This is a genomic window from Acidobacteriota bacterium (assembly GCA_020845575.1).
Taxonomy (GTDB): domain Bacteria; phylum Acidobacteriota; class Vicinamibacteria; order Vicinamibacterales; family Vicinamibacteraceae; genus Luteitalea.
Genome location: JADLFL010000012.1, coordinates 1 through 56,894 on the forward strand (window position 1 = coordinate 1; position 56,894 = coordinate 56,894).

At 68.0% G+C, this 56,894-nt stretch carries 52 protein-coding genes (1 of these 52 running past the window's edge); 19 read left to right on the forward strand and 33 right to left on the reverse strand.

Going from position 1 to position 56,894, the window contains the following annotated elements:
• Positions 1–149: ISL3 family transposase (locus IT182_02235; protein MCC6162146.1), on the reverse strand; the 149-nt coding region annotated here is incomplete at its 3' end.
• Positions 150–398: 249 nt separating this feature from the next.
• The gene (locus IT182_02240; protein ID MCC6162147.1) at positions 399–641 is read right to left on the reverse strand and encodes a hypothetical protein; all 243 of its coding nucleotides are present in this window, start codon (positions 639–641) and stop codon (positions 399–401) included.
• Positions 642–860: 219 nt separating this feature from the next.
• Between IT182_02240 and thiC the strand changes: the two genes are divergently transcribed.
• Positions 861–2,588 (forward strand): phosphomethylpyrimidine synthase ThiC, encoded by a 1,728-nt coding sequence (gene thiC, locus IT182_02245; protein MCC6162148.1) that lies wholly within the window; start codon positions 861–863, stop codon positions 2,586–2,588.
• 797 nt (positions 2,589–3,385) lie between these two features.
• Here thiC and IT182_02250 read toward each other — a convergent pair.
• A complete protein-coding gene (locus IT182_02250; protein ID MCC6162149.1) occupies positions 3,386–3,637 on the reverse strand; it encodes a hypothetical protein in 252 nt (83 codons plus the stop codon).
• Positions 3,638–3,892: 255 nt separating this feature from the next.
• Positions 3,893–4,513: a hypothetical protein gene (locus tag IT182_02255; GenBank protein ID MCC6162150.1), complete on the reverse strand. Its 621-nt coding sequence runs from the start codon at positions 4,511–4,513 to the stop codon at positions 3,893–3,895.
• Between the two features lie 51 nt (positions 4,514–4,564).
• On the opposite strand from IT182_02255, the gene htpX reads away from it, so the two are divergent.
• Positions 4,565–5,401: a zinc metalloprotease HtpX gene (gene htpX, locus IT182_02260; GenBank protein MCC6162151.1), complete on the forward strand. Its 837-nt coding sequence runs from the start codon at positions 4,565–4,567 to the stop codon at positions 5,399–5,401.
• 86 nt (positions 5,402–5,487) lie between these two features.
• Here htpX and IT182_02265 read toward each other — a convergent pair whose 3' ends face one another.
• Complete coding sequence (locus tag IT182_02265) at positions 5,488–6,435, reverse strand: radical SAM protein (protein ID MCC6162152.1); 948 nt, start codon at positions 6,433–6,435, stop codon at positions 5,488–5,490.
• Between the two features lie 104 nt (positions 6,436–6,539).
• Here IT182_02265 and IT182_02270 point away from each other — a divergent pair, with 104 nt between their 5' ends.
• Positions 6,540–7,208, forward strand: coding sequence for a hypothetical protein (locus tag IT182_02270; protein MCC6162153.1), 669 nt, complete (start codon positions 6,540–6,542; stop codon positions 7,206–7,208).
• Between the two features lie 4 nt (positions 7,209–7,212).
• Complete coding sequence (locus tag IT182_02275) at positions 7,213–8,322, forward strand: hypothetical protein (GenBank protein ID MCC6162154.1); 1,110 nt, start codon at positions 7,213–7,215, stop codon at positions 8,320–8,322.
• Between the two features lie 17 nt (positions 8,323–8,339).
• On the opposite strand, the gene IT182_02280 is transcribed toward IT182_02275, so the two are convergent.
• The 5 genes from IT182_02280 to IT182_02300 all read right to left on the reverse strand — a co-directional run bounded on the left by IT182_02280 (position 8,340) and on the right by IT182_02300 (position 14,662).
• Positions 8,340–9,284 (reverse strand): GDP-mannose 4,6-dehydratase, encoded by a 945-nt coding sequence (locus tag IT182_02280; GenBank protein ID MCC6162155.1) that lies wholly within the window; start codon positions 9,282–9,284, stop codon positions 8,340–8,342.
• Positions 9,285–9,291: 7 nt separating this feature from the next.
• Positions 9,292–11,610 carry an LPS-assembly protein LptD gene (locus IT182_02285; GenBank protein MCC6162156.1) on the reverse strand — a complete coding sequence of 773 codons (2,319 nt, stop codon included), beginning with the start codon at positions 11,608–11,610 and terminating at the stop codon, positions 9,292–9,294.
• Between the two features lie 41 nt (positions 11,611–11,651).
• Positions 11,652–13,025 carry a bifunctional folylpolyglutamate synthase/dihydrofolate synthase gene (locus IT182_02290; GenBank protein MCC6162157.1) on the reverse strand — a complete coding sequence of 458 codons (1,374 nt, stop codon included), beginning with the start codon at positions 13,023–13,025 and terminating at the stop codon, positions 11,652–11,654.
• Entirely contained in the window at positions 13,022–13,867 is an 846-nt protein-coding gene (locus IT182_02295) for an acetyl-CoA carboxylase carboxyltransferase subunit beta (protein ID MCC6162158.1), read from the reverse strand. The genes IT182_02290 and IT182_02295 overlap by 4 nt, the downstream gene beginning before the upstream one ends.
• A gap of 96 nt (positions 13,868–13,963) precedes the next feature.
• Positions 13,964–14,662, reverse strand: coding sequence for a deoxynucleoside kinase (locus tag IT182_02300; GenBank protein ID MCC6162159.1), 699 nt, complete (start codon positions 14,660–14,662; stop codon positions 13,964–13,966).
• Between the two features lie 11 nt (positions 14,663–14,673).
• Between IT182_02300 and IT182_02305 the strand changes: the two genes are divergently transcribed.
• Together IT182_02305 and IT182_02310 are read left to right on the forward strand one after the other, a co-directional pair.
• Positions 14,674–16,818 (forward strand): HEAT repeat domain-containing protein, encoded by a 2,145-nt coding sequence (locus IT182_02305; GenBank protein ID MCC6162160.1) that lies wholly within the window; start codon positions 14,674–14,676, stop codon positions 16,816–16,818.
• A 303-nt stretch (positions 16,819–17,121) separates the two neighbouring features.
• On the forward strand, positions 17,122–17,289 hold the full coding sequence (locus IT182_02310; GenBank protein MCC6162161.1) for a hypothetical protein: 168 nt from the start codon (positions 17,122–17,124) through the stop codon (positions 17,287–17,289).
• 481 nt (positions 17,290–17,770) lie between these two features.
• Here IT182_02310 and IT182_02315 read toward each other — a convergent pair whose 3' ends face one another.
• Positions 17,771–18,928, reverse strand: coding sequence for a D-alanine--D-alanine ligase (locus tag IT182_02315; GenBank protein MCC6162162.1), 1,158 nt, complete (start codon positions 18,926–18,928; stop codon positions 17,771–17,773).
• Between the two features lie 59 nt (positions 18,929–18,987).
• On the opposite strand from IT182_02315, the gene tgt reads away from it, so the two are divergent.
• The 10 genes from tgt to IT182_02365 all read left to right on the forward strand — a co-directional run bounded on the left by tgt (position 18,988) and on the right by IT182_02365 (position 27,401).
• Entirely contained in the window at positions 18,988–20,151 is a 1,164-nt protein-coding gene (tgt, locus tag IT182_02320) for a tRNA guanosine(34) transglycosylase Tgt (GenBank protein ID MCC6162163.1), read from the forward strand.
• A 14-nt stretch (positions 20,152–20,165) separates the two neighbouring features.
• Positions 20,166–20,507, forward strand: a complete 342-nt coding sequence (yajC, locus tag IT182_02325; GenBank protein MCC6162164.1) for a preprotein translocase subunit YajC — start codon at positions 20,166–20,168, stop codon at positions 20,505–20,507.
• Positions 20,508–20,513: 6 nt separating this feature from the next.
• The gene (gene secD / locus IT182_02330; protein ID MCC6162165.1) at positions 20,514–22,070 is read left to right on the forward strand and encodes a protein translocase subunit SecD; all 1,557 of its coding nucleotides are present in this window, start codon (positions 20,514–20,516) and stop codon (positions 22,068–22,070) included.
• Positions 22,071–22,077: 7 nt separating this feature from the next.
• Positions 22,078–23,061, forward strand: coding sequence for a protein translocase subunit SecF (gene secF, locus IT182_02335; GenBank protein MCC6162166.1), 984 nt, complete (start codon positions 22,078–22,080; stop codon positions 23,059–23,061).
• 9 nt (positions 23,062–23,070) lie between these two features.
• Positions 23,071–23,883 carry an undecaprenyl-diphosphatase UppP gene (gene uppP / locus IT182_02340; protein ID MCC6162167.1) on the forward strand — a complete coding sequence of 271 codons (813 nt, stop codon included), beginning with the start codon at positions 23,071–23,073 and terminating at the stop codon, positions 23,881–23,883.
• Position 23,884: 1 nt separating this feature from the next.
• Positions 23,885–24,547 carry a DUF502 domain-containing protein gene (locus tag IT182_02345; GenBank protein ID MCC6162168.1) on the forward strand — a complete coding sequence of 221 codons (663 nt, stop codon included), beginning with the start codon at positions 23,885–23,887 and terminating at the stop codon, positions 24,545–24,547.
• A gap of 280 nt (positions 24,548–24,827) precedes the next feature.
• The gene (locus IT182_02350) at positions 24,828–25,571 is read left to right on the forward strand and encodes a TonB family protein (protein MCC6162169.1); all 744 of its coding nucleotides are present in this window, start codon (positions 24,828–24,830) and stop codon (positions 25,569–25,571) included.
• A gap of 182 nt (positions 25,572–25,753) precedes the next feature.
• The gene (locus tag IT182_02355) at positions 25,754–26,398 is read left to right on the forward strand and encodes a MotA/TolQ/ExbB proton channel family protein (protein ID MCC6162170.1); all 645 of its coding nucleotides are present in this window, start codon (positions 25,754–25,756) and stop codon (positions 26,396–26,398) included.
• A 116-nt stretch (positions 26,399–26,514) separates the two neighbouring features.
• Positions 26,515–26,946 carry a biopolymer transporter ExbD gene (locus IT182_02360; protein MCC6162171.1) on the forward strand — a complete coding sequence of 144 codons (432 nt, stop codon included), beginning with the start codon at positions 26,515–26,517 and terminating at the stop codon, positions 26,944–26,946.
• Positions 26,946–27,401, forward strand: coding sequence for a biopolymer transporter ExbD (locus tag IT182_02365; GenBank protein ID MCC6162172.1), 456 nt, complete (start codon positions 26,946–26,948; stop codon positions 27,399–27,401). Before IT182_02360 ends, IT182_02365 begins: the two co-directional genes overlap by 1 nt.
• Before the next feature lie 86 nt (positions 27,402–27,487).
• On the opposite strand, the gene IT182_02370 is transcribed toward IT182_02365, so the two are convergent.
• The 8 genes from IT182_02370 to IT182_02405 form a co-directional block, all read right to left on the reverse strand.
• Positions 27,488–27,676 (reverse strand): hypothetical protein, encoded by a 189-nt coding sequence (locus IT182_02370; GenBank protein MCC6162173.1) that lies wholly within the window; start codon positions 27,674–27,676, stop codon positions 27,488–27,490.
• Positions 27,677–27,708: 32 nt separating this feature from the next.
• Entirely contained in the window at positions 27,709–30,978 is a 3,270-nt protein-coding gene (locus tag IT182_02375) for a carboxypeptidase regulatory-like domain-containing protein (GenBank protein MCC6162174.1), read from the reverse strand.
• A gap of 72 nt (positions 30,979–31,050) precedes the next feature.
• Positions 31,051–31,905, reverse strand: coding sequence for a hypothetical protein (locus IT182_02380; protein ID MCC6162175.1), 855 nt, complete (start codon positions 31,903–31,905; stop codon positions 31,051–31,053).
• A gap of 11 nt (positions 31,906–31,916) precedes the next feature.
• A complete protein-coding gene (locus IT182_02385) occupies positions 31,917–32,504 on the reverse strand; it encodes a hypothetical protein (GenBank protein ID MCC6162176.1) in 588 nt (195 codons plus the stop codon).
• Positions 32,501–35,500, reverse strand: a complete 3,000-nt coding sequence (locus tag IT182_02390) for a CHAT domain-containing protein (GenBank protein ID MCC6162177.1) — start codon at positions 35,498–35,500, stop codon at positions 32,501–32,503. Before IT182_02390 ends, IT182_02385 begins: the two co-directional genes overlap by 4 nt.
• Positions 35,501–35,569: 69 nt before the next feature.
• Positions 35,570–36,970: an ATP-binding protein gene (locus IT182_02395; GenBank protein MCC6162178.1), complete on the reverse strand. Its 1,401-nt coding sequence runs from the start codon at positions 36,968–36,970 to the stop codon at positions 35,570–35,572.
• A gap of 179 nt (positions 36,971–37,149) precedes the next feature.
• Positions 37,150–40,419, reverse strand: coding sequence for a carboxypeptidase regulatory-like domain-containing protein (locus IT182_02400; GenBank protein MCC6162179.1), 3,270 nt, complete (start codon positions 40,417–40,419; stop codon positions 37,150–37,152).
• Between the two features lie 348 nt (positions 40,420–40,767).
• Positions 40,768–41,775 (reverse strand): tetratricopeptide repeat protein, encoded by a 1,008-nt coding sequence (locus IT182_02405; GenBank protein MCC6162180.1) that lies wholly within the window; start codon positions 41,773–41,775, stop codon positions 40,768–40,770.
• Positions 41,776–42,004: 229 nt separating this feature from the next.
• Between IT182_02405 and IT182_02410 the strand changes: the two genes are divergently transcribed.
• Entirely contained in the window at positions 42,005–44,185 is a 2,181-nt protein-coding gene (locus IT182_02410) for a bifunctional (p)ppGpp synthetase/guanosine-3',5'-bis(diphosphate) 3'-pyrophosphohydrolase (protein MCC6162181.1), read from the forward strand.
• Here IT182_02410 and IT182_02415 read toward each other — a convergent pair.
• Both IT182_02415 and IT182_02420 read right to left on the reverse strand, forming a co-directional pair.
• Entirely contained in the window at positions 44,182–44,568 is a 387-nt protein-coding gene (locus IT182_02415) for a RidA family protein (protein ID MCC6162182.1), read from the reverse strand. The two genes, IT182_02410 and IT182_02415, sit on opposite strands and share 4 nt — an antisense overlap.
• Positions 44,569–44,570: 2 nt before the next feature.
• Positions 44,571–44,762, reverse strand: coding sequence for a 50S ribosomal protein L28 (locus IT182_02420; GenBank protein MCC6162183.1), 192 nt, complete (start codon positions 44,760–44,762; stop codon positions 44,571–44,573).
• A 537-nt stretch (positions 44,763–45,299) separates the two neighbouring features.
• Here IT182_02420 and IT182_02425 point away from each other — a divergent pair.
• Positions 45,300–45,752, forward strand: a complete 453-nt coding sequence (locus IT182_02425; protein ID MCC6162184.1) for a TraR/DksA family transcriptional regulator — start codon at positions 45,300–45,302, stop codon at positions 45,750–45,752.
• A 58-nt stretch (positions 45,753–45,810) separates the two neighbouring features.
• On the opposite strand, the gene IT182_02430 is transcribed toward IT182_02425, so the two are convergent.
• Genes IT182_02430 through ileS form a run of 5 tightly spaced genes read right to left on the reverse strand, consistent with a single transcriptional unit; the run spans position 45,811 to position 51,438 of the window.
• The gene (locus tag IT182_02430; protein ID MCC6162185.1) at positions 45,811–46,323 is read right to left on the reverse strand and encodes an NUDIX hydrolase; all 513 of its coding nucleotides are present in this window, start codon (positions 46,321–46,323) and stop codon (positions 45,811–45,813) included.
• A gap of 4 nt (positions 46,324–46,327) precedes the next feature.
• The gene (locus IT182_02435; GenBank protein ID MCC6162186.1) at positions 46,328–47,335 is read right to left on the reverse strand and encodes an RluA family pseudouridine synthase; all 1,008 of its coding nucleotides are present in this window, start codon (positions 47,333–47,335) and stop codon (positions 46,328–46,330) included.
• Positions 47,336–47,340: 5 nt separating this feature from the next.
• Positions 47,341–48,162, reverse strand: a complete 822-nt coding sequence (lgt, locus tag IT182_02440; protein ID MCC6162187.1) for a prolipoprotein diacylglyceryl transferase — start codon at positions 48,160–48,162, stop codon at positions 47,341–47,343.
• Positions 48,143–48,643 carry a signal peptidase II gene (gene lspA, locus IT182_02445; protein MCC6162188.1) on the reverse strand — a complete coding sequence of 167 codons (501 nt, stop codon included), beginning with the start codon at positions 48,641–48,643 and terminating at the stop codon, positions 48,143–48,145. Before lspA ends, lgt begins: the two co-directional genes overlap by 20 nt.
• Positions 48,640–51,438 carry an isoleucine--tRNA ligase gene (gene ileS, locus IT182_02450; GenBank protein MCC6162189.1) on the reverse strand — a complete coding sequence of 933 codons (2,799 nt, stop codon included), beginning with the start codon at positions 51,436–51,438 and terminating at the stop codon, positions 48,640–48,642. Before ileS ends, lspA begins: the two co-directional genes overlap by 4 nt.
• 36 nt (positions 51,439–51,474) lie before the next feature.
• On the opposite strand from ileS, the gene IT182_02455 reads away from it, so the two are divergent.
• Positions 51,475–51,819 carry a histidine triad nucleotide-binding protein gene (locus IT182_02455; GenBank protein MCC6162190.1) on the forward strand — a complete coding sequence of 115 codons (345 nt, stop codon included), beginning with the start codon at positions 51,475–51,477 and terminating at the stop codon, positions 51,817–51,819.
• 114 nt (positions 51,820–51,933) lie between these two features.
• On the opposite strand, the gene prmC is transcribed toward IT182_02455, so the two are convergent.
• From prmC to IT182_02490, 7 genes are all read right to left on the reverse strand, one after another.
• The gene (gene prmC, locus IT182_02460) at positions 51,934–52,692 is read right to left on the reverse strand and encodes a peptide chain release factor N(5)-glutamine methyltransferase (protein ID MCC6162191.1); all 759 of its coding nucleotides are present in this window, start codon (positions 52,690–52,692) and stop codon (positions 51,934–51,936) included.
• A gap of 83 nt (positions 52,693–52,775) precedes the next feature.
• The gene (prfA, locus tag IT182_02465; protein MCC6162192.1) at positions 52,776–53,861 is read right to left on the reverse strand and encodes a peptide chain release factor 1; all 1,086 of its coding nucleotides are present in this window, start codon (positions 53,859–53,861) and stop codon (positions 52,776–52,778) included.
• A gap of 18 nt (positions 53,862–53,879) precedes the next feature.
• Positions 53,880–54,125: a MoaD/ThiS family protein gene (locus IT182_02470; GenBank protein ID MCC6162193.1), complete on the reverse strand. Its 246-nt coding sequence runs from the start codon at positions 54,123–54,125 to the stop codon at positions 53,880–53,882.
• A complete protein-coding gene (locus tag IT182_02475; protein ID MCC6162194.1) occupies positions 54,116–54,619 on the reverse strand; it encodes a molybdenum cofactor biosynthesis protein MoaE in 504 nt (167 codons plus the stop codon). Before IT182_02475 ends, IT182_02470 begins: the two co-directional genes overlap by 10 nt.
• A 4-nt stretch (positions 54,620–54,623) precedes the next feature.
• On the reverse strand, positions 54,624–55,406 hold the full coding sequence (gene thiD / locus IT182_02480) for a bifunctional hydroxymethylpyrimidine kinase/phosphomethylpyrimidine kinase (GenBank protein ID MCC6162195.1): 783 nt from the start codon (positions 55,404–55,406) through the stop codon (positions 54,624–54,626).
• A 2-nt stretch (positions 55,407–55,408) separates the two neighbouring features.
• Positions 55,409–56,215 (reverse strand): class I SAM-dependent methyltransferase, encoded by an 807-nt coding sequence (locus tag IT182_02485; GenBank protein ID MCC6162196.1) that lies wholly within the window; start codon positions 56,213–56,215, stop codon positions 55,409–55,411.
• Positions 56,216–56,219: 4 nt separating this feature from the next.
• On the reverse strand, positions 56,220–56,894 hold the 3' portion of the coding sequence (locus tag IT182_02490; GenBank protein MCC6162197.1) for a hypothetical protein. Its footprint extends 189 nt past the window's final position; the window shows 675 of its 864 coding nt (coding positions 190–864); its start codon lies beyond the right edge, outside the window; it ends in the stop codon at positions 56,220–56,222.

Genomic DNA, 56,894 nt, shown 5'->3' on the forward strand with positions numbered 1-56,894 from the left:
ACCTCGCACTCGGGACACGTCCAGCGCGCGCGGGCGTCGTGCTCGACCCAGAGATCAACCCGCTCCCCCGACGTGTCCAACGCGACCCGCGCGATGTGCCACGGCGCCTGCAACCCTAGAATCGTGTAGAAGAGTTTGGTGTCCTGCATCCCGCGGTTCTACGTCACCCCACTCCTCGGCGCAAGGCCGGCGAGCAGGCCGCTCACCCGCCGAGTGGCCCGCGCAGCCGGCCCGACCTACCCACGCCATTCCCGGAAGGACCATTTTCATAATCTGTGTTGTCACATAGTGGCACGGAGCCCTGCCGGCAGTTCGATAGTAACTAACGACATGGGGCAACCAGCCGACGGTGTCGAACTCGTACTCATGGCGCCAGCCGCGTCATAGCTGCAGCCGAGTCAATGCCGACACGGCCGAAGGCGGTGGATCCACATCAGTCGGCATAAGTGATACCGGTGCCTCTCGGCCGCCCGCCGCGGCTGCAGCACCAGCACGCGCCCCTCGTCGACGAGTGCCGGCGGCACCCGCGTCGTCTTGCCCGCCCCCGGCGTGGCGACCAGCACCGCCGCCCGGTACGACTGGAGCGCAACCCGCAGCGGCGCGAGCGCGGAGTCGACGGGCAGTGGAGCGAGCGTGCGCATCCTTCGTCCTTGTCCTGGTCTATGATCACCTCCTGTCCGCCAGGGGTATCCGCTGGCGCGTCGCTTTGCCTGTGAGCCAGGCGCCGCTTCGGCGAGATTGAGATCACACCCTTGGAACCTGGTTCGCTTTCGCGCGTCTGCGCGGCGGCGGGCGTAGGGAGTGCGGAGCCTGGCCTCGTGCCGTCGGGCTCCACGTGATCGAAACGGGAGCTTCGACGAATGGCCCAGTCCGCTACGCCCACCTCACCGCTTCTCTCCTACGAAGAGGCGTTCCCCGGTTCGCGCAAGGTTCTCGTCGACGGGCCGCAGGGCACGCGCGTACCGATGCGCGAGATCGCCCTGTCTGGCGGCAACGCGCCGCTGCGTGTCTACGACACCAGCGGTCCGCAGGGCGTCGACGTGCGCACCGGCCTGCCGCAGGTGCGGCGCGACTGGATCGAGCAGCGCGGCGACACGATCGAGGAGCCGCGGCACCTCCTGCTGAACGCGTGGAAGCGCGAGATGCCGCCTGCGCTGCTCGCGCGCACGCGCACGCGCCGCCGCGCGCGCGACGGCCAGGCCGTGTCGCAGCTCGCGTACGCGCGCCGCGGCGAGATCACGCCGGAGATGGCTTACATCGCCACGCGCGAGAGCCTCACGCCGGAGTTCGTGCGCGAGGAAGTCGCACGGGGCCGCGCGATCATCCCGGCCAACGTCAATCACCCGGAGCTCGAGCCGATGATCATCGGCCGCAACTTCCTGGTGAAGATCAACGCCAACATCGGCAACTCCGTGGTGTCGTCCTCGATCGAGGAAGAAGTGGACAAGCTCCGCTGGGCCACGCTGTGGGGCGCCGACACGGTGATGGACCTCTCCACGGGCAAGGACATCCACGTGACGCGCGAGTGGCTCATCCGCAACAGCGCCGTGCCGATCGGCGCCGTGCCGATCTACCAGGCGCTCGAGAAAGTGGGCGGACGGCCCGAAGAGCTGACGTGGGAGCTCTATCGCGACACGCTCATCGAGCAGGCCGAGCAGGGCGTGGACTATTTCACCGTTCACGCCGGCGTGCTGCTGCGCTACGTGCCGCTCACCGCACGTCGCGTCACCGGCCTCGTCTCGCGCGGGGGATCGATCCTCGCGAAGTGGTGCCTTGCGCACCACAAGGAAAACTTCCTCTACACGCACTTCCGCGAGATCTGCGAAATCATGCGTGCCTACGACGTGTCGTTCTCGCTCGGCGACGGTCTGCGTCCAGGATCGATCGCCGACGCGAACGACGCCGCGCAGTTCGGCGAGCTGCAGACGCAGGGTGAGCTCACGCGCATCGCCTGGGAGTACGACGTTCAGGTGATGAACGAGGGGCCCGGCCACGTCCCCATGCACCTCATCAAGGAGAACATGGAGAAGCAGCTCGAGTGGTGCAGCGAGGCGCCGTTCTACACGCTCGGCCCGCTCACCACCGACATCGCGCCGGGCTACGACCACATCACGTCGGCCATCGGCGCCGCGATGATCGGCTGGTACGGCACCGCGATGCTCTGCTACGTCACGCCGAAGGAGCACCTCGGGCTCCCCGATCGAGACGATGTGAAGGCGGGCGTGATCGCGTACAAGATCGCCGCGCACGCCGCCGACCTCGCCAAGGGTCATCCGCAGGCGCGCGTGTGGGACGACGCGCTGTCGAAGGCACGGTTCGAGTTCCGGTGGAACGACCAGTTCAACCTCGCGCTCGATCCCGTGACGGCGCGCGCGTACCACGACGAGACGCTGCCCGCCGACGGCGCCAAGGTCGCGCATTTCTGCTCGATGTGCGGACCGAAGTTCTGTTCGATGGAGATCACCCAGCAGGTGCGCGACTACGCCGCCGCCCAGGGCCTCGACACGACGACCGCGATCGAGAAGGGGCTGCAGGAAAAGGCCGCCGACTTCAAGGAAGCCGGCGAGATTTACGTGAGAGAGGGCTAGGGAGCAGCAATGCCGGAAATGCCGCGATGCCGGGAATGGACAACCGGCAGGCACAGGCATCCGTTCCGAGCACACTGACGACCACTATGTAGGGGCACCCCTTGTGGGTGCCCGATCTGAACGGGCGGCCACAAGGGCCGCCCCTACGCCCGCATCGATGTCTTCCATCTGGAGGATGGGCGGCTTACGGCTTACGGTTCAGGGCTTACGGAACGACAGCGCCAGCCATCCTCAGCACCCGTAGGGGCGACGCATGCGTCGCCCCTACACATTGGCGCCCAGGCGACCACAAGGGTCGCCCCTACACTTTGACGCTCGGATGACCACCACGTAGGGGCGGCCCTTGTGGCCGCCCGTCTGGCGGGGAACGCGCGTGCAGCCGACCGACGCATTGCGCGAGGGGTGACTGCGAACGACGTGAGCGTCACACCCGATGGATGCGAAGTGGTGGCCCCTCGGAGTGCGCTCACGATCTTCTCGAGGTCGTCCGGATCGCTTGTGACGACGACATCACGTCGCGCCATCGCTCCTACGACGACCGCTGCGTCAACGATGTCGCGTACGCCGGAGCGCGCACACGCCACGCCGACGGCACGGGCGCGCGGCTCATTGAAATCTTCGATACGGCAGCCGCGCAATAGACGCGACAACTGTGCCTGTGGTCCACCACGCCAGGCCTGTCCCAGTACGGCCGCCGGCACCACCGGTCGTTCGCCCTTCTGAAGCGACCGCAGATGCAACGCCCAGAGGTCACGCCGATTCATCAATGCCCCGGTGTCGTACGTGACGCCCATGGCTCAGGCCGTGACGTTCCACACGGTGTTGAGGACGGCATCCGCATCGGCCAGTTCGCGTTCAGTCAGCCGGCCGTGCTCAGCCTCCCATTCGGCCACCGCGGCAAGGCCATCCTCGATGCTCAACGCGTTCTCGGCAGCCCGGTTGAGCCATGCGGACAGGCTGAGGCCCTGACGCTCGGCACTCGTGGCGGCGGCCTGGGCGACGCGGTCGTCCAACGCAACGCTCAACTTCCTCACGCCCATGCGAGTCATGGTAGCACCGCGTTCGCACCGCATGCGCGTGCGCGCCAGGGGCTGAAGCCCCTGGCCTCCATCTGGAGCACGGGCGTGCGGCTTACGGTTCAGGGCTCACGGGACGATAGCGCGACCCATCCTCAGCATGCGTAGGGGCCGACGCATGCGTCGCCGCTACAGCGAGTGGTTGTCCCGCCAACCGTCTGTGAGTTGAACCGCCAGCGCGAAGGCGGGTCCGGTGCCCGGTGCCCGCTGCCCGATGCCCGGCGTTCGCTACCGCCCCGTTCCGACGACGGGGACGATCTGGATAATCGTGGGGTAGCGGCTGGGGTCCGCGCCGGGGGTGGGGACCAGGTAGCCCTTCGAGCCGCCCCATGTGTAATCCTTGATCGTCACGCCCGGTGGGAACGCCATCGTCTCTTCACGGAAGCGGCCGACCTCGAACATGTGTACCGGCGGGACGTCGTACACGAGGTCGCCCCTGTCGCGCAGTTGCGTGCGGTAATAGAGCACGAGCTCCGCGAACGACGCGGTGCTGCCGAACAGGTAGTAGCGCTGGCCCTGGCCCGCGTCGAACGAGCGCAGGAAGCGCGCGCCGGGGTACACCGGCAGGCCGAGCTGCGCGGCCGTCGGCACCGGATCGGCCGGCAGGGCCGGGTGGCTGGCTTCACCCCGCGGCGCCGCGGTCGGTGCCGTCGGGGGGGGCACCGGTCTGGCCGTCTCGCTCGAAACAGGCGGTGTCTGCGGTGTCGTAGCCGGTGTGTCGGGTCTGCCGACGGGCTGCGGCGCCACACCTCGCGGCGGCGGAGGCGGGGTTTGCGGGCGGCTCTGGCCGAGTGCCGGAGCCGCGGCGAGCAGCGTCAGGCACACCGTCAACTCGATCGCGCGCGTCATGCGTCTTATTGTACGAAGGAACGGGCACGTTCGCCCTGGAAGAGAGTACACATGACCAGTGCTGTGAAAACTGCTGCGTTGCTGGGCCTGCTCAGCGCGCTGTTTCTGTACATCGGACAACTCCTCGGCGGCGAGGGCGGACTCCTCATCGCGTTTGTCATCGCCATCGTCATGAACTTCGGGTCCTACTGGTTCTCCGACAAGATCGTCCTGGCGATGTATCGCGCCAGGGAGGTCGGGCCGGACCACCCGTTGTCCCAGCTCACCGCCGACCTCGCGCGGCGGGCGCAGCTCCCCATGCCGCGCGTCTACATCATTCCCGACGACTCCCCGAACGCGTTCGCCACGGGGCGCAATCCGCAGCACGCGGCCGTTGCGGCCACCGAGGGGATCATGCGCCTGCTGTCGCGCGATGAACTGGCGGGCGTGATGGCGCACGAGCTCGCGCACGTCAAGCATCGCGACATCCTCATCAGCTCCGTGGCGGCGACAATCGCCGCCGCGATCATGATGGTGGCGCGCATGGCGCAATTTGCGAGCTTCTTCGGCCACTCGCGATCCGACGATGGGGAAGGGAGCAACCCGATCGCGCTGCTGGTGGGCATCTTCGTGGCACCCCTCGCGGCGATGCTGATCCAGTCGGCGATCTCGCGGTCGCGCGAGTTCGGGGCCGATGCCGGCGGGGCGGAGATCGCCGGGTCGCCGATGGGCCTGGTCAACGCGCTCCGCAAGCTCGAATCGGCCAGCAAGCGCGTGCCGATGGATGCCAATCCGGCGACGGCTCACATGTTCATCATCAAGCCGTTCAGCGTGCGCGGCCTGTTCTCGTTGTTCAGCACGCACCCGCCGACCGAACAGCGGATCTCGGCGTTGATGGGCCCCCGCTGACGCGGGCGGACGTTGTGGGGCCGGGCTCGGAGAGCCGGCCCTACCCACAGCGGCGATAGGTAGGGCCGGCTCTCCGAGCCCGGCCCCTACGGTGTTGCAGATGGTTCGTATCGGTCGCGCAGCAGGGTCAGGACGGCCTTGACCTGCTTCGCGTAGGCCGGATCGGGATACTTCCGCACATACAGCCGCGCGTACCTTTCCAGCAGCTGCGGGGCCTGAGCCTCGAGGAACTGGAAGAAGTGCTCGCGGCTGGCGTCTTCGAGGTGAAGGACGTTGCCACCGAGCAGCGGCACGTCCAGATCGGCCATGGCCTGCAGCGTGGCCGCGATGCGTGACGGGTGCGTCGTGAAGCCGGGCACGAGTGGACTCATGAGGACGCCGGCCGTCACGCCCGCGTCGCGCAGGTGCCGCACGGCGCGCAGGCGCTGCATCGGCGGGGCGGTGCCGGGTTCCAGCTGCTCCCACACGGGATCGACGGTCGGCACGCTGACGTAGACGCGCGCGAGTCCGCGTTGCGACATCCGCGCGAGCACGTCGGCATCGCGCACCACCATCGGCCCCTTCGTCACGAGTCCCACGGGCGTGTTCGCCGCATCGAGGTGCGCCAGGCACGCGCGCGTGAGCCTGTAGCGGCCTTCGATCGGTTGATACGGATCGGTGGCGGTGCCGAGAGCCACGAGTTCGCACCGCCACGATGGCGCGTGCAGTTGTCGCGCGAGCACGTCGGCCACGTTGCGCTTCACGAAGATGTAGCTCGAGAACTCGTCGCCGGCACCCATCTCCAACTGGCTCTGGTACCGGCGCGCGTAGCAGTACTCGCACGCGTGCGTGCAGCCGCGGTAGGGATTGAGCGTCCAGCGGAACGCCATGCCCTTCACGCGATTGAGCGCCGACCGGCATACCACTTCCTGATAGTGCGCGTTGTCTGCACGCCGCTCGGCGGAGGGCAGGCCCTCGACACCCGCAATCCTGACGATCGCCGCGACGCCGCGGGTGGTGAGCGGTTCCTCGAACAGGGGCATCTGGCGGGGCATGTATTCGCCGTATCTTCGCCATTGTCCTCCGCGCGCGAGTGGGTGGTCAAGGATGTGCGATTCGCCGGGAGTCGGCCCCGGAAGGAGATGTACACTGTCGCGCTATGGCTAGTCACACACGAGTGGTGCGAGGGGTTGTCGCGGCGGCGATTCTCGGCTGGGCCGGCGTGGCCTTCGCGCAAGCGCCTGCCGCCAACGACGTCGTCGGCACCTGGAACATCACGATGACGTCGCCGGTCGGCACGCATCCAACCACGATGGCGATCCGCGAGGATGGAGGCCAGTTGGCGGGCACGATCGATGGACTGCCCGGCGCGACGCCGGTGGTCGTGACGACCAGTGAGAAGGGGGTCACGTTCTCGTTCTCGGTCGACTACCAGGGACAACCGGTTCCCGTCGTGATGGCGGGGAAGATCACGGGCACGGACATCAAGGGCAGCGTGGACTACGCCGATGGCGCCGGCGCGGGCGACTTCATCGGCTCGAAGGCCGGCGCCGCGTCGCTGTCCGGGGCCTGGGCCATCTCTGGCGATGGCGGCGACGGATACAGCTTCATGTTCACGCACGAGGGCGCGACCGTCGGTGGTGCGCTTCGCATGCCAGACGGCAACGAGCTGCCGCTGAAAGGCACCTTCGAGAACGGCCGTCTCTCACTCACCGTCGTGTCCGACAGCGCGAGCGGGACCATCGACGGCACCTACGACGCCGGCGCGCTCAAGGGGCGCTACGACATCGCCGGCAGCACCGGCACCTGGTCGGCCGTTCGCAAGTAACGTCGTGGCTGCGTCTCGCACCGCCGCCGCGACGTCGGGATCGTCGCCACGCTTCCTGTTCATCGATGCCCTGCGGGGCTTCGACATGTTCTGGATCACGGGCGGCGACGTGTTGGCCCGCGCCCTCGCCGTGTGGTTCGGGTGGACGTGGCTCGATCACCAGATGGAACACCTGCCCTGGGAAGGGTTCGTGTTCTACGACCTCATCTTCCCGCTCTTCATCTTCATCGTCGGCGTCGTGCTGCCGATGTCGCTGAAGCGGTACGCCGCGCAGCCATCGGCCGCGTATGGCCGCATCGTCAGGCGATTCGCGCTGCTGATGCTGCTCGGGTGGATCAACTGGGGCCTGCTCCAGTTCGACCTGCCGAACATGCGATGGTCCGGCGTGCTGCAGCGCATCGCGATCTGTTACCTGTTCACGTCGCTCGCCGTGCTGCACCTGCGCGTGAAGGGACAGGCCATCCTCGCCGTTTCGCTGCTGCTCGGATACTGGGCGCTGCTGGCATTCGTGCCTGCGCCTGGATTTCGCGCATACGACCTCTCACCGGAAGGGAACCTGGTGGGGTACGTCGATCGCCTGCTGCTGCCAGGCAAGTTCTGCTGCTACCCGCCGTATGGCGACAACGAAGGCGTGCTCTCGAACATCCCCGCGATTGCGACGTGTCTCTTCGGCGCGTTGACGGGCTGGTGGCTGGTGCAGGCGTGCTCGGCGGGCACCAAGCTGCGTGGCCTTCTCGTCGCGGGCGTGGCGAGCCTGGTCCTCGGCTACGTGTGGTGGCCGCTCTTCCCCGTCATCAAGAACCTCTGGACGAGTTCCTACGTGATGATCGCCGCCGGGTGGAGTCTCCTGCTCGTGGCGCTGTTCTACTTCGTGATCGACATGCAGGGCATGCGCCGGTGGGCGTTCCCCTTCGTGGTGATCGGCATGAACGCGATCACGATCTACGTCGCGCAGGAGTTCATCAACTTCGGCGACATCTCGAAGTTCTTCCTCGGTGGCCTGGCCAGCATCGTCGGCGGTGCGGGCCCTGTCGTCCTTGCGCTCGGTGCGATCGCCGTCCGCTGGATCTGCCTGCGCTACCTCTATCGCAACGGCACGTTCCTGCGCGTGTAACGGCCGGGCGCCGGAAGTCAGCGAATCGCGTTGCGTTGTTCGGTGAGGATGTCTTCGAGCGTGCGGGTGATGGGGATGTCCGGGTGCCAGCCCGTGATCGCGGTGAGGCGAGTGCGATCGCCGAGCAAGAGCGAGACGTCGACCGGGCGGAGCTTCGCGGGGTCGACGTCCACGTCGACCGGTACCGTCACGGCGGCGCGCAGCATGTCGAGCAGCGCGCCGATCTCGAACGCTTCGCCGCGACACACGTTGTAGACCTCGCCGCTTGCGCCCCGCTGCATCAGCAGCCGGTACGCGCGCACCGTGTCCCTGACGTCGGTGAAGTCGCGTCGCGCCGTGAGGTTGCCCACGCGCAGCGGGCCCGCTTCGAGGCCGCGTTCGATGCGCGCCAGTTGCCTGGCGAATTCGGGCGCGAAGAAACCGGGACCCTGACCGGGGCCGATGTGGTTGAAGGGCCTCACGATCACCACGTCGAGCCCCTCTCGCACCGCGGCGCGCGCCACCATCTCCTGCGCGAGTTTGCTCACGCCGTACGGCGTTGCCGGCGACACGCGCGCGTCCTCGCTCAGCGGCTCATCGGACGGCGCATACACGGCGGCCGACGTCGTCACGAGCACGCGTGCGTCAGGAGCGTGACGGCCGATGCTGCGCAGCAGCACGTGCGTCACTCGCGCGTTGAGGTCGAGTGCGACATCGGTGTGCGCCCACGCGGCACCCTGATTGGCTGCACCGGCGAGGTGGTACAGCGACGACGGACGCGCCGACGCAATCGCGGCGCCGACGACACTCGCCTCGCGCAGGTCCACTTCGCGCCACGTCACGCCGTCGAGTGCCAGTGATGCGGGCGGTGGCGGGACGCCCGGGCGATACCAGCCCTCCACGGGCCCGTCCTGGCGCAGGAGCGCCACGAGATGCTGGCCGGCGAAGCCCGCCGCACCAGTGACGACAGTGGGGCGAGTCATGAGCGCGCTAGTAGGACCGTCCCCCGAAGCTTCCGCTCGCGCCCGTGTTGCCGCCGAACGCGCCGAGGAAGTTCGAGAAGGTCCCGAGACCGGCCAGCGTGAAGCCGATGTTGAAGCGGCGATCCTGCGGCACGGGGAAGCTCGAATACTGCGCGAAGTTCATCGTCTGGTATTCGACGATGATGCCGCAGCACTGCGCGTTGTAGTAGCCGACGATGCGTCTGTCGATCATCGTCTGGCGCCCCATGTCGTAGTAGAAGGAGAACGTCCCGCCGATCCGGTTCCGCGCCGTGCGCACCGTCGTGCCGCCGTTGAGGAAGTTGTCGGGCCGCGTCGGATCGAACGAGAACTTGCGCTGGCTCCAGCCGCCGTTCACGTCGAGCCACTGGCGCAGGCCGTAACTGCCGTTCACGCGGATGCTCTGGAACTCGCCGGCGCGGTCGTCCCAGTCGAGGCGTGCCGTGACGTTGGTGCGCTGGCTGGGCGAGAAATTCGCGCTGAAGTTGATCGGCGAGAAGTTGCTCGGTTCACGCCCGAAATAGTTCAGCGGATACGAACCGAAATCGTAGAGGCTGGCTCGCGGGTCGCTGTAGTAGCTCTGTGTGATGCCGATCGTCAGGAAGTCGCGCGTGCGTGCGGCAGACTCCCCGGCGCGCCGTTTTGCCGTGAAGCGATTGACGATGCCGTAGGCGATGCGCGTCGTGCCGCCGTACGTGAAGTCGTACCCTTCCAGCTTCGGGATGCGGTCGTACCCCTCGAACGTGGTGAGCCGTTGCACGGTGAACGTGGGTTCGATCGTGTGCTTGTACTTCTCGGCGTAGCCGTTGCCCGGCGTGTCCCACACCTTCGTGAACTTCGGCCCGACGATGTCGGTGCGCAGGTCCCAGTAGCGCCGCGTGAGCGGCACGTCGGCCTGCACGTCGCGATTGTTGACGTCCTTCACGTAGCTCTCGCTGTAGCGCGTGAAGTGGTACGCGATCGAGGAGTTGAAGGTGAGGAACGGCCACTTGTTGAACGGGATCCGTACAGACGGCGTGATGTCGAAGCGCTGGAGCCCCTGGTCGTACTCGATGTTGTTGGCTTGGTCGGTGTCGACGCGCGTGATGTTCACCCACTCCGAGCCCAGGCTGTAGTAGATCGGCGTCTTGCCGATGCGGCTCTGCGCCAGCGAGTAGGAGAGCCGCGGCGTGCCGCCCATGGTCTGTGACGACGCCTCGGTGTAGAAGAGCTCCGTGGTGTCGTAGGTCGCGCTGACGCCCTGCTTGCCCCACGTGCCAGAGAGGTTGCCGCGGATGGTGCGCGTGCGCGACGACCAGTCGTACGGGTTCTGATTGAACGTCGCGCGCGTGACGATGCTGGAGAAGTAGTCGATGTTGCCGCGCGCGCGCAGCTTGAACGGCAGCGCCTGCCCGACGTTGGCGCGAATCTCGTAGTTGGTCGCGGCCGGCGTCGTGACGGATCCCGCCGTCGTCGAGTACGACGCCTCCTTCTCCTTCAGGTAGTACGTGTTGAACGATCCCTGAGAGCCGGGGCCCGCGACGTAGCGGTACTCGGCGCCGACGCCCTGGCCGCGCTTGGTGAACCAGTCGTGCGTGATGGTGGCGTCCTGGCTGCGGTTGATCGCCCAGAAGAACGCGTTGCTGATGCTCTGGCCGCGGATGACCGACGACCCGTAGGTGGGCAGCAGGAACCCCGTCGCGCGGTCGTCGCTCTGGATCGGGTAGTACATCACGGGCAGGTAGAACATCGGCACGCCCTTCACCTTGAGCACGGTGTTGGTCAGGACGGCGTACTCCTCGAGCTCGACCAGCGCGGTGCTCGAGACGAGCTCCCAGCGCGGCGTGGGCTGCACGCAGCTGGTGAACCCCCCGCGCGTGATCTTGTAGCGCTTCGGCCCGACCTTCTCCACCTTCTCGCCGTAGAACAGCGCATCGGGTTCCTGCGTGCCGAAGAAGCTCTTGTCCACCTTGTCGCCGAGGTACGTCGACCCCGTGGCGTCGTAGAACACGGCGAGCTTGGTCGTGTTGTCGAACTCCAGGCGCTCGGCCGCGATGCGCGTCTGCGCCGACGTGTAGACGACGTTGCCCGTCGCCACCACCTTGCCCGTCTCGCGGTCGTACTCGACCTCGTCGGCGAGGAACCGCTGCGCGCCGTCTTCCTGTTCCAGTTCGACCTCGCCGATCAGGCGCGTCTTCGTCCCGTCGATCTCGATGCGGAGCTGACGGGAGAGCTTGAACCCGGGCAGCTGCTGCGCCAGCGCCAGCGTGGGCAGCGCCGTTAGGACCAGCAGGAGCGTGAGGACACGAAGCGTGATGAATGCGGGCACGGGGCTGGGGGAAGGCGCCTGGCGTGGCGACCCGCAGAATATCACGCGGGATCGGGCGGCCCCGGCGCTTGGTCGAGCCATGCGAGGGCCGCGCCGACCAGGAAGAGCGAGCCTGCGACGACCACACGCGCACGTCCCGAAGCCGCGGCACGGAGCGCGTCGGCCGGCGTGGCGACCGCCTCGACGCGAAGGGCGGGGGCGAGCGTGGCGATGCGCGACGCGAGCGCGTCGGCGGGCAGGGATCTCGGCAGGTCGACAGTCGTGGCGATGACGCGCGACGCAAGAGGCAACAGTGGTGCGAGGAGGCCGTCGACATCCTTGTCGCGCATGCACGCCGTGACGAGGATGGCTGGCGTGAACGCGGCGTCCTTCAGCCACACCGCAAGGGCGCGCGCGCCGTCGGGGTTGTGCGCGCCGTCGAGCACGACCGGGGCGCCCGACGGCAGCGTGCGCCGGTCGAGCCGGCCGGGCCAGCGTGCCTGCGTGAGACCTGAGACGATCGCGTCGCGGCCGCCGCCAATGCCTGCCGCTTCGAGGGCTTCGAGCAGTCGCACGGCCACGGCCGCGTTCGCGGCCTGATGCGCGCCACGCAGTCCGAGCACGAGCGGGCCGTAGGTGCGACGCGGTGTCTCGATTGTCAGCGGGGTGTTTTCGGTTGCGGGAAAGTTGGTCGGGCTCGCAGAGCCGGCCCTGCAGGTGGGAGCGCCAGCCCTACCAGGCGGAGAGCCGCCAGTCGCGATGCGCACATCGTCTGCGGTGCGGATCAGTGTGGCGTGGCGTTGCGTACAGGTCTGTTCGATGACGCGCGCCGGCTCGTCGTCGGTCACGCCGCTGACGACAGTTGCGCCCATCGCAATCACGCCGGCCTTCTCGGCGGCGATGTGGGCCAGCGAGTCGCCGAGGTACGCCATGTGGTCGAAGCCGATGGACGTGATCGCCGCAAACGGCGCATCGACGACGTTGGTGGCGTCGAGACGTCCGCCCAGCCCGACCTCGAGCACCGCCACGTCGACCGCTGCGGTGCGAAACAGCACGAACGCCGTCGCCGTTGTCAGTTCGAAATAGGTCCCCGGTCCGGGAAGCGCGTTGCTCGCGAGGAGCGCGTCCTCCGCATCGAACACCTCCTGCAGCGCCGCGTCGAGGGCCTCGTCGGTCACGGGTGTGCCGTCGATGGCGAAGCGCTCGCGCAGATGGACGAGATGGGGCGACGTGTACCGGCCCACGCGCAGCCCGGCAGCGTGCAGGGCGTGCGACACCATGGCCGTCACCGATCCCTTGCCGTTGGTGCCGGCGATGATGACCGGCGTGCCTGTGCGTTCGGGATGTCCGAGGGCGTCGACGAGCGTGCGGATCGTGACGAGCCCGAGCTTGACGCCGACGAACTCGCGCGTGGCGAGACGGCCCTGTGGCGTCATGCCGGTGTGTGCATGAACCTCAGGGCGTCGGCGATCGCTGCCTTCAGCTTGCGGCGGTCCACGATCATGTCGACCATCCCGTGCTCGACGAGGAACTCGGCGCGCTGGAAGCCTTCCGGCAGCTTCTGGCGGATCGTCTGCTCGATCACGCGCGGGCCGGCGAAACCGATGAGGGCCTTCGGTTCGGCGATGTTCAGGTCGCCGAGCATCGCGAAGCTGGCGGTGACGCCGCCGGTGGTGGGATCGGTGAGAACCGAGATGTACGGCAGGCCTGCGCGATCGAGACGCGCGAGCGCGGCGCTCACCTTCGCCATCTGCATGAGCGAGAGCGTGCCCTCCATCATCCGCGCGCCGCCCGAGCACGACACCACCACCACGGGACGACGGTGCTGGAGTCCGCGCTCGATCGCCCGCGTGATCTTCTCGCCGACCACCACGCCCATGCTGCCGCCGATGAAGGAGTACTCCATCGCGGCCACCTCGGTCTCGATCCCGTCGATCGTGCCGGTCCCGCAGACGATCGCGTCCTCGAGGCCGGTGGCCTCCTGTGCCGTGCGCAGGCGCTGCGAGTACGGCTTGGTGTCGATGAAACTCAGGGGATCGGTCGACGCGAGGCCGCGATCGTGCTCGACCCACGGCCCGTCGAACAGCATCGCGAGGCGGTCGGCGGCGCCGAGGCGGAAGTGATGTCCGCACTTCGGGCACACCTGCATGTTGCCGTCGAGGTCCTTCTTGTAGAGCGCCTGGCCGCAGTCCGGGCACTTGACCCAGATGCCTTCAGGGATGCGGCTCGCCTTCTCCGTCGGGGCGATGGGTTTGGGAACGCGCTTGAACCAGGCCATGGGGTGTCGTGACCGTGCCGCGGTGCCGGGGACTGCCCCGGCCGTTCGCGACGTCGGCTGGCGAAGGTGACAGCGTAGCCGTCGCCGGAGGGCACGTCAACGCTGCCGCGGGACGTAGTACTGGGTGCCCTGCTGCATGTGCTCGATCTGTCGGAGCAGGTCTTCGACGTCTTCGTCGTGCCAGTCGAGCCCGAGCGACGAGGTCTCGACGACGAGCAGTGGAGCGCTGGTGTAGTGGAAGAAGAAGTGGTTGAAGGCGTCGTTCAACTCACCGATTCGCGCTTCGTCATCGGCTGCGCGACGATCGGCGAGTCGGCGGGCCCTGTCACGCAGGTGCTTGCGCAGCCTGTCTGTCGGGCACTGCAGATAGACGACGACGTCGGGCGTCGGGAGATCCCTGGTGAGCAGGTCGTACAGGCGTTGATAGATGAAGAGCTCGTTGTCGTCCAGCGTCAGGTACGCGAAAATCCTGTCCTTGTCGAACAGGTAGTCGCAGACGGTGGTCTGGCTGAAGAGGTCGCCCTGCCGCAGGGTTTCCTGCTGGCGATGGCGCGCGAGCAGATGGAAGAGCTGCGCCTGGAACGCCGCGCCGCTGCCGCGTGCGCGACGGTCGCCTGCAAACGGATTCTCCCCATCGTCGGTGACCAGCGTCGCGTCGAGGCGCTGCGCGAGACGTTCCGCGAGGAGGGCTTTGCCGACGCCCGGAGGGCCCTCGATCGCGAGGTAGCGCGCGTCCACGATGGCGCGCAGTATAGCGACGGGCTTCGAACCCCAGCAAGTCGCGCGTGCTAGCATGCGCCCGAGTGATGACGCGTCGCCTGTTGCTCTCAGTCGGACTGGCGGTGGCCACCGCTTGTGCGTCGGCACCGCCGGCCGTACCACCCCCGGTCGTCGCCCCCGCCTACGAACCCAAGGTCGCCAGCATCCTGCGCCTCGAAGACTTGCGTGTGCTGGAGGATGCGCTCTCGCGTCCCGTGGCTCCACCGCCAGGCGTCGACGCCCGCGGCCGTCCGCGGCCCGCCGCACCGGCGCCGCCGGCGATGGATCTCGTCACGCTCCTCGGCGATTCGGATGCGCGCGTGCGCCGGCGTGCCGCACTCGGGATCGGCCGCGTGGGTCTGTCCGCCGGCGTGGCGCCGCTGGTGGGCCACCTCCAGGATCCCGACGCCGACGTGCGCGCGATGGTGGCGTTCGCGCTGGGGCTCATCGGCGACGCCGCGGCCGTCGATCCGCTGGTGACGACGCTGGGCGACCCGAGTCCGCTGGTGAAGGGGCGTGCGGCGCACGCGCTCGGACTCATCGGTCCCGACAAGGCGGCGGCTTCCGCCGCACCCATCGCGCAGATGGTGCAGCGCCTGGTGTCGGCCGGCGCGATCGGCACGCCACCGGCCGATGAAGGCGGTGTGCCGTCGCCCGAAGCCGAGGCGGTGCGTCGGGGGCTCATCGCTCTGACGGCGTTGCGCAGCTACGACGGCCTTGCCACGGCGGTGCTCGACGCGCAGGGGCGTCCGCGCAGCTCATGGTGGCCCATCGCCGCGGCGCTCTCGCGCATCGCCGACGACCGTGCGGTGCCGGCGTTGATCGAACTCGTGTCGTCGCCGTCGCCGTTCACGGCAGGGTATGCGGTGCGCGGGCTCGGCGAGCGTCGCGCCGCGGCGGCGTTACCCACGCTGTTGCCCCTGCTCGAAGCGAAGCGCCAGGTCCATCCGCAGGTGCGGGTGTCCGCGGTGCGCGCCGCGGGACAACTGGCCGACGCACGCGCGGCGGCCCCGTTGCTGGCGTTGCTGCGCCAGCCTGATGTCGAACTCGGTCTCGAACTCGAGATCATGGGTGCGCTGGCGCAGATCGACATGCGCGACGCCGAACCGGATCTGATCGACAGGCTCACCGATCGATCGCCGTTCGTGCGCGCGGCGGCGTTGAAGACGCTGGCGCGCGTGGACTCGTTGTCGTTCACGACGGCGCTGTCTGGCCTCGATCCCGATGCCGACTGGCGCGTGCGCGCGGCGATGGCCGAGGCACTCACCACGCTGGCACCCGAGAACGCGACGCCGATGCTCGAACGCCTCGTCGCCGACGCCGACGCGCGCGTGCTGCCGTCGGTGCTGCGCGCGTGGAGCACGCTGAAGCTTCCCGGTCTCGAGAAGCATCTCGCCGCGGCGCTCGCTCGCGACGATGTGATGGTGCGCGCGGCGGCGGCCTCCGTCGTGGGCGCGCAGAAGCTGACGGCGCTGCGTGATGCGTTGATCGCGGCGTGGCAGCGCGCGAAGACCGACGCGGCCGACGATGCGCGTTGGGCGGCGCTCGACGCGCTCGCCACGCTCGATCCGGCGGCGGCGCGCGGGCCCATGGAAGAGACGCTCAGCGACCGCGACTGGGCCATGCGTCTGCGCGCGGCGCGCTGGCTCGTCGCACAGGATCCGTCCAGTGACGCGCTCACGCGCATCAGGCCGGCGCCCGTGTCGCAGGCGGCAGGCAGATACGCTGCCGCGCACCTCGTCTCGCCGGCGTACTCACCGCAGATCTACGTCGAGACCGCGAAGGGCACCATCCAGATCGAACTGGCGGTGCTCGACGCGCCCCTCACCGTGGAGAACTTCGTCGCGCTCGCGCGTCGCGGCTACTTCGACGGACTGCGGTTGCATCGCGTGGTGCCGGCGTTTGTCGTGCAGGATGGCGATCCGCGCGGCGATGGATCGGGCGGCCCCGGCTACAGCATCCGCGACGAACTGAGCGATCGCCCGTATCGGCGCGGCACCGTGGGCATGGCGCTCGCAGGTCCCGACACCGGCGGCAGCCAATGGTTCATCACGCACGCGCCGCAACCGCATCTCGAAGCGCGCTACACGGTGTTCGGTGACGTGGTGAGCGGGATGGACGTGGTGGACGCGCTGGAGGTGGGCGATACGATCACGCGGATTCGCGTGTGGGATGGTGTGACGCCCCAGTGACATCAAAGGGGACATGAAAGGGGCGCGGACAGCCGCGCCCCCTTGCGATCCCGTCAATCCGCCGCGTTGGTCGCGGCGGCCCTCGTGGCCGACTTCCTGGCCAAGGCGTAAACCCCCTTTCCAGGCGGTGTACATCTGGCCGGCCGCTCGCAGGCGTTCACGTACGCTCGCAACGCTGCCTCCCGCAATCACGGCCCGTGAGAGCGGGCGACGGCAGCCGTTCGCTACGGCCGGAAATGGCCGGCGGCCGCCGATGGAATCTGGCAGCCGCCGCATTTGTCCAACTGACGGGCCCCATCGGAGATGACGCCCGTTGCGGCCTGGCGACGAAGCGCCCGGACCGCGAACTACTACCGCTTCTTCGCGGCCTTCTTCGTGGCCTTCGGAGCGGCCTTCTTCGCCGCGGCCTTCTTGGCTGCCTTCTTCGCCATTCTTCCTCCTAGGTTGGCGGTGCTCGTTCCGTTGCGTTGAGTCGTCATTGACCCATCACTACAGGTGGATTGAGCTACCCAGCCTCACACAAGATGTAGATTATGGATGAGAAAATTTGCTTGTCAAGCACAATTCCAGCGTGCTTGTCAAAAAATTTTGCCCATCCGAAATGCGCCCAGGAGGAAGGGGCTAGCGCAAACAGGCGGCCGTTGTCAAACTTGACAAGTTCAAGCGATCGCTTACCGAAAACGGCCCGTCACGAACATCGCTTCGACAGCGTGCCCGTAGCGCGTTCACGCGGGTCCTGCACGACATGTGTAAGTGAATACGAACGTGAAAACAAGGAGCCGGCAACCGGCAATCGGCAAGCCGGCAACCGGGCAGGGAATCGGGACGCGGGACTCAGGAGATCGAATTCGAGACCGTCAAGCGGCGCGTCTCCCGTGCGAGTGCTTGGTCGCGCCGATGACGGGTGAGGCTGTTCGGCGACAGGGACGCGCGCCGAATGCGTCGGCGAGGCTCAGAACGCCGAGACGCGGAGCTGCTGCTTCTCGGCGTGGCGTTCGAGCGCGAGTTGGAGGAGGCGATCGACGAGATCGGGATACGCGAGTCCGCTCGCGGCCCACAGCTTGCTGTACATGCTGATCGTCGTGAAGCCGGGCATCGTGTTGATCTCGTTGACGAACACCTCGCCGCTCTCGCCATCGACGAGGAAGTCGACGCGACTCAGGCCCGCGCCGTCGATCGCGCGGAACGCGTCGAGGGCCAGCGTCTGCAGCCGCGCTCCGAGGTCGGCGGGCACGTCCGCGGGAATCGCGAGGCGGCTCCCGCTGTCCAGGTACTTCGCCTCGTAGTCATAGAACTCGCGCGACGGGACGATCTCGCCGGGCACCGATGCGCGCGGCTCGTCGTTGCCGAGCACCGCGACCTCGATCTCTCGCGCGTGCGGCACCGCCGCTTCCACCACCACCTTGCGGTCGTACTCGGCGGCGAGCTCGAGCGCGTCTACGAGCGTCTCGACCGTGCGTGCCTTCGAGATGCCCACGCTCGACCCGAGATTGGCCGGCTTGACGAACACCGGCAGGCCGAGCGCGTCCGCGAGTTCCTCGGCGACGACGGCCGGTTCCGCGAGGACACGCTGCCGCGACACGACGACGTAGGCGCACTGCGGCAGGCCCGCCGCTCCGAACACGCGCTTCATGAGTGCCTTGTCCATGCCGACGGCCGAGGCGAGTACGCCGCAGCCGACGTACGGCACGTTGGCCAGTTCGAGCAGGCCCTGCACCGTGCCGTCTTCGCCGTGCGGTCCGTGCAGTACCGGGAAGATCGCGTCGAGCCCGACACCCGTGACCACGGCGTGCGCCTCGTCATCGCCACGGCCGCGTGACCTGTCGATGGTGAGGATGGTCTCCTCGCTCGGTCGCGCCAGGAGATGAACCTCCCGGCCGGCGCGCAGCGCCTTCAGCTCGGCGCGCGTCTGCTCGATCACTTCGGAGGCCGACGCGGCGGACGGCGGCTTGTCGGCCAGCGACCACCGGCCGTCCCTGTCGATACGGATCGGCACCGCTTCGTAGCGCGCGCGATCCAGGTTGGCCATGACGGCGGCTGCCGAGGCGATCGAGACTTCGTGCTCGCCGGAGCGACCACCGTAGACAACGCCTACGCGGAGTTTCTTCAAGGGCTTCGGGTGTCCGAATGTCGGCCGGAATGGCCGGATGGATGCCGTAGTATAGCCGAATGCCCGGCGCCTTCGCGTTCACGCTGACAGCCCGGGACGGCAAGGCCCGTTCGGGCCGCCTGCAGACGCCTCACGGCGACGTGGAGACGCCGGCTTTCATGCCGGTGGGGACGCGCGGTGCCGTCCGCGGGGTCACCCAGCGAACCCTCGAAGAGGCCGGCGCGTCGATCGTCCTCGCCAACACCTATCACCTCTATCTCCGTCCCGGCGACGACCTGATCGCCGAACGCGGCGGTCTCCACCGCTTCATCGGCTGGCCGGGCCCGATCCTCACCGACAGCGGCGGCTACCAGATCTTCAGCCTCGGCCCGCTCGTGAAGATCAGCGAGGCCGGGGCTCGATTCCAGTCACACCACGACGGCTCGCGGCACGAGCTCACGCCCGAACGCGTGGTCGACATCCAGGCGCAACTCGGACCCGACATCGCGATGGTGCTCGACGAGTGTCTCGCGGCGCCCGCGAGCGAGGCGGCCACGGCGGCGTCACTGGACCTCACTCTCCGCTGGGCGCGGCGCGCGCGCGACCGGTTCGAGCAGTTGCGGGCCGGGCCGGTCGATGGCGTGACGGTGTCCAACCCCGGCCAGGCGCAGTTCGGCATCGTGCAGGGCGGGATCTACCCGCACCTGCGCGAGAAGAGCGCCGCCGCGCTCCGGGCCATCGGGTTCGAGTCGTACGCGATCGGCGGCCTCAGCGTGGGCGAGTCGGTCGAAACGATGTACGACGTGGTGGCGCACACGGCGCCGCTCCTGCCCGAGGACACGCCGCGGTACCTGATGGGCACCGGCATGCCCGACGACCTGGTGGAGTGCGTGGCACGCGGCATCGACATGTTCGACTGCGTGCTGCCGACGCGCAACGCGCGCAACGGCCAGGTATTCACGCCCGACGGTCCGATCAACCTGCGCAACGCCCGCTTCGCGCGTGACGATCGGCCCATCGACGAGACGTGTCCGTGCGACACCTGCCGCCGTCATTCGCGGGCCTATCTGCGGCACCTGTTCCAGAACCGCGAGATGAACGGTGGCACGCTCGCAAGTGTCCACAACCTCGTCTTTTACCTTGACACCCTCCGGCGGATCCGACAGGCTATCGGTTTCGGGTCGTTCGAGCAGTTCAGACAGGATTTTCACCGCCGCTTCTCCCGAACACCCCTGAGTTCCTGATGCTTTTTCCGAGTATGTCCGTCCCGTCGTCGCTCGCCATGGCGGCCCCCGCCGATCCCAACGCGAGCCCCTGGCTGTCGCTGCTGCCCTTCGTCGTCATTCTCGGCATCTTCTACGCCATGGTGCTGCTGCCGATGAAGAGACGGCAGCAAAAGGTCGCCAACTTCCAGGGTGGCCTGAAGCTGGGCGACAAGGTCATCACCACGGGCGGCATGTACGGCACGATCACGCGTCTCGGGGAGCAGCACGTACAGTTACAGATCGCCCCCAACGTGCGCATCGACGTGGCCCGCGCGGCCGTCGGCGGTTATCAGGGGCAGGACCCCGTCGTCGTGGCCGAGCAGGGCAACGCGTAATCCCTCATGACTAGCAACCTTCGCTGGAAGCTGATCGCCATCGTCGCGGTGATCGCGCTGGCCGTCGCGGCCTTCTATCCACCCACGGAAAAGGTCAGGCTCGGCCTCGACCTGAAGGGCGGTGTCCACCTCGTCCTCCGCGTCCAGACAGACGATGCGCTCAAGGTGGAGACGGAGACGAGCGCGGAACGCCTCCGTGACGAGCTGTCACGCCAGGGCGTGTCTGTCTCGAACGTCGTCGCCGACGACATCCGGTCGTTCCGCGTGGAAGGCGTGCCGGGTGACCGCGACGCGGACTTCCGCCGCGTGGCGGAGGAGTGGGTCGGGCAGCTGTTCGACAGGTCCTCGTCGGCGGGTGGGGCGTACACGTTCGCGCTGAAGCCGGCGCAGATCACGCGGCTGCGGCAGGACGCCGTGGCGCAGGCGCTGCAGACGATCGAGCGGCGCGTCAACGAACTCGGCGTTGCCGAGCCCATCGTCGCGCCGCACGGCGACGGCGACCAGATCCTCGTGCAGATGCCGGGCGTCACCGATGTCTCCCGCGCGAAGGAGATCATCAGGTCGACGGCACTGCTCGAGCTCAAGATCGTCGAGGACGGTCCGGCTCCCACGCGCGAGTCGCTGCTGGCGTCGCGCGGCGGGCAGGTACCCGGTGACCTCGAGGTCGTGCCCGGCGCGGCGGAGGCCGGCGGCGTGGGCCCCGTGTACTACCTCGTGAAGCGCGTGGCCGGCATCACGGGCCGCGACCTGCGCAACGCGAAGCCGTCGCTCGACGAGAACAACCAGCCGGCCGTGTCGTTCTCGCTCAACCAGCAGGGTGCCGACAAGTTCGGTCAGCTCACCGCACAGAACATCGGTCGCCAGCTGGCGATCATCCTGGACGGCCGCGTGCAGAGCGCGCCGACGATCGAAGGACGCATCTACGACGAGGGCCGGATCTCCGGGTCGTTCACCTCGCAGGAGGTGCAGGACCTGTCGCTCACGCTGCGGTCGGGCGCGCTGCCGGCCAGCCTCACCTATCTCGAGGAACGCACCGTTGGTCCGTCGCTCGGCGCCGACTCCATCCGCGCCGGCGTGATGGCGTCGCTCATCGGCCTCGGGTTCGTCACGCTGTTCATGCTCGCGTTCTACAAGTTCTCGGGCGTCAACGCGCTGCTGTCCATCTCGCTCAACCTGGTCATCCTGCTCGGCTTCATGGCGTACATCGGTGCGGTGATGACGCTGCCGGGGATCGCGGGCTTCATCCTGACGATCGGCATGGGCGTGGACTCCAACGTGCTCATCTTCGAGCGCATCAAGGAGGAACTCGGCGCCGGCAAGTCGGCACGCGCGGCGGTGGCCGCCGGGTTCGACCGCGTGTTTCTCACCATTCTCGATACGCACGTGGCGTCGCTCATCTCGGCGGCGTTCCTGTTCCAGTTCGGCACGGGCCCGATTCGCGGGTTCGCGACCACGCTGTTCTTCGGACTGCTCGCCAATGTGTTCACGGCCGTGTTCGCGTCGCGGACCCTGTTCGAACTCATCCTGTCGCGCCGTCCGCAGGCCGCGAAGCTGAGCATCTGAGGCCGTCATGGAACTGTTCACCAACGCCCACTACAACTTCACCAGGTGGCGCTGGCATGCGCTGGCCTTCTCGGCGATTCTCGTCGTGGCCGGCATCGTGCAGACAGCGCGGCTCGGGCTCCCGCTCGGCATCGACTTCTCGGGCGGCACGATCGTCATCGCCAAGTTCCAGCAGGCCACGTCCGAAGACACGGTGCGGACCGCGCTCGACAGCATCCCCGGCGAGAAGGTCGTCCAGCAGTACGGCAATCCCGACGCGCACGAAATCCTGATCCGCCTGCCGCAGGTGGAGCAGACCGAGGAAGGCACGAGTCTCGAGGCCGGTGCGCGCCAACTCACCGACGCCCTGCGCGCCGCCAACGTCGGCGCGTTCGAGGTGATCAACACCGAGATCGTCGGCCCCGTGATCGGCAAGGACCTGCAGCGCAAGGGCATCTACGCGACGTTCGCGAGCATCATCGGCATCGCGCTCTACATCGCGTTCCGCTTCAGGCCCTCGTTCGCGATCGGCGCCATCGCGGCCACGCTGCACGACGTGATCGTCACGCTCGCGGTGCTGGCCTTCTGCGGCTACGAACTCTCGCTCAACGTCATCGCGGCCATCCTGACCATCACGGGTTACTCCGTGAACGACACCATCGTCATCTTCGATCGCGTGCGCGAGAACTTCAGGACCATGCGCGGCGCGGCGCTGGAGCAGCAGGTCAACACGGCGGTCAACCAGACGCTCAGCCGGACGTTGATCACGGCGGGTACCACGTTCCTGGCCGTGTTCGCGTTGTTCCTCTTGGGCGGCGAGGTGCTCGAAGGCTTCGCCTTCACGATGCTCATCGGCATCGTGAGCGGCACCTACTCCACCATCTTCATCGCGTCGGCGATCGCCATCGCGCTCAGCAAGAGCGAAATGAAGCCGTCGGGGCCGGCGCAGGCGGCCACGCCCGCGCGTGCGGCGGCCGAGCGCGCGCGTCGCCGCGAGCGGCGCAACGCGTAAGGACTGCGCGTGCCGGTGCTCGCCGCCGCGGCGCTGCTGGGCGTGGTGCAGGGACTCACGGAGTTCCTGCCCGTGTCGAGCTCCGCGCACCTCATCCTGGCCCGGGCGTTCTTCGGCTGGGACGACAGCGGCTTCGGCCTCGCGTTCGACGTGGCGACACACGTCGGCACGCTGCTGGCCATCCTCGTCTATTTCCGCGACGACATCCTCGGCATGATCGCGGCGATCCCGCGTGTCTTCACGGGGACCGACGCGGAGGCGCGCCGTGCGCGCCTCATCGCCATCGGGACCATCCCGGTGGTGATCGTCGGTGCGCTGTGGGCGAGCGCCATCGAGGCGCACCTGCGCACGCCGCAGGTGGCGGCCGTCGCGCTGGCGGCGGGGTCGATCCTGTTCTTCGTGGTGGAGCGTGTCGGGACGCAGTGGCGCCATGACGACCGCGGCATGAGCGTCGCGCAGGCGCTCGCGTTCGGCGTCGCACAGACGGCCGCGCTCATCCCCGGCGTGTCGCGATCGGGGTCCACGATCGTGGCGGGCATGGCAATGGGATTCACGCGCGCGGCGGCGGCACGATTCGGCTTCCTGCTCGGCATTCCCGCGATCCTGGCGGCGGCGGCCAAGGAAGCGCTCGAACTGCGTCACGTAGGGGTCGCGCCGGGCGAGACGACGCTGTTCCTCGTGGGTGGCATCACGGCGTTTCTCGTGGGCTATCTCGCCATCAGGTTCTTCATGCGGTATCTCGGGTCGCACTCGCTGGCCGTGTTCGCGTGGTATCGCCTCGCGCTCGCGGCGGCCGTCGTGGTCTGGCTCTTCCCACGCTGACGTGTGGAACTACCTGCAGCGACGGTTCGTGGCGGGCTTCTTCGTCACGGTCCCGCTCGCCCTCAGCATCGCGGCGCTGATCTGGATCTTCGGGATCGCCGACGATCTCACGTCGCCGATCGTCGAGCAGGTCTTCGGTCGGCGCGTGCCGGGCCTCGGCATCGCGGTGACGGCGGCGGGTATTCTGATCGTCGGGTTCTTCGCGGCCAACGTCATCGGTCGCCGTCTGCTGCAGCGCGCGGAACACTACCTGATGCTCGTGCCGTTGTTCCGCTCGATCTACGCGCCGGTGAAGCAGCTCGTGTGGGCGTTCAATCCGCAGAACGACTCGGGCTTCAAGCGCGTGGTACTCGTGGAGGAGCCGCAGCGCGGGATGGTGCTCGGGTTCCTCACGCGCGAGATCACGGTGCCGGACGCCGACGGTCGTCCCGAACCCTGGGTGGCCGTCTATGTCCCGACCAACCACCTCTACCTTGGCGACGTGCTGCTGTATCGGCGCGACCGCGTGCGCTACCCGGACATCACGGTCGAGGAAGGTGTGCGCGTGTTCCTCACCGGCGGCATGGCACTGCCCCCCGACGTGCACGCGCACGTCGACCCTGCTCGGCAGCGTGGGCCGGATGCCGGATCGGATGTCGGGGCAAACCCCTCGTCCGACGTCTGACCGCGCGCCGCGTTCACGTCCGCTTTTGACAGGCGCGTGCCGCGCGACTACTATCGGCGGCCTGTGATCTCAGGGCGGCGAGGCTGGGCCGGGTCGTGCGCCGGGCGGTCGAGGTGCTGGCGAGGGTCGGAGAGAAAGTTCACGAGCGCGTGATCCGATTCTCGGGAACCGGTGTCAAAGAAGGCATCGGAGTTCGTTGACACTGTTTTTTTGCTGTCGCTATAATCGCCGCCTCACGACGGGAAGTCATCGCGTCTGTGGTCGGTAGGAGGACAGGCCAGTGCCGAAAGACATGTTCGGGGACGTGGTCGAACCGTCAATCAAGGTCGGTTCGCAGAAGTGGTACACGGTTCCCGTCTCGATTCTTGTGCACCTGCTCATCGTCGGGAGCGTGGTGCTGATCCCGCTCATGGCGCTCGATGCGTTGCCGGAGGTGAGCGGGAGCATGACGGCGTTCGTGGGTGCGCCACCGCCACCGCCACCGCCGCCGCCACCACCGCCGCCGCCACCCGCGGCGGCCGCGCCGGCCCCGACGCCGACGACAGTGAGCAATCCGAACGCGGCCCCCATCGAGCCGCCGAAGGAAATCAAGCCCGAAGCTCCCGCACCGCCGCCGGCCAACGTGGGCGTGGGCGTGCCGGGTGGCGTCGAAGGCGGCATTCCTGGTGGTGCGCTCGGCGGCGTCGTCGGCGGCCTGCCGTCAGCCCCGCCGCCGCCGCCCCCACCGCCGCCGGCGGCTCCGGTGCGCGTCGGCGGTGCCATCGCGCCGCCCAAGCAACTGCGACGCGTCAACCCCATCTACCCGCAGATCGCACAGTCGGCGCGCGTGTCGGGTGTCGTGATCATCGAGGCCACCATCGGGACCAACGGCAAGGTGCAGAACGCGCGGGTGTTGCGCAGCATCCCGTTGCTCGATCAGGCGGCGCTCGATGCGGTGAAGCAGTGGGAGTACACACCGACGCTGCTCAATAACGTGCCGGTTCCGGTCATCATGACCGTCACGGTGAACTTTACGTTGCAGTAGTCCCCTGGGTTCCCGCCCTCCGCGATCGGGGGCGGGCGCCTGTCAGTCAAGAACAGCACGATCGATCGTGATCGACATGAACGATCTGCGGGTGCGTTGCCGGAAGGCAGCGTCCCGGGCAGTCATCCCCGGAGGGGTGGAGCGCAATGGGTGATTTGAATCTTCTTCACATGTGGGAGCAGATGGGCTTCGTCGCGAAGGCCGTCGCGTACATCCTCTTCTTCATGTCGTTCTGGTCGGTCGGCGTCTTCGTGGAGCGGTGGTACACCTTCTCCCAGGCCAAGAAGCAGTCCAAGCTCTATGCCCCGCAGGTTGCCAAGCACCTCAAGGAGGGCCGTCTCAAGGACGCGATCGCGCTGTCGCAGTCCAAGAACTTCCGGTACAGCCACCTTGCCAAGGTCGTGCTCGCGGGCCTGCAGGAGTACCAGTTCCAGTCCGAGAGCGGTCAGCAGCTCACGCGTGACGACCTGCTCGACACGGTGCGCCGCGCCATCCAGCGCGCCACAGCGCTCACCGGTAACGACCTGAAGAAGGGCGTTTCCTCGCTCGCCACCATCGGCTCGACGGCTCCGTTCGTCGGTCTGCTCGGTACCGTCGTCGGCGTCATCTCGGCGTTCCAGGGCATCGCCTCGACGGGCTCCGGTGGCATCGGCTCGGTGTCGGCCGGCATTTCCGAAGCGCTCGTCGAAACGGCGCTCGGCCTTGTCGTCGCCATTCCGGCGGTGTGGTTCTACAACTACCTGACGGGCCGTCTCGAGTACTTCAACGTCGAGATGGACAACAGCTCGTCGGAGATGGTCGACTACTTCGTCAAGAAGAGCACCTAGGTCGCTGGATGGCCGCCATGTGATGGTCGGCCTTCGATGACCGGTCCCGCGCCGACGGGACAGATTGGTTCGACAGGAGGCGCTCTCCGGGGCGCCTCCGTTCAGGAGAACACGCCATGGCAATGAGCATGGGGGGCGGGAAGGGCGGCATCAAGGCCGACATCAACGTCACCCCGCTGGTCGACATCATGCTGGTGCTGCTCATCATCATGATGCTCATCGCGCCCCTCCTGCAGAAGGGCGTGAACGTGCGGTTGCCCATCGCCGAGAACACCGGCGAGAAGCCCGACACGCAGGAACAGACGGTGGTGCATGTGGACGCGCAGCGGAACCTGTACGTCAACAACATCCAGGTCGCCGAATCAGAGGCAGTGGACCGCATCAAGTTCGCGCTCGAAGAGAAGGCCGAACGTATCGTCTACCTGAAGGGCGACACCGACGCTCCCTACGCGGCCATCATGAGCATGATGGACAAACTGCGTGAGGCGGGCATCGAGAACGTCGCGCTGATCACCGAGAGCAAGAAGGCGGAAGGGGAGGGCAACTGATGTCTGCCCACAAGCATCACGGCGCGGAAACCGTGCAGCGCGGGGAGACTCCCCACGCCAGCTCGGACATGAACGTGACGCCGCTCATCGACGTGCTGCTCGTGCTGCTCGTCATCTTCATGGCGGCGCTGCCCATGACCCAGAAGGGCACGGACATCAACCTGCCGCTCGAGACCAAGGGGGCCGACGCGGCCGACACGAGTACGCAGATCGTGCTGACCATGAACGCCGACCGTACGCTCTCGGTCAACAACCAGGATGTGCCGATGGGCGACCTCCAGCATCGTCTCACCGAGATCTTCGAGACGCGCAAGGAGAAGACGATGTTCATCCTCGGGGCGCCGACGCTGCCCTACGGGTTCGTCGTCCAGGCGATCGACGCCGCGCGCGGTGCGGGTGTCGACAAGGTCGGTATCGTCACCGAAGGCATGCGTCGCGCAGGCGGCGCCGACTAGGCTCCCCGGCTTCCACTTACGCCGAGAAACACCGAAAGCCGGCTCCCTCACCAGAGGGTGTCGGCTTTCGTGCGTCTGCGCCAGCGTCAGGTCGTGGTGCGCAGGGTCGTGCTGCCGCGAACGACCTTGGTACTGTCGGATGCACTGAAGGCCGGGCTGAACGCCTTCGTGGCAGCGTCCTGCATCTTCCGCATGGCCGGGTTGTCCGGAGCAGCGAGGACCTGCTTGTCTGGCCGGACGACGACCAGCGCGCGTTGAGCGTTCGAGACGGCCATATGTCCTCCTTGTGGCTGGATGGAGCCCTCCCTTATCGCAGGCGTGTGCCGACGACGTTCGAGCCGGCTGCCCACCTCACGCCGAGCGCATCGCCGTACATTGCACGCTCGACGACGATCTGCGGGGCCGGGCTGCCGAAGGCCTCGACCACCGCCCCGAAGCGCCGGCCTGCGGCCTCAGGAAAGTAGACACTTACTGGTACGCTTTCCCGGCTGCTACCGACCAGCGGGAAGTCGCGCGTGACGGTCGCCCCGTCTTCGAAGACGAGCGTCACCCGTGCCGTACCACCCGAGTCCGACGTGTTCGCGATGAGGATGTAGGTCTGCACGTTGAAGGGCCCGCCCACCTCCCCATCCGCGAGCCCCCACTTCGTGCTCGTGCGATCGGCGCCCGCACTGTTGTGCCCCTCGTGCCAGGTACTGCCGCCGCCCGGCCACCACATCGCGCGTTCGACGATGATTGGCATGCCGTTGGTGGACCGCACGCGCGCTGATACGGCGGTGTCGGCCAGTTGCGCGTCTTCGTGGTCGACCCAGATGTTGAACCGGCTCTGCGGGGCGACCGCGTAGTCGCGCGTGAGCGTGGCCCCGCCGGGCAGCAGGTAATCCACCGAGACAGGTGCGGCAGTCGTTCCCGGATTGGCGATGAGGATGAACAGGTCGAAGTACGGCCCCGTGGCACCCTCGGCCAGGAACCACTCGGCGGCCGGAGTCGTGATGCCCGCGCTCTCGTGTCCCGCATCGAACCCGCGACCCTGGCGCGTGAGATACATCGCGCGCTCGACGATGACGGGCACGTCGTTGGTGCTGCGGATCACGGCCGACACCTCGGCGGCGCCAAGCACCGGATCCTCGAGATTCACCCAGATGTTGAAGCGACTGCTGGCGGTCACCGTATGGGTGCGCACCAGTGGTGCCTGCGGTGCCGGCAGCAGGTACGTGACTTCGATCTGCGCGTCGGCGCTGCCAGGGTTCTGAATCAGGTAGAAGAGCTGGAAGCCGCCGATGGTCGCGCCTTCGGCGAGGTACCACTCGAGCGCGGGGGCGGCGATGCTGGTCTCGGCGTGGCTGCCGTAGCCGCGCGCGTCCCAGCGCATGGTGCGGTCGGCAATCAGTGGCTGCGTGGAGGTGATGACAGTGGAGAACTCGGCGTTGCCCATTCCCGGCAGTTGCTTGGGAAACACCGTCGCGCGCGCCAGGCCCCCGAGCGCGACGTCGTGCGTCACTGTCGTGCCGTCGCCCTTGAGGAACGCGAGCCTGGCGGTGGTGGACTCGCCCGTCGCGTTGAGCAGTGCGATCTCCGTGTCGAAGAAATCGCTCGTGGCGCCTTCGGCGAAGTAGCGCGTGAAGGTGCCGACCTCGGCGAGGAAGAACGACGCCACCTGGTCGCTCGAGAGGTTGGTGAACGTCTCGCTCTCGGGTGCGAACTCGAAGGAGAGCCTGGACGGCGTGATGGTGTAGGTGCCGCCAGCCGGCAGGTGGAGGACGTACGCGCCGTCGGCATCGGTCGTGACGGCGCGCGTGGTGGTGCCGGTGGCGGTGATCGTGATGCCGGGTACGCCCGTGTCGTTGCGGTCGCGCACAGTACCGGTGATGCGCCATGTCTTGAAGCCGGTGAAGTCGCCGACCTGGTCGGCGGTGATGTTCGTGAAGGTGCGCGTCTCGGGCGTGAAGCCATGGCCGGCGAGCGTCGGCGTCACGGTGTACGTCCCGGTGCCGAGGCTGCTGAAGGCATACGTGCCCGTGCCGCTGGTCGTCGTCGTGCCGGTGCTGGCACCGGTGCGCTGCACGGTGACGCCGCTCATCGGCGTGGTGCCGCCGAGCCGGATGGTTCCCGTGATGGAGTAGGACTCGACAGCGCCGACGCCGACGGCCCAGTCCGACAGCGTCGTCACGTTCGCGCGGGTGACGAGGCCTGGCGCAGACGATGTGCGCGCGCAGTCCCAGGTGCTGCCCGTGAACCGACACGCCGAGGTGGTGGCGTGGTCCGCCACGGCGTGCGGCAGCGTGACGCTCAGCACGTATCCCGCGCCCGTCGGCGTCATGGTCCAGAAGCGGCCGGGCACCTGGCCCGGGCCGGCCTGCGGGTGCGTCACATCGCGGCGATCGATCTGTACGCTGGTGAGTGCTCCCAACGTGGCGACGTTCAGTGTCGTACCCGTGAGACCGAACATCCGTGCGCCCGTGGTCATGGTGCGAATCGCGCGGATGATGCCGAGGTTGGTGAGCGTGCCCGAGACGGTGGGGTTCGTCGTCGAGTTGATGTCGGTCAGGACCGTGCTCGCCGCGACGGCGACGTTGACGAACGCTGTCGTGGCATTGAACACGACCGGCTGTATGCCGGTGCCGGCGAATGTGATCGTGCTGCCGTTCAGCCGGAGCGTGCCGCCCGAGCGCGTGAACGCGCCGGTGATCGTCGCGCTGGGGCGCCGGATGTCGAGGAAGCCGCTGGTGTGCGTCAGCGCGGCAAACGTCACCGAGGCGGCGTTGTCGAAGTCCGCCTGGCCGCCGCTGACGCGCGTCTCACCCGCATGCGCGTACGCGGCGAGCACGGTCAGCAGGCCGCCGCCGACGTCGAGCACGCCTGCACCGGCGATGGAAGCGCCCGCCGGGTGCGTGGTGTTGTTGGTGATGCGGAGGGTAGCGCCGGGACTGATGGTGGTGGCGCCGCCGAGGATACTGGTGCCGCCCTGAAGCCTGAGCGTCCCGGCCTGCACCTGGAGTTGACCGGGCGCGGTGGTCTCGATGCGGCCCTGGGCGATCATCTCGTCGGCGGTGGTCTTGCGGACGATGCCGGTGTTGAGGATGGGCTCACCGTTGAAGCCACTCGTGAGGATGAAGGTGCCGGTCGCCTGGTTCTCGTACACGCCCCCGCCGCCGACGCCGCTCGGCACCGCGTGGGTGAAGGTGCCCTGATTGACGAGGCGCCCGCCGGTGCTGAGGGTGCCACCCGTGCGGGTGCCGGTGGCCGAGGCGGCCAGGACGACGGCGTGCGGCGCGGTGCCACGCAGGAAGCCACCCGTCCAGGTGAAGGTGCCCGAGACTGTCAGCGTGCCGCTTGATGTGACCAGGTCGCCGCCGCTGCCGAGCGTCAGGTTGCCCACCGCCTGCGACGCGGCCACAGTCACGCTCCCGCTGGTGAGAATCGCGTGGTCGTCGCCATCGGGAACCACGCCGCACGACCAGCGCGCGACGTCCGTCCACAGGCCCGTACCGCTCCAGGTACAGTCAGCGGCGCGTGCCGGAACTGAGCACATGAGAACGAGGGCACACAACAGGACGGTCAGCCGCACGCGAGACATGGGTCACTCCCAGCGAGAGAACGAGATCTGCTGGAGAGTGCGGGCGCCCCGCGATGTGTTTCGCGCCGGGTCCTATCGTGACGTCAGACGAACCTGGAGGAAGGCGAGAGGTTCGACGATACCTGTCGCGTCGATACCTTCGAGCGACACGTCGTACAGGGCGTCCGGCAGCGCGGTCCGCTCGATGACGAGGGCGAGAGTGCGGTCGGGGGCGAGCGTCGTTGCCGTCTGGTCGTGGGCGACGGCCCCGCCCTCGCCGATGACGCGCACCCGATACGACGCGTAATCGTCACCTTCCGCAATGGGTACGCGCAGCAGGACGTGCGTGGCACGTGCGGGCACTGTCGCGGTCGTGGGGACCGCCCCGCGTGTGGTGCCCATCGGCAACTGTACGGCGAACACGACGCGCGCGGGCGGAGCGGGTGTCGTGGGTGCCGACCCGGCTCCAGGCGTGTTCGCCTGTCCCGCCGGATGGGTGGCCGCCCCATCGTCACCTTCTGGCGTGGCCGGGGCGGTCTGTGTGCTTTCGGCGACGGACGGTACCGGCTCTGGTGTGACGGCGTGGCGCGTGCCGCCGATCAGCAGCCACACGCCGCCGAGCGCGAGCAACGCCGCGGTGGCCAGCGCCGGACGCCACCACGCGCGCCGCGGCGCCGACGCCCGTCGCGCGGCGAGCGCCCGCGCGACGTCCACTCGAGCGCGCAGCCGTGGACGTGTGGTCAGGGCATGTTCGAAGGCATGGCGATCCGCCTCGCGCAGCGTACCGGCCACGTAGTCGTCCACCATGTCGGTCTCGATCTCGTCGATCGCCGCTGCCACGTCCGGATCGTCGAACGCGCGCACTTCCACATCGTCCACGCCGGCCTCGTCGAGCTGACCAAGGACGTACTGCCTGAACCTGTCGTCCAGAGTGAGAGTGGTTGCCACGCGTTCGTCCGTCACTGTCGAGTGTCCTCAGAGCCGAAAACGCTTCGCTCACGGAGGCACGCCCGCGTGCAACGCTCGATGGCGGCGCGCGCGCGGAGCATGCGCAGGCGGAGCGCGAGCGGAGACACCCCCAGTGCCGCCGCCTGCTCCCGACGTCCCTCGATGCGGTCACGCCCGTCGGCGCCGTAGTAGGCCAGCACCTGACGGCGCAGGTCGGCGTCGAGCCGGTCGAGGCAGCCATCGAGGCACGTCAGCGCCTGCTCGTGGGCAGTGGCGGGTTCGGACGCGACGTACAGCGGCTCCTGATCGATCGGCGCCATCGCCGGCTGCCGTGTGGACTCGAGGAAGACCAGCCGCGCGACGCCTCGTGCGTAGCTCGTCACGTTGCCCACGTCGATGCCCTCGGCGAGGCGCCGGCCGAGTCGGTCCAGCACTTCGTCGCACAGGCGGTCGGCATCGACACGACCGCGCACCTCGAAGTACCGCAGCAGCAACCGGCGCAGCGACTCGTAGGCCTCGCCGGCGGCGTCGTGCGTTGCGCCGAGTCGCTGCAGCAGGAGGTCGATCGGTGCGCCGGCCCGTGCGTTGGCCTGCGTCATGCGCCCACGCCCAGCACGACGAAGCCGGCCCAGTGACGCGGATCGCGCCAGCGCGCGTCGCGCCGCATCGCGCGCTGAGCGTCGGCGAGCGCCCGCTCCGGGCCGCGCCCGTCGCGGACGAGCGCCTGGTAGAAGTGCTGCATCAGCCGCATCGTCGCACGGTCGTCCACGTCCCAGAGGCTCGCCACGACGGCGCGCGCGCCGGCCTGCAGGAACGCGCCGGCAAGCCCCTGCAGGCCCTCGCCGCGCAGGTCCGGGCCGATGACCGTGTGGCAGGCGCTCAGCACCACGAGTTGGCCCGAGAGTGGCAGACCCACGACTTCGTGCAGTCGCAGGCGCCCGTCGATCGCGCGGCCGTCGCGGTCGACCAGCGCGAGGATCACGCTCGACAACTCCGGTCGGACCGCGTGCTGCTCGGCGTGCGTGGCCAGATGCAGGACGTCGATCCCGGTCAGCGGCAGGCCGGCGAGCGCGGCCTTGCTGGCGTCGAAGCCCGTGAGGACGGACGCCCTTGTCGCCACGCCCGCGATGGCGTCGGCCTCCGTGCGGCTGAAGGCCAGGCGCGCCGGCGTGAGTGTCCCGCCGGCGGGACCACGCGTGACGACGGGAGCGGCGGCCACGTGCGTCTCGAGGCGCTCGGGAGCGACGGGTTTCGCGAATCGTGCGTCGGACGTCGAGAAGACCGGGTCGGCAAGTACGGCGATGCGGACGTCGCGACCGGACACGTTGCGCGCTGCCAGTCCGGACAGCGCCGTCGCCGTCGGCAGGCGCAGGACCTCCACGCGAGCGATCAGCGGACCCGCGCCACTGGCGAGAGGAAGGGCGGCGAGCGGGATGTATTCGAGCGCGCCGTCCAGGACCACCGCGAGTCGCGTCGTCTCGACGTGCGGCTCGATGGGGTGCAGCACGAGTGACGCGAGGTGCGCGAGCGCACGCTCACGGTCGCCATCGCCCGTCTCACGTGCGAACGCGTCGTAGGCGTGACTGACTGCTGTGCGGATGACAGGTGCGGACGACAGATCGATCAGCGTGACCCGCGCTGGCGTGACGACCCATGCCACGGCCTGCGCGCGTCCGAACCAGTACGCGACAACCGTCGTGTCTCCGGACAGCGTTCGCTGAAGGGATGCGAGGTCGGGCGCCGGCGTGGCACGGCGCCAGGGCAGCCGCGCGCGCGCTTCGGCCCTGAACTCGCGCAACGCGAGCAGGCGCGCGTCGAGGTCTGCCTGTATCCGCGCGCGGTCCGTGTCCGGCGCGCGGCCGAGCGCCACGGCGGCCACGTTCACGTCGCGTTCGAGGTCCAGTTCACGCGCGCGCGCCGGGTTGTCGTCGGGCCGCGGCATCATGGCGTCGCCGAGCGCATCGAGCAGCCGCCGGCCGCGCGCCCTGTCTGCCGCTTCGAAGGCCGCGCGTTCGTATCCGGCATCGGGTGCGGCGCGGTGGCTCGCCAACAGGATCTCCACCTGCAGATCGAGCACGTCGGCGTGCCCGGCCATGTATGTCGCCCGCGATTCAAGGCTCGCCACGCCACCCCGCACCTGTTCGGTCGCGGCGATGGCCGCTTCCGCCTGCAGACGGGCCATCGCCAGGTCGCCGGTCGCGAGCGCCACACGTGCGCGCTCGGCCCGCACCGCGGCTTCGGTCTGCGGTGTGCGGGCGGCCGCGGTCGTCTCGATCGCCCGATCGAGCTCGGCGACCACTGACGGATCCGGTGCCGAGTCGTGCGCGCGACTGAGCACCACCAGCGAGCGCGCCACGCCGGCGGTGCGGTCGACGTCGCGCGACAGGGCGAGTGAGGCCGCCGCGTGCGCGCGCGCCTGCTCGGGTCGCGCGGCCGCAAGTTCCAGCCAGGCCAGCGACCGGAGCGTGGCGGCCTCGCCGTATCTGTCGCTCGCCTGACGCTTCAGTGTCAGTGCCCGCTCGATCGACGCGCGCGCGCGTTCGAAGTCTCCCTGCATCCGATGGGCGTTGCCGAGGCTCTGGAGCGTGGTCCCGAGTCGCGCCGGATCGTCATGGCGCAGGGGCACGGCCCGCTCCAGCGCGCTGACGGCGTCTGCGAAGTGGCCGAGGTCCAGGTACACCACACCCAGCGTGTGCATCGCGTAACCTGATCCTGACGTGTTTCCGATGTGCTCGAAGCGCCCCGCGGCGACGCGCAGGTAGCCGATGGCGGCCTGCAACTCGCCGAGCGCGTAGCTGTACGTCCCCATGCCGAGCAGTGCGTACGCCTCTCCCGATGCGTCGCCGTGCATGCGCGCAGCCTCGAACGCTTCGCGACTCGCGTTGAGGGCGCTGTCGGGACGTCCGAGGTGCGAGTAGATCGTGGCGCTGTTGTTCAACGACGACACGGTGAGTGCGACCTCTCCGTGGGCGCGACGAATCGCGATGGACTCCCGGTACTGCGCCAGGGCGTCGTCGTAGGCGTTCTGGCTGAAACGGACGGCGCCGAGGTTGTGCAGCACCGCCGCGCGTCCGAGCGCGTCGTGCTCCCGATCGTAGAGCGCGAGCGCTTCGCGGTGTGCCGCCTCCGCTTCCGCGATGCGGCCGAGACGCCGGAGCGCGATGCCGGACAACGTCGTGGCGCGGGCCGCCGACGCCAGTCGGTCGAGTTGCATGAACAGACCCGCGGCGAGCCGGAAGTGCACGAGCGCCTCGTCGGCGCCGCGTCCGAGCTTCACGAGCACGAGGTCTCCCAGCAGCAACGCGGCCTCCGCGTGCCGGCCCACGTCGCCCGATCGCTCCGCGTTCGACATGACGGCCGCAAGCAGATCGGCGGCCGCCATGCGATCGTCGGCGGTGCCGTCGATGAGCGTGCGCGCCCGCTCCAGTTCGTCACCGGTGGAAGGCGGCGTTGCCGGTGCTTGTTCCTGCCCGGACTGGCGCGGCCACACCGGTGCCGCGCTCGCGCAGAGCACTCCCGCCAGAACGAAGTACCGGACGAATCGTGCGCGCGGCCGTCCGGCCGTCAGGGCCGACGGTATCGTGAAGAGATCCATTCCGCGAGTCGTGTTCGGCGGATCTAATCACAGGTGGCTGCCCATGAAACACGAAGGGCGGTGCGCCCGTCAGCGCAGCACCTGCATCACGTCAGCCGCTGTGACGACAGTTAGGCCTCTCGGCCGCCGGCGAGCAGGCCGCGTCGGTGGCTGGTGGGCGATCCACAGCGCGAACGAGAGTGTCTTGCCAGCAAGGATCGGCAGCGTCGCCGCCCGGGCGGCGAGCGCGGCGGCACACCGGTCGACCTCAGTGTCGGAGCAGGTCAGTTTCACTTCACCCACCAGCACATGGTCGGGATTGCCTTGCTCGGCTGCCATGACGTCGATCTCCGTGAGGCCGCTGGCGGAGGAGCGTCCCCAGTAGCGAGAGGCCGGTTCGAAGGTACGGCCACTCAACGTCAACCGTGGCACGCTGCGTCTGGCAAGTTCCTCCCAGGCGGCCCCTACATGGCTGGGCATGTCGCGCCGAAGGTCTGCCTCGACCGCTGACAGCAGACCAAGCGCAAGTCTCGACCTGTTCGGCTCGACGAAGCGAAACCACGTGCGGAGGAACGGATCGGCGATATGGTACAAGGAGCGCTTCGAATCCCGCTCCGCCGCGCCGAACGGGACCTCGCGAGCGACGAAGCCGAGATCTACCAGTCGACCGAGTGGGCGCGCGAGCGACGTTGCCGGCTGACCGAGCCGTCCGCCGATCTCCGAGATGCGATGGCAGCCCTGGCCGATCAATGCAAGCACGGAAGCCGCGCGCGTTGCTTCGGTCATCTCGTCGAGCAACAAACGCTCGGGTTCGCGGTGCAGTACGCCGAGAGGGTCGAGGAGCAACGCACGCACGGCGTCGGCGTGCCGGCGATGGTCGCGCGCCAGTTCCCAGTAACGCGGGACGCCTCCCCATACAGCCCAACGCTCGACGGCGTCGGCGGGATCCCGTACAGGTATCGCGTGCGACAGCCACCCGGCTTCGAGCGGTTCGAGCTTGACGATCTCTCTGGCGCGTCCATGCAGCGGTGCCTGGGCATCGAGCAGCAGACCAAGCATCATGCGCTGCGACGATCCGCAGAGGATGGTCTTGCGCCGCCGGCCGCTGGTGAGATCGCAGTACTTCTGAAGCAGGGACGGCAGCTCGGGCGACACCGTGACGAGCGACGGAAACTCGTCGATGACAAGCGGCACGTCTGGTGGCGCTTCGCGCCAGAACCTGTCGAGCAGTTCATTCCACCCCGGGTATGTCACGGCGGCGAAGCCCGGCAAGAGCCGGCCGATCTCGCGTGCCAGCGCGTCCCGTTGCACCGGCGCGTTGCGGTCGTCGCCCACGTAGTAGACGACGGGCCGCTCTGCGACCAGCTCCCTGATCAGACGAGACTTGCCGAGGCGGCGGCGTCCGTACACGCAGGCCAGGGCATCGCCGTCATGTCGCAGCGCGCGGCGTAGCCGTGCCAATTCGGGACCTCGATCGAGGAACGTGTCCATGGATCCATACACTATGCCGCATCGGCATTATGTTCAATGGACATAATCATGGGCTGCGGGCTGGGCCGCGTTACTCGACCCGGCTGGCGGAGCTGCCGAAGCGACGGGCATGAAACACGAAGGGCCCGCCGGGATGGCTCCCGGCGGGCCCTCGATCCTTCCTGTGTCTTCCGCTTCGTTCAGAAGCGGTACGCCAGCATCACCTGCAGGCGGTAGACGTCCGACAGCGTGGCCGTCGGCTCGAACGTGCGGCTCATGAGCGACGTGCCCACGTTGCGCAGGCGGTACTGGAGGCGACCCTGCGCGTCGACCGACGGCGAGGTCAGTGGCTGGTTGCTCACCATGCGCTGGCCGATACCCCACTTGTCGTTCAGCAGGTTGCCCGCGTTGAGGACGTCGAGGCGCAGCTGGAAGTTGTGGCGGCGGCCCTTGATCGACGCGAAGAAGTCCTGCTGCAGGCTGAAGTCCATGCGGTGGACCATCGGCAGGAACACGGCGCCACGCTCGGCGTACTGGCCGCGGCGCCCGCTCAGGTAGGCATCCTGTGAGATGTACGCATCCCATGCGGCAGCCTGCTGCGCGGCGGTGAACGTCACCCCGCTCGCCGTGAACTGCTGGAAATTCATCTCCGACGTGTCGCGCGGGATGTAGATCAAGTCGTTGTTCGTGCCGCCGTCGACGTTGGCGTCGCCGGCGAACGTGTAGCTCGAGTTGCCGATGGTGCGCGACTCCCAGAAGAACGACGCGGTCGTGCCGCCGAACTTGAAGTACTCCTTCGTGTACGACCCGGCCAGCACGAACCTGTGGCCCATGTAGCCCGACGAGTAGCCCACCGCCGGGTTGTTCGCGTCGAACGTGATCGGGTTGTTGGTCCACGATCCGCCCGCCACCGACCCTGGATCCACGGTGTTCCTGGCTTCGCCGTAACTGTACGACGTGCGGAGGAAGCCCGCGCCGAACGACTTGTTCAGCGTGCCGGCCACGTTCCACGCGCGCCCTTCGTTCTGGTTCTTCAGGACGATGTTGTTCGTGATGCTGGAGTACAGGCGGTTGGACGTGTAGCGTGGACGCGTGTCGGCGCCGGCAAACGTCGTCTGCGCGGCGGGCAGGTTGGCGTTGATGTAGTACACGCCGTTGACGTCGCGGTTGTAGATCACTTCCGCGGTGCCGACGACGCCCCACGGCAGGCGACGGTCCACGGCGATGTTCGTGCGCCACAGCTGCGGGAAGCGGAAGTCCTTGTCGGTCATGGCGAACTCGCCCGACAGTGTGGGGTCGCCGGTGACTGTCGCCGGCTTGTACGCATCGGGGCTCGGGTTGAACGGCCTGAACGTGAGCGGGTTGGCGGCCGAATCGTCGTTCTGGATGAAGCCCGTGAGCACGCCGGTGTTGCCGATCTGGTTGGAGATCCACACGTATGCGGGCCGCCCGGTGAACACGCCCGTGCCGCCGCGCACCTGCGTCCTGCGCTCCTGGTCGACGGCCCAGTTGAAGCCCACGCGGGGCGACCACAGCGGTCGCGCATCGGGCAGCTTGCCGCTCGAGTACTGCACCGACTGGCCGTCCTCGTCGCGGAAGGTGAGGGCGTCGAAGAGCGGGTTGGCGAACGCGGTGTCGCCGAAGCTGGCCACGTCCATGCGGATACCGGCCGTGATCTTCAGGTTGTCACGCACGGCCCATTCGTCCTGCGCGTAGGCGCCGCTGTACCACACCTCGAGCGGCTGGAGCGGCTTGTCCATGCCCGGGATGTTGGCGTAGCGCACCTGGAAGCGGCGCAGCGCCACGGGCGACGTCGTGCGATTCGGGTTGGCGACGTAGTCGTTGGCGTCGGTGTAGAAATCGGCGAGCGAGTGGTACACGTACACGCTCTGCGAACCGGAATAGAACACGTTCTCCGACGTGTAGCGCTCGGTAGCCACGCCGAACGTCAGCGTGTGACGGTTGGCGAACTTCGTGAAGCTGTTCTGGAGCTGGAACGTGTTGTAGCGGAGCTCGTTGTTCGGCGTGAACGGCTCGAAACCGGCCGACGTGTAGAGGGTCGAATTGTCGAGAATCTCGATCAGCGGGAACAGCTTGCCGTCTCCGCGCACCGAACGGCTCTCGTCCTGCTTGGTGTACCCGACGATGAACGAGTTGGCCATCGTGCTGCCGATCGTGGAGTTCCACTCGCCGATGCCCGAGCGGATGTTCTCCATGATCTGGTAGTTCGAGTTCTGGAAGTTCATCGCCGTCGCGCTGGGCTGGCGTCCGCCGAACCCGAGCGACGAGGAGTTGGACGACAGCACGTCGGTCTTCGAGTCGAGGTGCGTGTAGCGGAAGGTGATCTTGTTGCTGGCGTTGAGGTTGTAGTCGCCCTTCACCAGATAGCGCCGCGCCGGGACCTCGAAGTCGTAGCCCGCGTAGGGCCCTGTCTGATAGCCGAACTTGTCGTTGAGGAACGCGCTGAACTGCGTGAGATCCGATTCGAGCACGCGCGAGACGCCTGACCCCGGCGTCTCGCCGCCCCTGTTGGGGCGCCACGTGTGCGCCGGCTGCGTGAGGCTCTCGTCTTCGCCGTTGAAGAAGAAGAACGCCTTGTTCTTCCAGATCGGGCCGGACGCCCAGCCGCCCCAGTTGGCGAACTCGAACGTGCCCACCGGCACCGTGCGCGCGCCGGCCTTGGTGCCGACCATGCTGTCGTCGCGGAACTGGCGGTAGATCGAGCCGTGGAACGCGTTGCTGCCGCTGCGGGTGACGGTGTTGATGCCGGCGCCGATGAAGTTGCCCTGCCGCACGTCGAACGGCGCGATGTTCACCTGGATCTGCTCGACGGCCTGCGGCGAGATCGGCGCGACGTTCGTGCGGTCGCCCGGCGAGTTGCCGAGGCCGAACGAGTTGTTGAAGTACGAGCCGTCAACCGTGATGTTGTTCATGCGGCTGTCCTGGCCGGCGATCGACAGCCCGCTGGCCTGCGGCGTGAGGCGCACGAAGTTCTCGAGACGGTTGCTCAGGTTCGGCAGCCTGGCGATCTGGTCGCGGCCGACCGTCGTGGACGCGCCCGTACGCTGCGTGCTGAACACCGGATCGGTGGAAGCGGTCACGGTGACCGACTCCTCGACGGCGATGCCCTTGACCGAGACGTTCATGTCCGTCGTCACGCCGAGATTGATCGTGATGTCGTCGAGCGTGTACGGCTCGAACGCGTTACCGGCGCCCACGAAGGTCACCGTGAGCACGTACGGTCCGCCCACACGCATGTTGGCGATGAAGTACCGCCCGTCGGCGCGCGTCGTCGTCTCGTAGTTGGTGCCCGACGGCGCGTGGATCGCGATCACGCTCGCGCCCGCCACGGGCGCCCCCGACGCATCGGTGACGATGCCGCCCAGCGACCCTGTTGTCACGCCCTGCGCCAGTGCCTCGCGCGCGGGGGCCATGAAGGCCATCACCGCCGCCAGCGCCAGCACCGTCATCACTCGCCGGGACGCGCGCGACGCGCACCCCGCTCGCATTTCACGCACTCGCTGAAACGCACTCACCATGGTTGTCTCCCTCAATCAACGCGGCTGCCAGAGCAGGACACTGGCTCGTCACACTGCAGGCTGGACGTCGGGCCGACGGGCCCTGACGCGAGACTGCACACACCCCCGACGGAGCGGGGGGAAAAGACCGCCGACAAGCCTAGCAGCGAACTGTTTCGCGCGCGTAAACAGATGAGGTGTGGCGATCGCCGCGAGCGCAAACGACAAGGCCGGCGCACCGGCGCCGGCCTTGTCGTTTGCTGATCCGGATGCCAGGGCGTCAGCCCTGGCGTGTCGTCACTACTCGGACTTCTTCGCGTCTGCCGCCGCCTTCGCCTTCGCTTCGGCGGCCTCGATTTCGCCCTGCAGGCGTGCCCGCGTGGCGATGGCCTTCTCGCGGATCTCGTTGGCCTGCTTGAGCAGTTCCTGCTGGCGCGCCGGGTTCCGCTCGACGAGCGCCTGCTGGCGGAGCAGGAGGTTCTTCATGACCATCGCGTCGACGTAGTCGCCCTTGATGGTGATTGCCTTGTCCGACGCGTCGAGGCCCTGCTTGATGTAGTCGGCCTTGAGGGCGGGGGTGAGCGTGTAGTCCTTGCGGACCTTCTCCTCGAAGTAGCCGGCCACGGTGTGGTAGGCCTCGGGGTTGTTCGGCTCGATCTCGATGCGGTGCCGGAATGCGTCCATCGTCTTGTCGAAGTTGCCCTGCCGGTTGTAGAACCCGGCGAGCTGGAGCATCACGTCCACGCTGTCGGGCTTCACCTCGCGGGCCCGGGCGAGCATCTGCTCGGCTTCCTCGACACGACCGGCGTCCTCGTAGAGCTTGGCGAGGCCGAAGTAGTTGTTCACGTCGGACGGGTCGAGCTCGACGATCTGCTTGCCGACCGCCTCGGCCCTGTCGGGCTGGTTCAGCTTTTCGGACCCGTAAAGACCGACGAGGTACTCGAGGCTCCGCTTCTTGAAGATCGCCCCCTGACCCTCACGCGACGCCGGGTCGATGTTCTCGTAGGCGAGCTTGTAGTATTTCTCGGCCTCGGGGAGGTGCGCGTCGTTCTCGGGCTGCCCCTTGCGCGTGAACTTGAACGCGTTGTCGTGCGAGTTGGCCAGGTAGAAGTACGCGTACGGCCGGTACTCGAAATCGTGCTTGACCGCCTCCTCGAGTTCCTCGATGGCGACCCTGTAATTCTGCTGTTGATAGGCACCGATCCCGTCCTTGAACGACATCTGTGCCGTCACTTTCCCGCAGGCGGTCAGCGAAAGGCTCAAACCGGCCACGGCCATGAGCCGGACGATGGTCAACCGCGTCGACATTGCATCTACTCCTTACACGCCCACTCGTGCGGGTACTCGCGGACCCGGAATCCCGGTTGGCGCTGTGCGTCACATGAGGACAGGATGGCCCCGAGCAGCCAGCCAGTGCCGATACCAGGCGGAGAAATCACGGCGAGTATAAAGACGCCTCCTGCCTCGGTCAAGGCGGCCGGTGGGCTATGATCCACTGGCGCCCGCACCCACGCACGACGCTTAGACACCGCCCCCCATGATTCGGTTCGAGGACCTCGTCGACAAGGTCCGCAGCTACAGCCCCGACGCCGACCTGGAATTGCTCCGCCGGGCCTACGTGTTCTCGGCGCGGGCGCACAAGGGACAGGTCCGCCATTCGGGCGAGCCCTACCTCGTCCATCCCCTCGAAGTCGCCAATCTCCTCGCCGACATGCGTTTGGACGCCGTGGCGGTAGCCGCCGGCCTGCTCCACGACGTGGTCGAGGACACCCTCACCACGATCGAACGCGTGGCCGAGCTCTTCGGGCCGGAGGTCGCGCACGTCGTCGAGGGCGTGACCAAGCTGTCCAACATCCCGTTTTCCTCGAAAGAGGCCCAGCAGGCAGAGAACTTCCGCCGGATGTTCCTCGCGATGGTGGACGACATCCGCGTCATCCTGGTCAAGCTCGCCGACCGCATGCACAACATGCGTACGCTCGGCCACGTGCCCGAGGAGAAGCGGGAGCGCATCGCAAGAGAGACCCTCGACATCTACGCGCCGATCGCCCACCGGCTCGGCATGAGCAAGGTGAAGAACGAGCTCGAGGAGCTCTCGTTCAAGGCGCTCGAGCCCCGGGCGTACGAGGAGTTGCGCGACAAGGTCGACCAGCGCCGGCGCGCCACGCAGGGACTGATCGAGGAACTGCGCACGACCATCGAGGCCACGCTCGCCGAAGCTCAGGTGCCCGTCGTGTCGATCGACGGCCGCATCAAGCGCCTCTACAGCATCTACCTGAAGCTGCGCCGCCAACGTATCGATCTCGATCAGGTCTACGACCTGGTGGCGCTCCGCGTGGTCACGCACAGCGTCAAGGACTGCTACGCGGTGCTCGGCATCGTCCACCAGACGTGGCAGCCGGTACCCGAGCGCATCAAGGACTTCATCGCGATGCCGCGGCCCAACGGCTACCAGTCGCTCCACACGTCGGTGATCAGCGATCGCGGCCTGCCGTTCGAGATCCAGATCCGGACAGAGGAGATGCACCGCGTGGCCGAGGAGGGCATCGCGGCGCACTGGAAGTACAAGGAAGGCCGCGTCGGCGCGCAACGTGACGAGCAGTACTTCAAGTGGCTGCGCCAGCTCCTCGAATGGCAGCAGGACGTGCGCGACCCGCACGAGTTCATCACCAGCCTCAAGATCGATCTCTATCCGGAGGAAATCTACTGCTTCACGCCGGGCGGCGAGCTCAAGGAACTGCCGCGCGAAGCCACCGTCGTGGACTTCGCCTACGCGGTGCACTCCGATGTCGGCCACCAGTGCGTGGGTGGTCGCGTCAACGGCAAGATGGTGCCGCTGCGCCACGCGCTCGCCAACGGCGACATCGTCGAGATCCTCACGCAGAACGGCCACAAGCCGAGTCGCGACTGGCTGGCGTTCGTCAAGACGTCGCGGGCGCGCAACAGGATCCGTCACTTCATCCAGCTCGAAGAGAAGACGCGCTCGGTGGAGCTCGGGCGCAAGCTCTTCGACAAGGAAGCGCGCCGCTTCGACGTGAACCCGAAGAACATCCCCGCCGAGGCGTGGCAGCGCGTGGCGGCGGAATCGGGCATGCAGAAAGTGGACGATCTGCTGGCGGCGGTGGGCTGGGGCAAGCTGACGGCGCGCCTGCTGCTCGGCAAGCTGATGCCCACCGAGGATCTGCAGGAGAAGCCGCCCGACGCCGGGCTCTTCGCCACGGTCCGCAAGGTGCTGCGGCCGCGGTCGGGCGAGGACAAGATCCGTGTGCGCGGAGCCGACGATCTGCTCGTCTTCCGCGCACGGTGCTGCAATCCGATCCGTGGCGAGAAGATCGTCGGCTACATCACGCGCGGCAAGGGCGTGTCGGTGCACTCGGCTTCATGCCGCAACGTCACCAACCTGCTGTACGACCAGGAGCGCCGCATCGACGTGGAGTGGGACACGGGCGACGACGCGAACGCCGCCTACACCGTCCGGCTGTCGATCCAGGTGGAGGATCGCAAGGGCATGCTCGCCGCGATCAGCAGCCAGGTTTCCAACATCAACACCAACATCAGGACGATGGAGGCCACGACGGCGCAGGAGCAGGGCTTCATCGAGATGACGGTGGAGATTCAGGACGTCAAGCACCTGGACAAGGTGATCCGCGCCGTGAAGTCGCTGCCCGGCGTGCTCAACGTGGAGCGCCACGCCGGCGGCGCGCAAGAGCGGGCGTCTTAGGGCAGCAGCGCGACGGCTTCGATCTCCACCCGGACGTCGCGAGGAAGACGCGAGACCTGGACGGTGGAGCGCGCGGGCGCGGGGGATTCGAACGCGTCTGCGTAGACGTCGTTCATGGCGGGGAAGTCCGACAGGTCCGTGAGGAAGACCGTGGTCTTCACGACGGCGTTCATCGAAACCCCTGCGGCGGCGAGGACGCCACTCATGTTGTCGAGGACACGGCGCGTCTGCGCGCGCACGTCACCGGCCACCACTTCTCCCGTAGCGGGATCGAGCGGGATCTGCCCAGACAGGAACAGGAACTGGCCGGCCCTGATGGCCTGCGAGTACGGGCCGATGGCCTGCGGAGCGTCGGGCGTGGAAACCGACGCGCGGGTGGACACGACTACGCAGCCTTGGTGATCTTGTTCGAGCGGATGCAGCGCGTGCACACCGTGAGGCGCTTCGCGGCTCCGTTCACCAGCGCCCGCACGGTCTGCAGGTTCGCGTTGAACCGGCGTGACGACACGTTGTGCGCGTGGCTGATGTTGTTGCCGAACGTGGGACCCTTACCGCAGACTTCGCAACGATTTGCCATGACTCTGTGTTGATGCGCCGCCTCGGACCCGCTGTTGCTGGGGGAACCTCGGTGGAGGCTCCGCCGGGCGCGCGAACCTCCGAGTGTAGCACAGCCTGCCCAGCTCCTCGACGACACGAGAGCTGAAGCAGTCATGGTGTATCGATACTGAACATACGCCATGGCATCGAACTGACCGATTGCGTCCCCGCACCGTGGCGCGGCCCTGGCGGGGCGGCCGGCTGGCTGTCAGATGGTTCAGGGGAGAACCGTCTGACTGTTCCGGGCGTCTAAACCCCTGTACCACCCGGACGCGCCACGGCAGTCAAGCCCGGAGCGCGGTACGGAAGTCGCCTCGAATGAGCACCTTGCGGTCACGCGAGGTTCCCACGCCCAGCGTCGAGGGCCTTTCACTCGATGGCCGCGGTCCGGCCGGTCGAGTGGCTCGTCATCTCTACCGGCTGCCTTGCAGCGGCGGGGGCGACGAGGTGGTCCGACGAGCTGGCACGGGGCGTGCTTCTGCCAGAACCTGACGAACGCGAAAGGAGCGGACAGTCCATGAAGTCGACCAAGAAGTCCACTCGCACTGAACATACAGACCGCCACACGGAGTTGCGTCGCATCCTCGAGGATCGCCGTCGCGAGCTGACCGCGGAATTGCGTCGGCAGATGCTCGACGTCCGCGCCATCGGCCCCGCCGACCAGGCGCAGGGGGTGGTCGATGCGGAGGAGTCCTCGGTCTCCGACATCCAGGAGGACATCGAGATCGCGCTCCTGCAGATGAAGTCGGAGACGCTCAATCGCGTCAATGAGGCGCTCGGCAGGCTCGAAGCCGGTCGCTACGGCTTCTGCGGTGAGTGCGGCGACGAGATCTCCGGCGCGCGTCTGCGGGCGCTGCCGTTTGCGTCGCGTTGCAGGGACTGCGAGGAAGAGCGCGAGCAGACCGAGGCGCGCGACAGGTTCTACGCCCGTCGCGCGACGGCGTCGTCGGAACTGGATATCGCCAGCTGATGACAACAAAAGGGCCGGACACGTCCGGCCCTTTTGTTCTTGCGGAGACGACGTTGCGTCAGAGGAACTGCAGTGCGGCGACCGTCTTCATGTCCGTGACCTCGCCCGCCGCGACGGCGGCGCGCAACTCGTCGACCGTGAACGTGCGCGGTTCGAGGTCCTCGTCCTCGTCCTGCGCCGCGGCGTGATCGGGGACGTGCAATCCCGTGAGCTTGTAGAAGTGCATCACTTCGGTCGTGTAGCCCGGCGACGGATACAGCGACGCGATGCGCTCGGCGTGCGTGGCGAGCTGGCCGATCTCTTCGTGACACTCGCGCAACGCGGCGGTGTCGGCGTCTTCACCCGGGTCCAGACTGCCTGCCGGCAGTTCCCACACGTGGCGTCCGATCGCGTGGCGATACTGCCGCACGAGGATCACCGACCCGGGATCGGGCATCGGCACGAGGACCACCGATCCCCTGTGATGCACCACGTCGAGCGTGGTCTCGACACCATGCGGCATCCTGACGCGATCGCGCGAGACGGTGAACACGCGGCCCTCGAAGACGCGCGTCGTTTCGATTTGTGACATTGGCTCACGAATTCTGGATAGTCTTGTAGCCGAAGCGCTCTACGGCGGCGTCGAGCTGTTCGAGTACCGCGTGCAGATCCTGCGCGAGCGGGGCTTCCAACTCCATGCGCCGTCCTTCCGTCGGGTGCGTGAACACCAGCCGCTCCGCGTGCAGGAACGGGCGCTCCAGCGACGACAACGCCTTCAGGTGCGGTGCGATCCGTCGCGGAATGCCGCCGTACGTCGCGTCGCCGCACACGGGATGGCCGATGGAGCTGAGGTGCACGCGAATCTGGTGTGTACGGCCCGTATGGATCGCCACGCGGATCAACGACACACCTGGCAGGTGCAGGGCCCACGTCACGCGCGTCACCGCCGCCCGCGATCGTCGCGCCCGCGTCGTCATCTTCTGGCGCGCGTTCGGATCACGGCCGATCGGCGCCTCGATCCGGCGTCCGGCGTGGACGAGTCCCCACACCAGCGCGACGTATTCCTTTTCCACTTCGCGGTCGTGGAACTGGCGTGCGAGCTCCGTCAGTGCAAGGTCCGTGCGTGCCACGACCATCACGCCCGACGTGCCCTTGTCGAGGCGATGCACGATTCCCGGCCTCGCCGCATCGCCTGACGCACCGAGTTGCCGTGAGTGGTGCCGCAGCGCGTTCACGAGCGTACCCGTCGCGTGTCCCGCCGCCGGGTGGACCACCATCCCCGGTGCCTTGTTGATGACGATGACCTGGTCGTCTTCGTAGAGGATGTCGAGCGGGATGTCTTCGGGGAGCGCGTCGGTGCCCTGTGGTGGCGGGAGATCGACCGAGAGCGTCGCGCCGACAGGTAACGGTTCGCTCGTGCGCGTCAGCACGCGCGCCTCGTCGTCGGTGATGATGCTGACGCGGCCTTCCTTGATCAGCCGCTGCACCTGCGAGCGCGATGTGCCTTCGAGCAGCGCGGCGAGGGCCTGGTCCGCGCGCAGGCCCGCCTCGTCCTCACCGATCGTGAGCACGACGCTGCCCGCGCTGTCGTCGCGTTCCTCCATGGGCGTCAGGCCTTTGCCGTCCTGGCGCGCTTGACCGGTTCGGCCGCGGCCGCGTCGCGATGCCTGCGCGACAGCCAGAACAGCATCACCACGCTCAACGGCACGATCAGCAGCGAGATGAACTGCGACGTCGAGACGTTGGCGAACACCATGCCCCGCGGATCGCCGCGGAACATCTCGATGACGAAGCGCGACAGGCCGTACACGAGCATGTAGCCCCAGAACGTGCGTCCGGGGAACGGGCGTCCCTTGTGTTCGAAGGCGAGCAGCAGGCCGAGGATGATCGCCTCCACGCCGGCTTCGTACAACTGCGTCGGGTGCAGGGGCACGCCGAGCGGCGTGCCGACGTTCTCCCGCGCCAGCGGGTTGGTGAACGTCACCGCCCACGGCACGTTCGTCTCGTGGCCGTAGCAGCAGCCCGCCATGAAGCAGCCGAGGCGTCCGACGACGTGTCCGAACGCGATGCCCGGTGCGACGACGTCGGCAACGCGCCAGGTGGGCAACTTGTGTCGGCGCACGTACCACAGGCCGACGATCACCGCGAGGATCAGCCCGCCATAGAACACGCCACCGCTGCGGACGAGCGACAGCAGATCGGCAGGCTCGCGCAGGAAGTGGTCGGCGTCGACGATCACCAGCAGCAGCTTGGCGCCCACCAGCGCGCTGACGATGATGTAGATCCCGAGGTCCATCACGCGCGCGGGATCGAGCCCGCGATTCTTCGCCCGAACGAGCGAGAACTGCAATCCGCCGAGATAGGCGGCCGCCAGCAGGACGCCGTAGGAATAGACCGTCAGCGGTCCGAGATCAAACAGCTTCGGGAACATGGCGCCTCGAGAACAGGGTGTCGGCGGCAAAGAGCACCGCGCCGATCGTGATCGCCGCGTCGGCCACGTTGAACGCCCAGAAATGCCACCCGCCGGCGTGGAAATCCACGAAGTCGACGACGTAGCCGAGCGTCACGCGATCGATCAGGTTGCCGAGCGCGCCGGCCACGATCAGCACGAATCCGTACCGGGCGGGCCACGCATCCCCGGCGAACTTCTGCGCGTACCAGAGGATGCCGACGAGCGCGACGACGGCGAGCACGGCCACCATGAGCGGCTTGTACGCGAAGTCGGCGTTGTTGAACATGCCGAACGCCGCCCCCGTGTTCCTGACGTTGGTCAGGTTCAGCAGGCCGGGAATCACCGTCACCGTGTCGTGCAGCGCGATGCGTTGCTGCACGAGCGCCTTGGTGACCTGGTCGCAGAGGACCAGGACGGCGATCACCCACAAGTCCGGCCGGCGCCAGTCCGCGCCGGTCATGCGGCGCCCACTCCGAGTCCGAGTGCGTCGACGCACCGATCGCACAGGCCTTCCGTGCTCGGCTCCGCGCTGATGGCGCCGACGTAGCGCCAGCAGCGCTGGCACTTCTCGCCGCTCGTGCGCACCACGCTCACCGCGAGCGTATCGACGTCCTGCGACGCGTCCGGCGCCACGACATTGGCCGACGACACGATGCAGAACGCGGCGAGATCGTCGGGGGAGAAGCCGGCAAGCGCGTCGGCGAATCGTCCCGTGCCCGCGAGCGTGATGGCGGCTTCGAGCGACGTGCCGATCACCTTGTCCTTGCGCTGTTCCTCCAGCTTCGCGTTGACGATGTCGCGCAGCTCGAGCCGCGTCGCGTACCGCGCGACGAGCGCCTCGTCGCGCCACGCCTCGACGTCGTCGGGGAAGAGCGCGACGTGTACGGACGCCTCGCGCGTGCCCGGCAGCACGCGCCACAACTCGTCGGCCGTCACCGGGAGGATGGGGGCCAGCAGGCGCGCGAGTCCGTCGGCGATGACGTACATCGCGGTCTGCGCGGACCGTCGTGCGCGAGAGGCGGCGCCGAACGTGTACAGGCGGTCCTTCGAGACGTCGGCGTAGAACGCGCTGAGGTCGACCACCGCGAGCCTGTTCACCTCGTGGAAAATCGTCTGGAAGTCGAACCGCTCGTACGCCTCGCGCATGCGGGCCGCGGCGTCCGCGTACCGCGCCAGCGCGTAGCGATCCACCTCCAGCATGTCGGCGTACGCGATGGCATCGGTCGCGGGGTCGAAGTCGTACATGTTGGCGGCCAGGTACCGCACCGTGTTACGGAGCTTCCTGTAGGCCTCCACCGTCCGCGCAAGGATCTGCTTGCCGAGTCGCACTTCCTCGGTGTAGTCCACCATCGCGACCCACAGCCGGAGGACCTCCGCGCCGCTCTGCTCGATCACCTGCTGCGGGACGACGTTGTTGCCGCGAGACTTGGACATCTTGCGGCCCTCCTCGTCCACGACGAACCCGTGCGTGATCACCGACCGGTACGGCGCCTGTCCGCGCGTCGCGATGGCCACCAGCAGCGAGCTGTGGAACCACCCGCGATACTGGTCGCTGCCCTCGAGGTACATGTCGGCGGGCCACCGCAGGTCGGGACGCACCGCCAGCACGGCCTCGTGGCTCGTGCCCGAGTCGAACCACACGTCGAGAATGTCGCGCTCGCGTTCGAACTCGGTGCCGCCGCACGACGGGCACGTGAATCCCTCCGGGAGGAACTCCTCGAGCGGCCGCTCGTACCACGCGTCGGCGCCGTGTTCCGCGAACACGTCAGCGGCTCGTGACGTGAGCGCCGTCGTGAGCACCGACTCGCGGCATCGCGTACACGTCATCGCCGGGATCGGCACGCCCCACGCGCGCTGGCGCGAGATGCACCAGTCGGGCCTGTTGGCGAGCATGTTGTGGATGCGTTCTTCGCCCCACGCCGGCAGCCACTCGACGCCCGTGATGGCGTCGAGCGCTTTCCGGCGGTAGCCATCGTGGTCCATCGCGATGAACCACTGCGGCGTCGCGAGGAAGATGAGCGGCTTGTGGCAGCGCCAGCAGTGCGGGTAGCTGTGCTCGTACGACTCGACGTGCCACAGGGCGCCGCGCTCGCGCAGCGCCTCGACGACCTTCGGATTGGCGTCCCACACCTTCAGCCCGGCAAACAGTTCCACGCTGTCGAGGAACTCGCCCGACGGCCCGATCGGCGCGTACGTCTCGAGCCCGTAGCGCTGGCCGGTGTTGAAGTCGTCGGCGCCGTGTCCGGGCGCGGTGTGCACGACGCCCGTGCCCTGTTCCAGCGTCACGTAGTCGGCGAGCACGCCCAGCGACTCGCGTGCGTAGAGCGGATGGACGAAGCGGATGCGGTCGAAGACATGGCCCTTCATCCGCGCCACGGGTTCGCCCGGAGTGCGGCCTGCCTTGGCGAACGTCGCGTCGGCGAGCGCTTCGGCGACGATCACGAGCCGGCCATCGACGTCGTAGGCCGCGTAGTCGAATCCCGGCTGGAACGCGACGGCCATGTTGGACGGAATCGTCCACGGGGTCGTCGTCCAGATGAGGAGGGAGACGTTGCGGCCCGCCAGTGCCGGCACGCGGGTGGCGAGCGCGTCGGCATCGCGCGGATCCAGCCTGAACTCGACGTAGATCGATGGCGAGACGTGCGTCTCGTACTCGACCTCGGCCTCGGCCAGCGCCGTGCGGTCGGAGATGCACCAGTACACGGGCTTCTTGCCCTTGTAGACGAGGTCCTCTTCGACGCAGCGCCCCAGGGCCTTGACGATCGCCGCCTGGAACTCGAACTGCATCGTCAGGTACGGGTGATCCCAGTCTCCGAAGACGCCGAGCCGGCGGAAGTCGGCTTTCTGCTCGCTCACGTGCCGATCCGCGTACGCCCGGCAGGCGCGGCGGATGTCCGCCACGCTCATCTCGCGCTTCTTCGAGCCGAGTTCCTTGTCCACCTGGAGTTCGATCGGGAGGCCATGGCAGTCCCAGCCCGGGACGTACGGCGCGTCGAATCCGGCCATGGACTTCGACTTGACGATGAAGTCCTTGAGGACCTTGTTGAGCGCGTGGCCGATGTGAATCTGCCCGTTGGCGTACGGCGGACCGTCGTGCAGCACGTACTTCGGCCGGCCGGCGCGCGCCTTCGCGATCATGCCGTACAGGTCCATGGCCTCCCAGCGCGCAATCGCCGCCGGTTCAGCCACCTGCAGATTGGCTTTCATCGGGAAGTCGGTACGAGGCAGGTTGACGGAGTTCTTCCAGTCGGCCATGGAACCTTCAATTGTAGCCGCTGTACTCTGTCTCCCATGTCCAGCTGCCTCTTCTGCCGAATCGCCTCCGGTGAGATTCCCGCCAGGGTGATCTTCCAGGACGCGAACCTCGTGGCGTTCGAGGACATCAACCCCCAGGCGCCGCTGCACTGCCTCGTCATCCCCCGGCGCCACATCGCCACCCTCAACGACATGACGCCGGACGACGCGGCGCTGGTGGGGGCGATGCAGTACCGCGCGGCCCAGATCGCGCGCGAACGCGGCTACGCCGACGGCGGGTTCCGCACCGTCTTCAACTGCAACGCCGCCGCGGGCCAGACCGTGTTCCACATCCACCTGCACGTCCTCGCCGGCCGTACGTTCGACTGGCCGCCCGGGTAGCAACCGCCGCATGCGGCGGCCCCACCGGAATGCCGAATGCCGGGAATGTCGATGCGTGTTGGCCGGGCTCGGAGAGCCCTGCCATCCGTCGGGCTCGGAGAACGGGCGCGATCGTCAGCGGCGGGCGATGAGGGTTCGGGCGATGCCCTGGAGGTCTTCGAGGACGTCCACGACCGTCAGGCCGGCGTTGCGGGCGGCGATCTCGACGGGGTCCTGCATGCCGTAGCCGAACTCCATGGCGAGCCAGCCGCCGGGGACCAGGCGCTGCGCGGCGTCGTTCAGCAGGCGTTCCGGCACGTCCATGCCGTCCTGGCCGCCGAAGAGGGCGACGTGGGGTTCGTGGTCATGCACGTCGGGCGACAGGCCGGGCGCATCGCGGCGGGCCACATACGGCGGATTGGCGACGATCGCGTCGAAGGCGCCCATTGTCGGCGCGAGCAAGTCGCCGATGAGGAACGTGAGCCTTCCGGCAACGCCCTGGCGGCGCGCGTTGTCGCGCGCGACGGCAACAGCGCGTTCCGAGATGTCCACCGCTTCGACGTGCCACGACTCACGTTCGGCGGCCAGCGTCACGGCCAGCACGCCGCTGCCCGTCCCGACGTCGACGATGCGGAGGAACCTGTCGGCGGGGAGCGTGGCAAGCGCCCACTCGACGATGAGCTCGGTTTCCGGGCGAGGGATGAGGACGTCGCGCGACACGCGGAAGTCGCGGCCGTAGAACTCGCGCGTCCCGATGATGTACGCCACCGGTTCCCGCGCCGCGCGGCGTGCGACGAGCGCGTCGAACGCCTGTGCGAATCCGGCCGGTACGGGTTCGTCGGCGCGCGTGATCCACGTCGCGCGATCCCACTGCACCACGTGACGTGCGAGCACCTCGGGGTCGAGATGGGCGTGCCGTTGGTCGAGACCTGCGTCGAGCAGGCGTTGTCGCGCGATGGCGACGAGGGCGCGGAAGGTCAGGCGTCCACCGCCTCGGTGCGGCTCGCGTCCTTCAGCAGTTCCGACCTGTAGTAGGTCGTCACCTGGTCGATGAGCTCGTGCAGGTCGCCGTCCATCGCGGCGGCGATCTGGTGCGTGGTGAAGTTCACGCGGTGATCGGTGATGCGGCTCTGCGGGAAGTTGTACGTGCGGATCTTCTCGGACCGCTCGCCGCTGCCCACCTGGCTCTTGCGGTCCTTCGCGATGGCGTCCTGCTGCTTGCGCAGCTCCATCTCGTAGAGGCGGGAGCGCAGCACCTTCATCGCCTTCGCGCGGTTCTTGATCTGCGACTTCTCGTCCTGCTGCGACACGACGGTGCCTGTCGGGATGTGCGTGATGCGCACCGCCGAGTACGTCGTGTTCACGCTCTGACCGCCGGGACCGCTCGAACAGAACGTGTCGATGCGCAGGTCCTTGTCGTTGACCTGGATGTCGACGTCTTCGGCTTCCGGCAGCACCGCCACGGTGGCCGTCGACGTGTGAATCCGCCCGCTCGCTTCGGTGGCCGGTACGCGCTGCACGCGGTGGACGCCACTCTCGTACTTCAGGTGGCTGTACACCTGCCGTCCCTCGATCGTCGCGATGCCTTCCTTCATGCCGCCGGCATCGGCGTCGCTCGTGGACATCACCTCGAACTTCCACCCCTGACGCTCGGCGTACCGCGCGTACATGCGGAACAGTTCGGCGGCAAACAGGGCGGCTTCCTCACCCCCGGTGCCCGCGCGCACTTCGAGCACCACGTTCTTGGCGTCGTTGGGATCCTTCGGGATCAGCAGGTACTTGACGTGCTCGAGGAGCGTAGCGTGCCGCGGCTCGAGATCGGTGAGTTCCTCGCGCGCGAGGGCCGCCATCTCGGCGTCGGTCCCGCTGGCGAGATCGCGCGCCTGCGCGAGCTGCTCTTCGAGCGACTTCAGCGATCGATAGGCGTCCACCAGTTCCTGCAGATCCGACAGGGTCTTGGTGTGCGTCCTGTACGCCTGCGCGTCGGCCTGCACCGCCGGGTCGGCGATGAGGCCCATCAGGTAGTTGTATTGCGCCTCGACGGACGCGAGCTTGTCCAGCATCGAAAGGTCCGAATCTTCTCACCCACCGGACACCGGCGGGAGGAACGCCACAGCGTCTCCCTCGCCGACGGCGGTGGTCATGCGCGCGTGCCGCGCGTTGACGGCACACGACAGGCTGTTGGCGTATGGCGCGAGCGCCGGCCACTCAGCCACCATGGCCTGCCACACGTCCGCGACAGCGGCCGGCGACGACACATGGCGGATCACTTCTGGCGATCCCACCACCTCGCGCAACCGGGCGAACACGAGCACCGTCACCGACATGCGCGCGTCCAGGCGTCGGCCAGCGCGCCGGGGTCGTCGGGATCCACCGCGGTGCCGTCGACCCACGACGCGCCATCCCCGACGTGCTCGCGCTTCCAGATCGGCGCGATCTGCTTCACGCGCTCGATCGCGAACCGCGACGCGGCGTACGCATCGACGCGATGCGCGGCGGCCGTCGCAATCACGATCGACGTCTCGCCCACGGCGAGCGTCCCGATGCGATGGTGCAGGCAGAGCACGATGCCGGGCACCCGATCCTCTGCTTCCCGCGCGATGCGCTCGAACGACGCGACGGCAAGGGGCGCATACGCTTCGTATGTCAGGGCCGTCACGCGATGTCCCTGATGCCGTCCTCGGACCGTGCCCACGAACACCACGATCGCCCCAGGACCTTCCGCATCGGTGTCTTCGGCCAGCGTGGCGTGACGAGCCTGCGCGAACGCCGAGATGCCGGCTGCGTCGAGCGGATCGGCAGTGATCGCGAAGGACGTCAACACGTCAGTATAGCCAGTAATGATTCACGGGACCGGCGCCCTTGCCGAGCGCGGGGGCCGCGCGGATCGCGCCGTCGAGATACGCGCGCGAGCGCCGGAACGCCTCCGGCAGCGCATGGCCTCGCGCGAGATGCGCGGCGATGGCGGCGGCGAAGGTGCAGCCCGTGCCGTGCGTGTGGCGCGTGGCGTGCCGCGGGCCGCGGGCCTCGTGGAAGTCGTGGCCGTCAAACAGGATGTCGATCACATCCGGCGTGTCGAGATGGCCGCCCTTGACGATCACCGCGTCCGGGCCGAGGGCGTGCAACGCCCGTGCCGCGGCGCGTGCGTCGGCCTCGGTACGGACGGGGCGCCCGACGAGGGCCTCGGCCTCCGGCGCGTTGGGCGTGAGGACTGTTGCGAGCGGCAGGAGATCCCGCACGAGTGCCGTGACGGCGTCTTCGGCCAGCAGCCTGTCGCGGCTCTTGGCGATCATCACGGGATCCACGACGAGCGGCCCTGCACGCCGCTGACCGAGCACGCCGGCCACGGCACGGACCACAGCGGCCGTACCCAGCATGCCCGTCTTGATGGCGTCGGCCCCGATGTCGTCGAGGACGGCCTCGATCTGCGAGACGATGAGCGGCACCGAGATCATCTCGACGCCGCGCACGCCCATCGTGTTCTGCGCCGTGATCGCCGTGATGGCGCTCGTGCCGAACACACCGAGGGCGCCAAAGGTCTTGAGATCGGCCTGGATACCGGCGCCGCCGCCGGAATCGCTGCCTGCGATCGTGAGAGCAGTCGGCATGGTCACGGCGTGAAGATCAGGAGGTACTGGTATGGCAGCGAATGCTCCTGCCGGTGCAGCCGGAAGCCCGCGGCCTCCGCCGCACGAATCACCTCCGCCGCGGCAATCCGCTGATCGGGCGACGGTCCCGGACCGCCGCCGTCGGTCTTGTATTCGACGATGCCGAGGCGGCCGCCCGGTTTGAGTGCGGCGAGCACGTTGGAGAGCAGCGACTGCCGGTCCTCCACCTCGTACAGCGTTTCCACCATCAGTGCCGCGTCGAGCCGCGCGCGCGGGAGCGACGGGTGATCGGCGGATCCGAGTACCGTCTCGACGTTGCGGAGGCCTTCGCGCTGCACGCGACGCTGGATGGCCTCGATCATCTGCGGCTGGATGTCCTCGGCGTAGACCAGGCCGTTCGGCCCCACGCGCTTGGCCAGGCGCACAGTGAACCACCCGCCACCGGCACCGAGGTCGGCGACCACCGAGCCGTCGCCGATGCCCAGGGCGTCCATGATCTGCTCGGGCTGCTGCCACGCCTCGCGGTCGGGACCTTCGAGCATCCCGAGGTGCTGAGGCTGGAACAGCCGGCCGTGCCCACGCTGCTGCGAGGGCGGCGCCTGCGCCGCGGGTCTCGGCGTCTGGATCGCCGGCTCGGCGGCGCGCGGCGGTGTTGGCGCCGGGATCGGCGCGCGAGGCGCGGGCGCCAGACCCTGCGGCCGCTCCGCGGGTGCCGGCCGGGCCGGGTCACGGCGCGCAGGCGGTCCCTGTGCAGACACCAGCGTGGCAGCCAGGACCATCACTGTCGCTAAGAGCGCGCGGCGACGCATGGTCTCAGTGTCGCATCACCTCGACCGTCACGGGAGCCTCGAGACGCGTCGTGATCGACGTACCGGATGGCAGGCGTACTTCATCGCCCCTGGTGGCGAGCACCACGCCGGTCCCACCGGCACCGCCTACAGCCGCGCCGATGCCGGCACCCTTGCGTCCGCCGATGATGCCCCCGACGATGGCACCCGCGCCCGCACCGATGCCGATGTCGCGCGCATCCTTGGCCTTGGTGCCCGCCGCTTCACGCCGGAGCGGCTCGGCCGTGATGTCGTACGACTGAGAGCCGATGGTCAGCGTCCGGAATCGCACGGTGACGGCCGCGCGGCCCTTGACCTTGGCGCTGGGCGTCGCATACGTCACCACGCCCGTGACGCGCGATCCTTCGGGGATCACCGTCTCGCCGCCCACGTTCACGTTCGCCGCCACGCGTGCTGTCACGCGATCCTCGACCTTGCTCGTGTCCGACGCGACGTCGCTCTGCAGCGTGAGGCGCAGGTCGGTATTGGCCGGAATCGTGACGAGCCTCGCGGGAGGCGGCGCGGGCTCCGCCGCGATGTCCGACGCGGGAGCGGCGAGCGCCGGCGCGGAAGTGGCCGGTGCCGGGTTGGCGACCGGCGCGGCGGGCGCCGACGGGGCTGGCGCCGGGCGAGCCACGACAGGTGCTGCCGCCGTTGGCGG

Excerpts from the sequence above, each read along its gene's own strand:
- IT182_02240 (MCC6162147.1), bottom strand. The coding sequence starts at position 641 with ATGCGCACGCTCGCTCCACTGCCCGTCGACTCCGCGCTCGCGCCGCTG.
- thiC (MCC6162148.1), top strand. The coding sequence starts at position 861 with ATGGCCCAGTCCGCTACGCCCACCTCACCGCTTCTCTCCTACGAAGAG.
- IT182_02250 (MCC6162149.1), bottom strand. The coding sequence starts at position 3,637 with ATGACTCGCATGGGCGTGAGGAAGTTGAGCGTTGCGTTGGACGACCGC.
- IT182_02255 (MCC6162150.1), bottom strand. The coding sequence starts at position 4,513 with ATGACGCGCGCGATCGAGTTGACGGTGTGCCTGACGCTGCTCGCCGCG.
- htpX (MCC6162151.1), top strand. The coding sequence starts at position 4,565 with ATGACCAGTGCTGTGAAAACTGCTGCGTTGCTGGGCCTGCTCAGCGCG.
- IT182_02265 (MCC6162152.1), bottom strand. The coding sequence starts at position 6,435 with ATGCCCCGCCAGATGCCCCTGTTCGAGGAACCGCTCACCACCCGCGGC.
- IT182_02270 (MCC6162153.1), top strand. The coding sequence starts at position 6,540 with ATGGCTAGTCACACACGAGTGGTGCGAGGGGTTGTCGCGGCGGCGATT.
- IT182_02280 (MCC6162155.1), bottom strand. The coding sequence starts at position 9,284 with ATGACTCGCCCCACTGTCGTCACTGGTGCGGCGGGCTTCGCCGGCCAG.
- IT182_02290 (MCC6162157.1), bottom strand. The coding sequence starts at position 13,025 with ATGACGCCACAGGGCCGTCTCGCCACGCGCGAGTTCGTCGGCGTCAAG.
- IT182_02295 (MCC6162158.1), bottom strand. The coding sequence starts at position 13,867 with ATGGCCTGGTTCAAGCGCGTTCCCAAACCCATCGCCCCGACGGAGAAG.
- IT182_02300 (MCC6162159.1), bottom strand. The coding sequence starts at position 14,662 with ATGCTAGCACGCGCGACTTGCTGGGGTTCGAAGCCCGTCGCTATACTG.
- IT182_02305 (MCC6162160.1), top strand. The coding sequence starts at position 14,674 with ATGACGCGTCGCCTGTTGCTCTCAGTCGGACTGGCGGTGGCCACCGCT.
- IT182_02310 (MCC6162161.1), top strand. The coding sequence starts at position 17,122 with ATGACGCCCGTTGCGGCCTGGCGACGAAGCGCCCGGACCGCGAACTAC.
- tgt (MCC6162163.1), top strand. The coding sequence starts at position 18,988 with ATGCCCGGCGCCTTCGCGTTCACGCTGACAGCCCGGGACGGCAAGGCC.
- yajC (MCC6162164.1), top strand. The coding sequence starts at position 20,166 with ATGTCCGTCCCGTCGTCGCTCGCCATGGCGGCCCCCGCCGATCCCAAC.
- secD (MCC6162165.1), top strand. The coding sequence starts at position 20,514 with ATGACTAGCAACCTTCGCTGGAAGCTGATCGCCATCGTCGCGGTGATC.
- secF (MCC6162166.1), top strand. The coding sequence starts at position 22,078 with ATGGAACTGTTCACCAACGCCCACTACAACTTCACCAGGTGGCGCTGG.
- IT182_02355 (MCC6162170.1), top strand. The coding sequence starts at position 25,754 with ATGGGCTTCGTCGCGAAGGCCGTCGCGTACATCCTCTTCTTCATGTCG.
- IT182_02360 (MCC6162171.1), top strand. The coding sequence starts at position 26,515 with ATGGCAATGAGCATGGGGGGCGGGAAGGGCGGCATCAAGGCCGACATC.
- IT182_02365 (MCC6162172.1), top strand. The coding sequence starts at position 26,946 with ATGTCTGCCCACAAGCATCACGGCGCGGAAACCGTGCAGCGCGGGGAG.
- IT182_02370 (MCC6162173.1), bottom strand. The coding sequence starts at position 27,676 with ATGGCCGTCTCGAACGCTCAACGCGCGCTGGTCGTCGTCCGGCCAGAC.
- IT182_02375 (MCC6162174.1), bottom strand. The coding sequence starts at position 30,978 with ATGTCTCGCGTGCGGCTGACCGTCCTGTTGTGTGCCCTCGTTCTCATG.
- IT182_02385 (MCC6162176.1), bottom strand. The coding sequence starts at position 32,504 with ATGACGCAGGCCAACGCACGGGCCGGCGCACCGATCGACCTCCTGCTG.
- IT182_02390 (MCC6162177.1), bottom strand. The coding sequence starts at position 35,500 with ATGGATCTCTTCACGATACCGTCGGCCCTGACGGCCGGACGGCCGCGC.
- IT182_02395 (MCC6162178.1), bottom strand. The coding sequence starts at position 36,970 with ATGGACACGTTCCTCGATCGAGGTCCCGAATTGGCACGGCTACGCCGC.
- IT182_02400 (MCC6162179.1), bottom strand. The coding sequence starts at position 40,419 with ATGACGGTGCTGGCGCTGGCGGCGGTGATGGCCTTCATGGCCCCCGCG.
- IT182_02405 (MCC6162180.1), bottom strand. The coding sequence starts at position 41,775 with ATGTCGACGCGGTTGACCATCGTCCGGCTCATGGCCGTGGCCGGTTTG.
- IT182_02410 (MCC6162181.1), top strand. The coding sequence starts at position 42,005 with ATGATTCGGTTCGAGGACCTCGTCGACAAGGTCCGCAGCTACAGCCCC.
- IT182_02420 (MCC6162183.1), bottom strand. The coding sequence starts at position 44,762 with ATGGCAAATCGTTGCGAAGTCTGCGGTAAGGGTCCCACGTTCGGCAAC.
- IT182_02425 (MCC6162184.1), top strand. The coding sequence starts at position 45,300 with ATGAAGTCGACCAAGAAGTCCACTCGCACTGAACATACAGACCGCCAC.
- IT182_02430 (MCC6162185.1), bottom strand. The coding sequence starts at position 46,323 with ATGTCACAAATCGAAACGACGCGCGTCTTCGAGGGCCGCGTGTTCACC.
- IT182_02435 (MCC6162186.1), bottom strand. The coding sequence starts at position 47,335 with ATGGAGGAACGCGACGACAGCGCGGGCAGCGTCGTGCTCACGATCGGT.
- lgt (MCC6162187.1), bottom strand. The coding sequence starts at position 48,162 with ATGTTCCCGAAGCTGTTTGATCTCGGACCGCTGACGGTCTATTCCTAC.
- lspA (MCC6162188.1), bottom strand. The coding sequence starts at position 48,643 with ATGACCGGCGCGGACTGGCGCCGGCCGGACTTGTGGGTGATCGCCGTC.
- ileS (MCC6162189.1), bottom strand. The coding sequence starts at position 51,438 with ATGGCCGACTGGAAGAACTCCGTCAACCTGCCTCGTACCGACTTCCCG.
- IT182_02455 (MCC6162190.1), top strand. The coding sequence starts at position 51,475 with ATGTCCAGCTGCCTCTTCTGCCGAATCGCCTCCGGTGAGATTCCCGCC.
- prfA (MCC6162192.1), bottom strand. The coding sequence starts at position 53,861 with ATGCTGGACAAGCTCGCGTCCGTCGAGGCGCAATACAACTACCTGATG.
- IT182_02470 (MCC6162193.1), bottom strand. The coding sequence starts at position 54,125 with ATGTCGGTGACGGTGCTCGTGTTCGCCCGGTTGCGCGAGGTGGTGGGA.
- thiD (MCC6162195.1), bottom strand. The coding sequence starts at position 55,406 with ATGCCGACTGCTCTCACGATCGCAGGCAGCGATTCCGGCGGCGGCGCC.
- IT182_02485 (MCC6162196.1), bottom strand. The coding sequence starts at position 56,215 with ATGCGTCGCCGCGCGCTCTTAGCGACAGTGATGGTCCTGGCTGCCACG.